This is a genomic window from Streptomyces sp. NPDC047841, assembly GCF_040704085.1.
Taxonomy (GTDB): domain Bacteria; phylum Actinomycetota; class Actinomycetes; order Streptomycetales; family Streptomycetaceae; genus Streptomyces; species Streptomyces argyrophylli.
In genome coordinates this window covers 1-57671 of sequence record NZ_JBEYRP010000024.1, presented here as the reverse complement: position 1 = coordinate 57671, position 57671 = coordinate 1, and the positions used below count along the sequence as shown (strand labels likewise).

Here is a 57671-nt window from a genome sequence, read left to right as displayed (position 1 = left end):
CTGTAGCAGTTCTGGAGACCGAGGACCGACTCGTTGCCGACGTTCCACATCAGCGTCGCCGGGTGGCTCTTGTAGGCGTCCACCCACTTGGCGAACTCGGTGAGCATGTTGTTCTTGTACGTGGTGTCGGTCACGTAGTCGACGCAGCCCCCGGCGCCCGGTCCGCCGCCGGGCTGGAGCCAGAAGCCGTTGATCACGCGGATCCCGTTGGACGCCGCGGCGTCCAGCAGGGCCTTGCTCGAACCGTCGGTGCCCCAGGTGCGGATCGTGTTGGCGCCCATGGCCCTGACGTCCGGCAGGTACTTGGGCGCGTCGGAGACCGCCGGGCCCCAGGTGACTCCCTTGACGGTGTACGGCTGGCCGCCCACGGTGAGGCGCCAGTTGCCCTGGCCGCCCTCGACCTTCACGGCGCCCGGGGCGGGGGGCGGTGCGGTGCCGCCGGCGGAGCCGTAGACCTGGAACTCCCAGAGCGAGTACCCGTACCCGCCGGACCGGGCCAGGCCCTGCATCCGGACGTAGCGGCCGCTCCCGGACACGGCGAGGTCGTCGGTGCCGCCGTCGCCGCCGGTCACCTTCTTCAGGGTGCGCCAGTCGGCGCCGTTGTCGGACGCCTGGATCTCGTAGTCCTTGCCGTAGGCCGACTCCCAGGTCAGCACCACACGGCTGAGGTCCGACACCTGGCCCAGGTCGACCTGGAACCACTGCTGGTCGCTCCACTGGCTGGCCCACCGGGTCCCGGTGAGGTCGCCGTCCACGGCGGCGGCCGCCGCGTAGCCGTCGCCCTCCTGTGAGGAGGCGGTGGCGGGCCTGCCCTGGGACAGGAGGGCGTCGGCCGCGTGCGCGCCAGGGGCGAGCGCCACGGTGAACGAGGAGGCGAGGAGGGCGCCGAGGGCGACGAAGGGCACGGTCGCACGGCGACGGTGGGGGGTGGTGGTAGCCGGTCTGGACAACGGGTGCTCCTGACGGGTCGGGTCGCGGAGGACAGGACGTGGTGCCGGAGGGGGCCGGTCCGCGGCGGTGCGGGCATGCGCCGGCCGCGCTCCGGCGGAGGGGGCCTTCCCCGTGCGGGTCGTGCGGGGGCTGCGGTCCCCTCCGGGCCGCGGTGGGGGGCAGGCTGGTCCGGCCCGGAGGGGAGTCGTTGCCGGCCCGTGTACGGGGTGAGGCGGACCGAATGGGTTCACCACGCTGGTACCGAGACCGGGCACGAAGTCGTCTCCTCAAGAAGCGGAGTTGAGAGAAGGGGGCTCGGAACGGGAGTGCGGGAGAGCGCTCTCCCGACCATGCCCGGCAGTCATCCCCGGGTCAAGGAGTCGGGCGCCTTTTCTTTCAGCTTTACTTAAGTGGGAGTCGAGCGGGCTACGCCACGGCGGACTTCGCCCACGCGGTCGTCGAGTCGGGGTCCGCCTCCCGGCAGCCGGCCGAGAGCGTCATAGACCGACAACGGTCGGCGACCGACCTCGATTGGGTGCAGGGGCGGGTGCCGGTCAGTTAGACCTTGCTGAGCCGGGCCGCCGACGAAGAGTCCTCCTCAGCGGTCACCTTGTAGCCGGGGACAGAGGGCCAGCGGACTGTCAGAACCACGGACTCCTCCTCCGCGAACCAGGAGTGATCCACGCCCCGGCCCCACACGACGTAGTCCCCCTGCTCGGCCAGGACGACACTGCGCCCGGGCAGTTCCACCCGGAAGCGCCCGCTGATGAGGACCAACAGTGCGGTGCGCTCTTCGCCGGTCACCCACTGGGCCCGCTCATCGCCCTGGGCGTGGACGCCCCATTTGATCTCCACGTCGTCGCTGTGACGTGGATCGGAGGCGTCCTTGAAGTGTCCCAGCAGCCACCCCCGGTCCAGCGCCGCGTCCCTCCCGGCGTTGCCCACGTACACCCTGTCGGTCATGGCTCCCGAAGGTAGCAGCGAGCCGCGTCGGCACTCACGGCAGCAACCGGACTGCCGGTACGTCTGCGTCACCGAGAACCGGACACGTGCCCCGTACGCCCTCCCACCGGAGGGGAGGACCGGTTCAGCGGCGCAGCACGTTGAAGGCGAAGGCGTCGCCCCGGTGGTAGTCCTCCGCGTACAGCACCGGCCGCCCCGCGGGCGTGATCACCGTCTCCGAGATCAGCAGCCAGGGCCCGAGGCCGCCCAGGGAGTACCGCCGTTGCACGTCCTCGGGCAGTTCCACCGCGCTCAGCCGGGCGGCGGAGGACACCGGTGGATGGCCGTGGGCGGCGAGCATGTCGCTCAGCGACCCGCTCCAGTCGAAGTGCCGTACAGGCCCCGGAATCGCGTCTCTGACGATGCTGGCCACGCTGTAGACGAGCGGGTCGTCACCGTCGGACCGCAGCCGTTCCAGCCGGATCACCGTGTCGTCGTCCGCGAGGCCCAGCGCCTCGCGGGCGACCTCGCCCGGGGCCTGCTCCGCGACGGAGAGCACGACGGTGTGCGCCTGGTAGCCCAGGGCCTCCAGCATGCTGCTGATCGACTCGAAGCGGGTGATGGGACGTTCCACCTTGAGCGCACCGAGGGGGGACATGAACCGTCCGCGGCCGCGCTCGGCGACCACCATGCCCTCCTGCTCCAGCAGCTTGAGCGCCTCCCGGGCGGTGGACCGGCCGACCCCGCACAGTTCCGCGATCTCCGCCTCGCTGGGCAACTGGTCGCCGGGGACCAGCCCACGGGACCGGAACAACTCCACCAGCCGGTCGCGCACTTGGGCCGACATGGGGCGTTTTGCGGGCATGTGGGGCTTCCTGTCGGGCGGAGCGGATCCGGCTGCGGACTAAAGGCACCGCACAGTCTATGACGAGCGCCGTGCGGCGGGAGCGTACGGCGGACGCCCCCGTGCACCGGGGCCGTTCACCCGGCCGGAACGGTTTCCTGCGGCCAGGCTCCCTCGTGGGCGCAGGTCTCGGCGGCGGTGCGGGAGCCCGCCCGCATCGACTGTGCGACGTCCGCTCCGGCGGTCCGCGCCGCGAGGGAACCGGCGATGTAACTGTCCCCCGCGCCTGTGGTGTCCACGACGTCGGTCGGCAGGGCCGGCACCTGCCACCAGGAGCGCCCGTCGTGGCCGATGCTGCCGGCCGCACCGCAGGTGACGATCGCCAGTGCCGCCCCGCCGGCGACCGCCTGACCGGCCAGCAGGCGGGCGTGGGACACGTCCTCGCCGGCGGAGCAGAAGGCGATGCCGAGTCCGTCGAACCCCTCGGTGACCGCGCAGTCCTGGCTGAGGAGCACGCCCCGGCCGGCGAGCGTCCGGCGGACCAGTGCGGCGGACTCGGCCGGCAGCATGCCGATGTGCACGGCGCCGCACCGGCCGAGCCGCTCCAGTTCGGCTTCGTCCGGCCGGTACTGGGCGCAGACGGCGAAGTCCTCGTACTCGAAGGACCGGTCGCCGGTGGCGTCCACCCGTATCCGGGAGACCGAGGTGTGGCCGGGCAGCACCACGAGTCCGTCGGTGCGCACGCCGTGGGTGGTGAGGGCCGCCCGGACGCGGGCACCCGCCCGGTCGGGGCCGACGGCGCCGGAGTAACGGCAGGCGTTGCCCGCGCGGGCCAGGTCGACCGCGACGTTCAGGGCGTTTCCGCCCACATAGCTCCTGCTGAGGGTACCGACGTACTCGTCGATGGTGTTGTCCCCGACCGTGGCGAACAGCAACGGGCTCTCCTCTCGTGGCGGACGCCGGTGTCAGTAGGACACGCGCTTGTAGTAGCGGCGCGTGGTCAGCGGGTGGTCCCGCTTGACTTCCAAGTGTGCGCTGACCCGCTCGAACGCCGTGGCCAGCAGCACCGGGGAGATCAGCGACCGGGTGCGGGCGCCGACGCCGGGCAGTTCGAAGGCGGCGGTGTCGAAGACGGAGAGCTTGTCGGTGTAGCGGGGGGCGAAGGCCTCGACCCGCTCGACCAGCGCGCGGCCGTCGTCCTCGCCCTTGAAGGTGATGACGCTGACGTCCTTCTCGACCAGTTCGAGGGTGCCGTGGAAGAAGTCGGCCGCGTGCACCGGGCGGGTACGGATCCACTGCATCTCCTCCAGGATGCACATGCCGTAGTAGAAGGCCTCCGCCCAGGTGGAGCCCGCCCCGGTGATGATGTGGTACGGCTCGTCCTGGATCCGCGCGGCGAACCGCTCCGCCTGCTCCTCGAAGCCCTGCTTGACGTCCACCAGGAGCTTCGGCAGCAGCTTCAGGTCGGCCACCACCTCGTCGTAGTCGGTGATCTCGCCGCGCTCCTGCATCAGCGCCAGGGCGAGGATCAGGGACTGCAGGTAGAACGACTCGCAGGAGGTGTCGTCCTCAGCGAAGTTCACGAAGGAGTGGTCCGCGCCTTCGGCGAGCGGGGTGTCCGCGTGCCCGGTGAGCGTGATGACGGTGGCGCCCCGGCTCTTGCAGTACCCGAGCGCCTCGACGCTCTCCGCCGTGGTGCCGGACAGGGACGGGATGACCACCACCGAGTGCGGGCCCAGGTGCACCGAGCCGCCCGCCACCAGCTCCGCCGGGGCCTCGACGTGCACCGGGAAGGCCGAGCGGGTCTGGAGCAGCCGGGCGGCAGGCAGCATCAGGATGCCGGCTCCGCCGGAACCCACGAAGAAGAGGTTCCGCGCACCCTCGCGCAGGCACCGGGCGACCGCGTCCCGCAGCCCGTCGGCCAGGTCGATCGCGCCGGACTGGATGCGCAGGAAACGGTCCGTGTCGAAGTTCAGCATTGACGCCTTCATCTCCGGTGGTCGGACGGCCATGAGGCCGATTTGTTGTCTGACAAGTACGAATTGAAGTCAGACAAGTTGAGTCTGTCAAGGCGCCTGGAAACTCTTGACACTCGTCGTTCACCTCCGTGACAGTGGCCTGCACCCACGTCAGACTTCCGCAAATCCTGTCTGACAAGTTTTCCGTGAACAGTGCGATAACCGAACCGGGAGGGCGCTCATGCCCGTCGACCACACATCGGGAACCGTCCGAGCCGGCGGGGAGAAGCAGCGTGCGCGCGACGGAGGCGGAAGCGGCGACGCGCCCGCCGGGCTACGCCGCAACCTCAGTCTGTGGCAGGTGCTCGGCGTATCGATCGGCGTCATGGGCCCGACCCTGTCCGCCAACATCAACCCGCAGGGCGCCGAGCCCGCCGTCGGCCGGGCGATTCCACTGGCGATCGCCATCGCCACGGTGGGCGTGCTCCTGCTGTCGTACAGCTTCGTGCGGCTCAGCCAGCACTTCAACACGTCCGGATCGGTGTTCGGCTTCGTCGGCGCCACCCTGGGCGCCCGCGCGGGCACCGTCGCCGGCTGGTGCCTGCTCGGCACCTATCTGCTGTTCGGCATGAGCAGCGCCTACTCGGCCGCCATCTTCTCGACCTCGCTGATCGAGTCGCTCGGCCTCCTGTCCGACCCCCCGAACTGGCTGCCCCACCTGATCGCCCTGCTCGTCCTGCTGGCCGCGGCGGTGATCACGGTGTTCCCGGCCCGACGCGGCGCCGACCTGCTGCTGTGGATAGAGGGAGCCACCGTCGTACTCATCCTGCTGATCAGCGCGGTGGTCGTCTACCGGATCAGCACCGCGCACGGCCCGCAGGGCCAGGAGTTCACCCTGTCCGTCTTCCGGCCCGCCGAGGGCACCGGCAGTTCGGCGCTCTTCCTCGGCGCCGTGTTCGGCTTCCTGGCCTTCGCGGGCTTCGAGAGCGCGGCCACCCTCGGGGAGGAAGCCCGCGAGCCCCGCCGCACCATCCCCCGGGCCGTCATCGGGACCGTACTGATCGGCGGTGTCTTCTACATCGTCACCAGCGCCGTGGAGGTCATGGGTTTCGGCACCCGCGCCTCGGATCTGGCCCGTCTCCACGCCAGCGGTTCGCTCTACGGTGATCTGGGCGGGGCCTACCTGTCCTCCTGGGTCGGTGACATCGTCACGGTCGGGACCACGGTCTCGGCGCTGGGCGGCGCGATCGGCTGCCTGATCGGCGCTTCCCGGATGCTGCTGTCCCTGTCCAGGGCGGCGACGACCAGGGACACGGTGGTCACCCGGGTGTCCCTGCGGTACGGCACACCGGTCGGGGCCGTCGGCGTGGCCTTCGCCGTGATGGTGGCGTCCGTGGTGGTCTTCGGATGGGTGGCCCGCGTGCCCGTCGCCCTGCCCTGGGCGTGGATCGGGACGGTGGGGACCCTGATCGTTCTGGTGGTGTACCTGCTGGCGACGGTGGGCGCCGCCGGGATGCTGCTGCGGACCCGGCGGGTGCCGCGCCGGGAACTGGCCATCCCCGCCGCGACCGTGGCCGTGCTCGGCTACACGCTGTACCGCAACATCGTGCCCTACCCGACGGGCGCGGCCTTCTGGCTGCCGATCACCGCCGGCGCCTGGATAGCGGTGGCACTGGCCGCCGTCCTGCTCTCTCCGGCACTGGTACGGAGGATCGGGCACCGGCTCACCGAGGAGGAAGGACTCACCTGACCCCGACCGGCGGGCGCGGCTCGCGTTCGCGGCAGCCGGACCGGAGGGCCGTTGTGCCGTGGGCGGGTTCGAGCCGCGGGTCGTCATCGCCGCTGGTCCCGGCGTTCGACGTGACCCGGGCGGCACCCCGGCGGCGGTCACCGCGCGGGCGAGGCCGGGATCAACGGTTGGGCCGGTCCGGAGCCCGTCGACGCCCCTGCATCCCTGCGGCCGTTCTACGCGGGTGACCGCCTGCGGGGCCGGCCCGTGGCCGGGAACGACGGCCGCACGTTCCGGCCCGGCCTCGGCCGGGTGCCACGTGAGGTTCTGAACGACCTCCGGGTCCGCGCGGCCGGACGCCGGCTCGACGCCGCCGGCTCGGACGACGCCGAAGGACGTGTGGACAGGACGCCGCGGTGAAGGACGGCGGGGCGCAGGCCCGTTCGTCGCCGGACCGGCTCCACCTCGCGTACTGGGCCGGCCGGGCGGCCCACCGCGGCACGGTGCCCCGGATCGTGCGCACGGTCCCGCAGGCCGGCCTGTCCCGGGTGCTGCTGGTGGGACACTCACGAGGCGGAGAGGGTGTCAACCGCGCCGCGACGGACGGCCTTTGCCCGCCGCCGGCCCGTCAGGACGGCTACCGGGGCCCGGTACGCCGGCGCATCCGTGGCACGGTCCACATCGCTTCGACGCTCTCGGCCGGAACCCGGTCGCGGATGTGCCGTCGGTGACGATCCCGCCCGGCCGTGACGGCGGCGTGTCCGGTCTCCAGGGCCGGGTGTACGTCGACGCCACCCCTGGGATCAGCCGTGGTAGCGCCGTGTACATGGTGGGCGCCCACCACGAAGGCGCTTCGTGGGCGGGCGGACCCGGAGGCGGCGGTCCCGGGCAGCCCGGGGGCCGGCTTTCCCTCCCGTGTCCGCCACCGTCCGCGCCCCGCGTCGCCCGCTGCACGAGCAGGACGAATGACCGCCGTGTCCAGTGCCATGGAGGGGGTGGCATCCAGGCGCCGGGGCCCCGACGACCCCTTTGCCCGGACCGCCGCACTCCGGGCCCGCCGGTCCTCCAGGGGGCGTCGGCGCCCGTCGGTTCGGGAGTCCCTGGGCGGCCGGGCCCCTACCCGCCGGACCGGCGGCGAGCACCGCCGTCACCAGCCTCGTCCCCGTGCCGGACAGGGACATGGAGGAAGCCGCGGCCCGGACGGTGCGCGTCCCGTGCGTGCCGCCCGCTGCGGAGTGGCCCGTCATCGAGCCGGAGTGATCTGCCGTCGGCTCCGGAACTGGAATTCCGGCCGAGAGCCGTGGTGCGCGCGGTCCGCGGCCGTCGCGGTCGCCGTCATGGTCGAGCGGCCGACCTTCCCGACCGGAGGAGCGGTCGTCGTCGCGTTGCCCGGCGTGCTCTGCCTCGTGGCGCCGGAAGCGGCCGCATGCGCGCCGCCGGCCCGCCGTCAGCTCGTGGGAAGCCGGCGTGGGATCCGGCCGAACAGCAGCAGGTCGACGATCCGTTCCGCGAGGTCGTGCGGGGGCGGGGTTCCCGTCATCAGCTGCCGGTAGAAGACGGGGCCGGCCAGGACGTCCATGAAGAGCTCGATGTCCGTGTCGGCGGGGATGTCACCCCGGTCGACGCCGCGGCGGATGACCTGCGCGCAGTTGGCCCGCCGCGGGTCGAGGAAGGCGGCCCGGAACGCCTCCAGTGTGCCGGGTTCGTCGGCGAGGTCGTTCAGGAGCCCGGGAAGGGCCCTGCCTGCCGTGGTGGAGGTGTAGTTGGCGATGGTGACCTTGAGCCAACTCACCAGGTCGTCACGGGTGTTGCCGGTGTCGGGGATCGGCCCGGTGGACAGCGAGGCGCCCAGGGCCCAGCCCACCAGGTGTCCTTTCGACGCCCACCAGCGGTACAGCGTGGCCTTGTGGACGCCGGCGTGCGAGGCGACGGACTCCATCGTCAGGTCGCGGTAACCCTGCTCGGCGAGCTGCTGCAAGGTGGCGGAGAGGATGGACTCCCTCCGTCGCGGTCCGGCCTCGCCGTCCGGTGACCGCTTTTGTATGGAGACCCCTGCACGCTCTGGCATAGGGGCCATTATGCATGCGAGTATTGCGACGCGACGTCGCGTCGCAGTCGGCTGCGCTCGTGCGTCGTGCACCCCGAGAGGGCGTCGCACGTGCCCGGATATCGCGGACCCTTCCTCGCGGGAGGGCTGGGTGAGAGGTGGCATGTCCCATTCGGTGATCCGGGGACTACGCGCGGTGGGCTCACGCCGGTTGCTCGCGGCGTGCCTTCTCGGCGGAACCGCGGGATGGTCACTGACCGCGGCAGGAGCGGAAGTGACGTCGCTCGCTCGCGCCTATCACCTCAGCCTGCCCCAAGTCGGCATCCTCACCTCGGCGTTCAGCATCACCTACGCCACCGCCCAGGTGCCGTCCGGAATGGCGGTGGACCGGTTCGGCGCGCGGCGGGCGGGTGTGTGGGGAGCGGCCATGGTGGCGGCCGCGTACGCCGTCGCCTCCGTCGCCCCATGGGGTGGTGTGGCCTTCACCTGCCGGGCCATCGCCGGCATCGGCGCTGCCCTGTGCTATGTCGCGGGTGCCGAAGCGGCACGCGGCAGCGGCACCGGCGCGGTGGGCCAGGGCGTCTTCGGCGGTGCGGCCGCGGCAGCGGGCGGAGCCGCCCTGCTGGTCGTACCGCTCGCAGGCCACGCACTGGGGTGGCGCTCGACATGGGTGACGTCCGCGCTGCTCGCCCTGGCCGGCCTGGTGGCCGTCCTCAGCGCCGTCCCCGCAGCCGTGCCGGACGGGGCACGCGAAGCGACGGAAGGAACCGGCACTCGGCACTCCCTCCTCCGGGACGGGGAGTTGTACCGACTGGCCGCGGTCCACGCCGTCACCTTCGGCGGATCGGTGGTCCTGAGCAACTGGGCGGCGCTGATCCTTCGACGGACCTGGCACGTCTCGGGCACCTTCGCCGCCGTCAGCGCCTCACTGATCCTTCTGACGACGATCGTCAGCCGCCCCTTGGGGGGGTACCTGGCCCGGAGGCGGCCAGGACACGGCCTTCGCTGGACCGTCGGCTCACTGCTGACGGGCAGCCTGTGCGTGCTGGCCCTGACCGCCGGTCAGCCCGCCGCCGTGGCACCGCTGCTGTGCGTGGTGCTCGGCATCGCCTCCGGACTTCCCTTCGCGGGCGTCTTCGCCGCGGCGCAGCAGCGCCGCCCGGACCGCTCCGCGGGCGCGGTCGGGCTGATCAACGCGCACGCCAATCTGGTCATCGTCATCGGCACACCACTGCTGGGCGCAGCCGTGGCCGGAGGGTGGACGAGCACGGCGATCGTCGTGTCAGCGGCCGTGTGGACCATCCCCCTGATCTGCCTGCCGGGCGGACCTCCCGGCCCAGGGCGCGGCCGGCCGGGAGAGAGCCCCGAACGCGGTACGGCCACCGGCCACGGGGCCGCCCCTCCCTCGGAACGAACCACTGTTCGTGACCCATAGACAAGACCCATGGACAAGAAGGGAACGTCTCGTGCGCATCAACCATGAGCGCCTCCAGCAGCGGATGGCCGGAGCCCGGCTCGACGCGATCGTGAGCACCACGGCCGAGAACCTGATGTACCTGACGGGCATCGACAGCGTGCACCTGGACATGTTCCCGCACTCGGGACGCGCCTTCGCGGCCCTGTCCCAGGACACCCGGCGCGGTGCCGTCTTCGTGTGCGGGCGCTGCGAGGTGGACCAGTTCCTCGACGCCGACGAGCCGATCCGTGAAGCCGTCGCGTACGGGCCCTTCTTCCGGGAAGTCCCCGAGGAAGCGGTACTGGATCCCGAGAACGAGCTGTTACGGGAGGTCAGCTGGGACATCCGCTTCGACGACGCCCGCTCCGCGCTCGTCCACGCCATCCGCAGCGTCTGCCCGGGCGGAGGGCGGGTCGGCATCGACGAAGACGGCGTCCCCTCCGACTTCCTCGACGCCCTGGCGAAGGAACTGCCGGGGTGGGAACTCGTCCCGGCCGCCCACCACCTGCGCTGGGTACGGCAGGTGAAGACCGCCCGGGAACTCGAACGGGTGGCCGCCGCGGCAGCCGTCGCCGAGCAGGCCATCCGGGCCACGCTCGCCATCGCGCAGGACGGCGTCACCGAGCGCGAACTGGTACGGGAGTTCAACCGATCGGTCGCGGCCCAGGGGGGCGTTCCGAAGTTCACCCTCATCCGCATCGGCGCCAACGCCGTCGCCGGGCAGCGCCGCCCGACCGGCACACCGCTGCGGCGCGGTCAGGCGATCTGGTTCGACGTCGGCGCCGTGGTCGACGGCTACTGGTGCGACATCGCCCGCGTATGCACCCTCGGCGAACCCGAACCGCGTCTGGCACGCCTCTACGACGCCGTACTCGCCGGCGAACAGCGAGCGTTGGAGGCCGCGCGCCCGGGCATGACCGGTGAACAGCTCTTCGACCTCACCGTGGACGCCGTCCGCGCGGCCGGCATACCGCACTACCGGCGCAACCACGTGGGCCACGGCATCGGGGTGGAGGTCTACGACCCCGTCCTGATCCGCCCGGGCAGCACCGACGAGCTGGAGCCCGGAACGGTCGTGAACATCGAGACGCCGTACTACGAGTTCGGCTTCGGGTGTGTGCACGTCGAGGACCCGTTCGTCGTGGGCGCCGACGGCAACCGGCTGCTCACCACCATGCCGAGGGAGCTGATCGTCCTGCCCTGACCCGAGACCGACCCCCCCCGCCGGATACGCCAGATCGAGGAGATCACGTGATTTACGAGAACGTACTCGAAACCCTCGGCGACACCCCGGTCGTCCGATTGCGCAACCTCCTGCCCCGGCCGCAGGACCGGATATACGTCAAGCTGGAGGGCACCAACCCCTCGGGCAGCATCAAGGACCGGGCCGCCCTCCACATGGTCGAGGAAGCCGAACGCGACGGCCGGCTCGCCCCGGGCAGCACCATCATCGAGTCCACCTCCGGGAATTTGGGCAAGTCCCTGGCACTGATCGGCGCGGTCAAGGGCTACCGCGTCATCCTGGTCGTCGACCCCAAGACACCCCAGTCCGTGCTGTCGTACGCCACCAGCCTCGGCGCGGAACTCGACATGGTCGACCGCCCCGACGCCGACGGCAGCTACCAGGCGGCCCGGATCCGCCGCGTCGGCGAGCTGCTCCTGCGGCACCCGGGGGCCTACAGCCCGGACCAGTACAACAACCCGGACAACCCCCAGGCACACGCGCTGCGCACGGCACCGGAAGTCGCCAAGGACTTCGACGACCTCGGCGCCCTGGTCGCGACGGCCAGCACCGGCGGACACGTCAGCGGTCTCGGCAGCGCCCTCAAGGAACGTTTCCCCTCCCTGCACGTGCGCGCGGTCGACGCCTACGGCTCCGCGGCGTTCGGGCACTCCTTCGCACCGTACAAGATGCGGGGGATCGGACTGAGCTGGCAGCCAGGCAACCTGCACACCCGCTACGTCGACTCCCTCCACCGGGTCGCCGACACCGAAGCCCTGTCGACGTGCCGTGTCCTGGCGCGGGAAGAGGGGCTGCTGCTCGGCGAGTCGGGAGGGGCCGCCGTCTTCGCGGCGCTGACCTACGCGGCCGAGCATCCAGGCCGTCCCGTGCTCGCCATCGCCCCGGACACGGGGGCCAACTACCTGTACGAGTCCTACGACGACATGTGGCTCGCCGGCCACGGCGTCCCGGTCGACGTGCTGTGGAGCACCAGCCGGGACCTGCTGCGGCACGTCCGTTCCCCCTTGCATCCGCCGGCCGAGCCGGCGCACGCCGGAGCGGACGTACGGACGACGGCGGAGGGGGCGCGGGCATGAGCGTGCGCACCGGAGCCGAGTACCTGCGGGGACTGCGGGACGGACGGGAGGTGTGGCTCGGCGGACGCCGGGTGGACGACGTCCTGGACGAACCCGTCCTCGCCAGCGCCGCACACACCGTGGCCCGCCTCTACGACCTCCAGCACGATCCCGAGTTACGCGACCAGCTCGTGCACGAGGGCGACGACGGCGTGTACCCCGTCTCCCTCGTCGCCCCGCGCACCGCACAGGAGCTGCGGGCACGGGGCCTTGCCTTCCGCACCACCGCCTCCGCCACGTTCGGCCTGCTGGGCCGCTCGCCCGACTTCGTCAACACCGCGGTGACCGCGTTCTCCTCCGCCGAGGAGTTCTTCTCCCGTACCGACCCGCGATTCGGCCGCAACGTCCGCGCCTTCCACGCGTACTGCCGAGAACGCGACCCCTTCCTCTCCCACGCGACCATCAACCCACCGCTCAACCGCGCCCGCGCGTCCAACGACCAGGACGACCCCTTCGTCCACCTGCGCATCGTCCGGGAGACCAGCGACGGCATCGTCGTCCGCGGAGCCAAACTCATCGGCACCCTCGTCCCGGTCGCCGACGAGATCGTGGTCTTCCCCCTGCCCAAGTACGCCCCGGGAGACGAGCCCTACACGGTGGCGTTCTCCCTTCCCGTGGCCACCCCGGGCCTGCGGATCGTCTGCCGTGAACCGCTCGTGGCCGACCCCACCCGCCTCGTCAGCACCCCCCTCGCCCCGTACGAGGAGATCGACGCGACGTGCGTCTTCGACGACGTCGTCGTCCCCTGGGACCGGGTCTTCTTCCACGGCGACGTCGAGGCCGCCAACCGCCTGTACGACGCGACGACCGCCCGGCACCACACCGGCCAGCACGGCATCGTGCGCGGCGCGGTCAAGGCCGAACTGCTCACCGGCATCGCGGTGGCCCTCGCCGAGATGTCCGGGACCAACGCCTTCCTGCACGTGCAGGAAATGCTCGGAGAGGTCCTCGGGTCCCTGGAGCTGGCGAAGGCCGGCGCCCTGGCGGCCGAAACCGACGCCCGGATCTCCGCATGGGGCACCCTCACGCCCGCCATCGCACCCGTCATGGCGCTGCGCTACCACTTCCCCCGGATGACCGCCCGCATGATCGAGGTCATCCAGGTGCTCGGCGGCGGCAGCCTGCTCAGTACCCCCGCGGAAGAGGACCTGACGAGCGAACTGTGGCCCTCCATCGAACGGTTCTACCGCGGAGCCGGCGGCGTCTCCGCCGAGCACCGCATCCGGCTGCTGAAACTCGCGTGGGACGCCACCGGCAGTGCCTTCGGCCAACGCCAGATGCAGTACGAGCGCTACCACTCCGGCGACCCGGTGCGGCTGGCCGCCGCCCAGTACTTCGGCTACGACACCACCCCGCTCATGGAGACGGTCAACCGGGCTCTCCGACCCGTCCCTGCCGACACGACGACCCGGCAGGAGGCCCGCGCATGAACACCCCGACGCCCAGGCGACTGCTGATCCTGTCCGGAGCCGCGTCCCACGGCTCACGCACCCACGCCGTAGCCGAAGCCGTGAGCCGTCACGTCGTCGCCACCGGCGGCCGTCCGGTCCTGCGCGATCTGTCCGAGCACGAGCTCCCGCTCCTGCACACCGCTCCCCAGGCTTCCGACGCCCTCGCGGACCTGCGGCACCAGGCAGCCGAAGCGGATGCCCTCGTCTGGGTCACGCCCTGCTACCACGGCAGCTACTCCGGCCTGCTGAAGAACGCCCTGGACCACTTGCGGGAACCGGACCTGCGGGGCAAGCCGGTGGGACTGGTCGCCGTGGGCACCTCGCTGACGGCGGTCCAGGCCTGCGACCATCTGCGCTCCGTGGCCCGCGCCCTGGGGTGCGTCGCGGTGCCCACCCACGCCGTGATCACCGGCATGGCGGCGTCCGCGGACACCGGTTCGGAACAGGACACCGCGGCCCGCCTCTCCAGGATGATCAGCGAAATCCACGTGCTGGCCGAGTCGACGTGGCGGCTGCGCCACGACCCCGCGCTCCTCGCCTCCTCGGGAGCCGGTTCATGACCCGCCCGCCGCACCACCGGGCCGGACGAGAGAACGGCACGGTACTGCTGCGCACCGACCACTCCCACTACACCAGCGTCGAAGTGGCCGCCCCGCACCTCGCCGACCGGATCGGCCCCGGCCAGTTCGTCTCCGTGCCGGCTCCCCACGGTTTCGGCCCTCCCGGCCGCTGGATGTTCTCTGCGGCGGCGGTGCGGCACGACGCCGGAGACACCTCGGCCCTGCGCCTGGTCGCCCGCAGGGGCGGCAACGGACTAGGGGCGCTCGACCACCTGCGCGCGGGGGACACACTGCCGCTCATCGGCCCCCTGGGGACGCCGCTCCACCTGCCCGGAGCCGACGACACCACGGTGGTCATCGGAGTGGACCACGGGGCCTCCGCCGCGCTCCTCACCGCCGAGGCCCTCCACACCGACGGCCGGTCGACCCGGTTGCACCTGTTCGCCCCCGAGCCGGTGGAGGAGACCGCCGCTCCCTGGCTGGAGCCACCTCCTCGCGTCGCGGCCCGCGCGGAGGCGACGCCCGGTCCGCGCGAGTGGCCCCGGCGCGTCGCGGCCCTGACGGACGGCGCCGGCCGGGCCGTCATCGCCGCACCGACGCCGCTCGCCCACGCCGCGTTCCAGGTCTGCCGCGAGCGAGAAGTGCCCTGCTGGGTCCTGGTGGAGCCCTTCATGGCCTGCGGAATCGGCGTCTGCCTCACCTGCGCCGTCCCGCTCGCCACGGAAGACACCTATCTGCGCGCCTGCGTCGACGGCCCCGTCTTCCCCGCCGACCGGCTCGCATGGGAGCGGATCCTGCCCGCCGGGAGGCCGGCATGACCCTCCGCCCGGACGACGTCGACCTCACCGCCGACCTCGCGGGACTCGAACTGTCGACGCCCCTCGTCCTGGCCTCGGGGACGGCCATGTACGGGCGGGAGATCGCCGACTTCCTCGACCTCGCGGAGATCGGTGCCATCGCCACCAAATCGGTCCTGGCAGGACGACGGGCGGGCCTGCCACCCGTCCGGGCTGCCGTCACACCCGCCGGGATGCTCAACAGCATCGGCCTGCAGGGCGACGGCGTAGGGAGACTGCTCGACGAACACCTGCCCTGGCTGGCCAAGCAGGGGGCCACCGCGATCGTCTCCATCGCCGGTCACAGCGTCGACGCGTACGCGCATTGCGCACGACTCATCGCCGGACACGACCAGCCTGTCGACACGGTGGAGATCAACATCTCCTGTCCCAACGTCGAGGACCAGAACCAGGTCTTCGCCCGCGACCCCCGCGCCGCCGCCCGTGTCGTCGCCGCCGTGCGCGGCGCCCTCCCGGACACCCGCATCACCGCCAAACTCAGCCCCGACGTCGCCGACATCGTGGAGATCGCCCGGGCCTGCGTCGCCGCGGGAGCCGATGCGCTCAGCCTCGTCAACACCGTCCTGGGCGCGGCCGTCCACCCGCGGACCCTGCGGCCCGCACTGTCCCACGTCTTCGGCGGCCTCTCCGGTCCCGCGATCAAACCCATCGCCGTCCGCTGCATCTGGCAGGTCCACCAGGCCCTGCCCCACATCCCCATCCTCGGAGGCGGCGGTGTCCGTTCCGGCCAGGACGCGCTGGACCTCACAGCCGCCGGGGCGTCCGCCGTCTCCATCGGCACCGTCAACTTCGAGGAACCCGACGCCGCCCTGCGCATCGCCGCCGAACTGCGCGCCCTCCTGGCCGCCCACGACATCGCCCGCTACCGCGACGCCATCGGAATCGCGCACACCCCCCTGGAGCCACGATGACTTCCCCAGGTCGCCACGACACCGGCGAACTAGCCCGTATCATCAGGGAGTTGGCCATAGTCAAAGGAGAGGTCACCCTGTCTTCCGGGGCTGTCTCCGACCACTACTTCGACCTGCGCCGCGTCAGCCTCCACCCCCGCGGCTTCGACCTGATCGGGCCGGCCGTCCTGCACGAAACCCGGTCCTGGCGGTACGAGGCCGTGGCGGGCCTTGTCCTGGGCGCCGTCCCCCTGGCCCTGGCCACCATGGCGGCCGCACACCAGGCGGGCCGGGAACTGCCCGCAGCCGCCATCCGCAAGGAGGCCAAACGACACGGGCTCGCCAAGCGGATCGAGGGCGCGGACCTGACCGGCAAACACGTACTGGTGGTCGAGGACACCTCCACCACGGGCTCCTCCACCCTCACGGCCATCGAAGCCGTCGAAGCCGAGGGCGCGACCGTCGCAGGCGTCGTCCTCCTGGTGGACCGCGGCGGCGCACGGACCGTCGCCGCCACAGGTGTCCCGGTCCGCAGCGTCTTCACAGCAGCCGAACTGCTGGAAGGAGGAGGGCGTCCATGACGCGACATGCCGCAGTGCCCGCCCCGGCAGGGGCCGGCAACGGCCGGCCGCTGGTCGTCGTGGCGGCCGCCGTCACACGCGCCGGACGGCTCCTGGTCGTAAGCAAGCAAGCGGCCCCGGACGTCTTCTACCTGCCCGGCGGCAAGCCCGATCCGGGCGAGCAGCCGCTGGAGGCGCTGTCACGCGAGCTGGACGAGGAACTCGGCGTCCGGCCCGTCGAGCCGCGCCTGCTGGCCGACGTCGAGGCCATCGCCGCACTGGAGAGGGTGCCGATGAGAATGACGGTGTACGAAGCCGGCATCAGCCAGGCGCCCCGGCCCGCCGCCGAACTGGCGGACCTGCGATGGATCTCCGGTGCCGAAGACGGCGTCGAGCTGGCTCCGGCGGTCAGGGACCACGTCCTGCCCCTGCTGCGGGACCGAGGCCTGCTGGCGCGCTGAGCGGCTGGACCCGGGTCGCCGGCCTGGTCACTCCGGCGCCGGCGACACGAGCAGGTGGATGCCCCCGACGCTGCCGGAGACGCCGGCCGCGGTCACCCAGACGGTGAAGAGGGGCGACGGGGAGGCTGCCGTGACCGGGGACAAGACGAACTCGGAGATGGCGGCCCGTGCTCAGTCGGCGAGGGCGTGGGCCGGGGAGGGCACGCCGGCGGGGCAGGGCTCGGCGGCCGGCTCGCGATGGTGCGAGGGCGTCGACTCCGGTCGGGCGTCCGCGGATTCCAGACGGAGCATGGCCTTCTCGTCGGGGGTGCCGGGGGCCGCCTGGTAGACCACCATCCGCTGGCCGCCCGTCCGGGCCAGCCGCATGACCTCATAGGTCAGGGTCATCGGTCCGGCCTTCGGATGCCGGAAGGACTTCTGCCCGCCGCCGCGCTCGCAGACGTCGTACCGCTCCCACAGCCGCGCGAACTCCGGTGACTTCAGCACGAGTTCGCCGACGAGCGCGGTCAGCTCGGGGTCGTCCGGGTCGGCCCCGGCGACCGCGCGCAGATGTGCCACCGAGAGCGCGACCGTTTCCTCCCACGGCTCGTAGAGCGTCCGGCCGACCGGGTGGAGGAAGAGGTAGCGGGTCAGGTTGCGGTGGTTCTCCGGCCAGTCCCAGAGCCCGGGCATCAGGCGCCGGCCGGGCGGGTTCGCGGCCAGGACGCGGTTGTAGCGGCTCACCACATAGGCCGGCAGCGGACGCACCGACTCCAGCATGCGCACCACCGAGTCGCGGACGGTGTGGTCCGAGGAAGCCGGCAGCTCCGAGACCCGGCCCGAGGCCAGTTCCGCGAGCTCGTGCAGGCGTTCGTACCCGTCGCCGCGCAGCCGCAGGGCGCGGCCGAGGGCGTCCACGACGGCGGGGGAGGGGTTGGTCTCCCGGCCGCGCTCCAGGCGGATGTAGTAGTCGACGCTCACCCCGGCCAGCGCGGCCAGCTCCTCACGGCGCAGTCCGGGGGTGCGGCGCAGTCCCCCGCCGGCCGGGAGACCGACATCCTCCGGGCGTACCTGCGCCCTGCGCGCCTTCAGGTACCGGCCCAGCTCCGTGCCCCTCGTATCCGCTGCTGCTGCCATTCGGTCATTGTCGCAGGCGGTCGAGGAGCGTGGGGGGCCGTGTCAGGGCCCCGAACGCCGCACCCCGGGTACAGCGCGGTCTGGCGGGCGGGCGGCCGCGGGCGGAGAGTCGGTCCCGGAGCGGGCGGCCCGGCCGCCGGAGCCCAGGGGGTGCGAGACACCGGACCGCGGCCCCGGCGCGCTGCGACCGCCCGCCCGTTCATCTCCGATGAGCCGCCGCCCGCACCTGCCCAGGAGTTCACCATGCCTGCCATCCCGTCCCCGTCCCGGTCCACCGCCTTCCCCCGCGGGCACGACGACGAGCCGTCGGCGCCCGGGCTCCGGCGGCGACAGGCGGAGGGGGCCCGGGCGACCGCGCCACCCCCCGGGCCCCGCGCCGTGCCGCGGCGGAGCGGCGTCGAGCTGGTCGCTTCGCTGCTCGGGTTCACCGTGATCACCATCGATGTCTCGGCCGTGAACATCGCGCTGCCCGCGATCCGGGACTCCCTCAGCGGCGGGATGGCCGGGCTGCAGTGGGTGGTGGACGCGCACACCCTGATGTTCGCGGCCCTGATGCTCTCCGCGGGCGCCCTCGCCGACCGGGCCGGTGCCCGCCGCGCCTACTCCTGGGGCGTCGCCCTGTTCACCGTCGCCTCCCTCGGCTGCGCGCTCGCGCCCGGCATCGGCGTGCTGGTCGGCGCACGCGTGGCGCAGGGCGCCGCCGCCGCGGTCGTGATGCCGGCCTCGCTGGCGCTGATCCGGCAGGCCTACGAGGACGCGCGGGCTCGCGCCCGCGCCATCGCGCTGTGGACGGTCGGCGGCTCGGTGGCGATGGCCGCGGGTCCCGTGCTGGGCGGGCTGCTCACCGACTCGGCCGGCTGGCGGGCCGTCTTCCTGCTCAACCTCCCCGTGGGCGCGGCGATCCTCGGCCTGCTGCTCCGGGTCCCGCGCTCCCCGCGCCGGCCCGCCGCGCTGGACGGCGGCGGCCAGCTCACCGCCGTGGTGGCTCTGGCCGGGCTGACCTTCGCGGTGATCGAGGGCGGCCACCTCGGCTGGACCAGCGGCCCCGTGCTGACAGCCGCCGCGCTCGCCCTCGCCTCCGGGTGCGCCTTCCGTGTGGTGGAGGCCCGGCACCGCCAGCCCATGGTCCCGCTCGGCATGCTGACGAACCGCCGGGTGGCCGTTCCGCTCGCGGTCGGTTTCGCCGTCAACGCCGCCTTCTACGGCGGGATCTTCCTCCTCGGGCTGTACTACCAACAGCTGCGCGGGATGACGGGGATCACGGCCGGGCTGATGTTCGTCCCGATGTCGGTGGTGGTGACGGCGACCAACCTGGTCTCACCACGGCTGGCGGAGCGGATCGGGCGGCGGCCGGTGATCGTCGCGGGGCAGCTGGTCTTCACCGGCGCGATGGGGGCCATGCTGCCGCTGGCCGCGCACACCCCCGTATGGCTGGTGCTCGTACTGCTGCTGCCGCTGAGCGTCGGCGGGGCGCTCGCGGTGCCCGCGCTGACCGCGCTGCTGATGGACGCCGTCCCGCAGGAGCGCGTGGGGGCCGCGTCAGGGCTGCTCAACTCCTTCCGCCAGACCGGCGGTGCGCTCGCCGTCGCCCTCTTCGGCAGCCTGCTTACCGGCCCCGGCGGCAGCTTCTCCCTCCCGGGCATGCGCATCGGCCTGCTCGCTGTCGCCGCCCTCCTCTTGGTCACCGCCGCCCTCTCCCGCCTCCTCCTGCCCCGTGGCTGACGCCCTCAATGGGCTCCGCTCGCCCGCGTACAGCCGCCCCAGGCCCACGAGAACGACCCCGACGCGCCGGCCCGCCGCACGCGGTCCGGCGGTGAACCTCTTCCGCTGTGGCAGGCGGCACGGGTGTACTCGTCGGCCGAGCTTCGTCGATCCCCGAGGTTCCCGGCGGACAAGGGCAGTGCCTTCCCGTCATGTGCGCCTCGACCGGGGAGGCCGCATTCTCCGGCACGATCGTGTGCCGCGGGCGGCGGCACCACCTGGTGCACGGTCATACACGTCCGGGCCTCCCCGCGGACGGTGTGCCGGCGGCGTGGTGCAGCGAACGCCAGGTCACCACCGCCCAGGCCGCCGCGAGCAGGAGGTACAGCACGACCGCCGTCCACCCGAGGGGCTGTGACCCGGTGCGGGAGGCCAGCGCACTCGTGCCGGTGACGCAGGCGCCCAGCGGGAAGATGAAGGACCACCAGGTCGGCGCGAAGGGAAGTCCCGACCGCAACTGCCGTACGGTCAGCGCCGTGGCGAGGACCAGCCACAGCATCGCGAAGCCCCACAGCCCGATTCCCCCGAGCAGCGCGAAGGCCGCCGCACCCCGTGCGTACGGACCGGACAACGCGCTCGGCGTCGCCGCGGCGAGGGTGCCCATCGCGGTCACCGCCTGGTCGACGGCGCCCAGACCGATCCACACCGTGGGTACCACCGCTCCCGTGGGAGCGTCGTGGTGGACCAGGCGGCTGAAGACCATCGCCAGCACCAGCAGCGCCGCCACCAGGCCGAGCCCGAGCATCGCGTAGCAGCCGAGCAGCAGCGCCAGCCGCGGCTGGCCGGCGGGTGTGTGCGGGACGAGCAGTGCGCCCGTCGCGGCGGAGACCAACGGCGGCACCACCGGCATCAGCCAGCCGCCGAACGCCGCGTCCGGCCCGAAGCGGTGCCGGGTGACCATCACGAACAGCACCGCGCAGGTCGCGGCCAGGCCGAGCGCGGTGCCCAGCGACCACAGCACCCAGTCGACGATCAGGGCCGTCCGCGCCCCGATGACCGGTCCGCCGAGCAGCAGCGCGCCCGAACCCACCGTGAGCAGCGCCATCGGCGGGGCCCCGAGGAACGGCGCCAGCACCGGATCGGTGACGTGCGCCCGCAACGCCCGCTGCCCGAGGTACCGGACCGCGAGGACGACCAGCAGCACCGCGGCCCCCACCCAGACCACCCTGGCCGCGTCATGCAGCCAGGGGGAGCTCCGCGGCAACGTCACCGCCGCGTTGGCGACGATGCCGGTGCCCATGACCGCCGCGAACCAGCTCGGGCCCACGTGCGGACGTCGCGTCGCGCCGGCCGCCGGAGGCCGGGGGCGGGCATGGGTGGCGTGCCGGGTCCCCGGCCCGCTCCGAGACAGGAGGGACCGGGTGTCGCTGGGATCGGATGTCACGGCGGAGAACGCTTCTTTCCTCTGGTCGGCAATCACCGTCGGCAATCGGCACACCGGCACCCCGCCCCCACGGCACACGGGCCGCGGCCGCAGCCGTCGGCTCGTTGGCCCTACGACGTTACGGTCACGTCCGGCCACCACCGCAGCACTCCGCGTGCCAGGACACCCTCACATCAGGACGTCCGGCCCCCGCTCCCGGCGGACACCGCGTCCACCGGCACGGCACGGCGCCGGGCAACGTCCTGATGTGACGCCTCCCCGGCAGCTTCGGACCCCGGCACCGGCCCGGCGCTGCCGTAGCGTCGGTGGTGCCACATGGTCGGCGATGCGCGCACCCCACCGCGACGGAACGCGGCCGCACCCCCGCCGGGAGCGACTCCCGCCGGGAGCGACCCCCGCCGGGGGGCGACGCGCGGACGACGGGGCCCGCGTGAACGCGCCCGCCATCGGCTGTCCCGAACGAGGAAAGAAGGCGATCCACCCAGTGGCGTCGACATCCAGCGCCGGAGAAAGGGCGCTTCAAGGACCGGAATTCGGCCTCAACGAATGGCTCGTGGACGAGCAGTACGAGCGCTACCTGCACGATCCCGAATCGGTCGACCAGAAGTGGAGGGACTTCTTCGTCTCCCGGGCCTCCGCGACGGGCTGGCGCGAGCATACGGCCACGCCGTCCCCGAACGGCAACGCCCGCGAGGCGGCACTCAAGGCCGTGCGCGTCGCCGCGCTGATCCACGCCCATCGCGTGCGCGGACACCTGGCGGCCCACACCGACCCCCTCGCGGCCGGCGAGCCGGTGCCCGCACACGCGGAGCTCGACATCGCGGCCTTCGGGCTGAGCGAGGAGGACCTGGACGAGGAGTTCGTCGTCGACGGCTTCGCCGGGCGCGACACCATGACCCTGCGCGCCGTGCTGGACGTCCTTCGCGCGTCCTACCGCGGGACGGTGGGCACCGAGTACATGCACATCCAGGCCGTCGAGGAGCGCCGCTGGGTGCAGGAGCGGATCGAAGGGCCCTCACCCCTGCCGGACAGGGCGGACCAGCTGCAGATCCTGTACCGGCTGGGCGCGGCCGAGGCCTTCGAGACGTTCCTGCAGACCAAGTACGTCGGCCAGAAGCGGTACTCGCTCGAAGGCGGCGAGTCGGCCATCGTGCTGCTGGACGCCCTGCTGCACCGCTGCATCAGGCGCGGGGTGCGGGAAGCGGTCATCGGTATGGCCCACCGGGGCCGGCTCAACGTCCTCGCCAACATCGTCGGCAAGTCGTACGGGAGCATCTTCCACGAGTTCGACGACGCGGTGGACATCCTGTCGGCCCAGGGGACCGGCGACGTGAAGTACCACCTCGGGGCGGAAGGGACCTACCGCGCCCTGGACGGCGGCTCGCTCGCCGTCTCCGTCGTGGCCAACCCTTCCCACCTGGAGATCGTGGGTCCGGTGGCCGAGGGGGTCGTGCGCGCCAAGCAGGACCTGGCCGGCGGCGGCGAGGACTTCTCCGTCCTGCCGGTCGTCGTCCACGGCGATGCCGCCTTCGCCGGGCAGGGCGTGGTCTTCGAGACGCTGAACATGTCGCAGCTGCCCGCCTACCGCACCGGCGGGACGGTGCACGTCGTCATCAACAACCAGCTCGGCTTCACGACCTCGCCCGCCAGCGGCCGCTCCAGCACCTACGCCACCGCCGTGGCGCGGACGGTCGAGGCCCCGGTCTTCCACGTCAACGCGGACGACCCCGAAGCGGTCGTCCGGATCGCACGCCTGGCCTTCGACTACCGCCAGACGTTCCACAAGGACGTCGTCATCGACCTGGTCTGCTACCGGAGGCACGGCCACAGCGAGGTCGACGACCCGTCCATCACCCAGCCGGGCATGTACGACCGCATCGGCGTCACACCGTCCGTGCGTACGCTGTACGCACGCGCGCTGGTCGACAGCGGGGCCATCGACGAGCGGCAGGCGGAGGGCGCCCTACGGGACTACCGGCAGCGCCTGGAGCGGGCCTTCGCCGAGACCCGGGCCCTGCCGGCCACCGGTTCCCCGGGGCCCGCCACCCCCACGGGCTCCGAGGACGGCACCGCCGCGCGCGGGCCGACCGCGATCACGGAGGCCACCGCCCGGCACGTCATCGCCTCCCAGACCGGGCAGCCGGCGGACTTCACCGTCCACCCGCGCGTCCTGCCGCAGCTGCGCAGGCGCACCACGATGCTGGACGCCGGAACCGTCGACTGGGCCACCGCCGAGGCCCTGGCGATCGGCTCGCTGCTGATGGAGGGGGTCCCGGTGCGGCTGGCCGGTCAGGACTCCCGTCGCGGCACCTTCGGCCAGCGCCACGCGGTGCTGACCGACCGGCGCACCGGAGCGGAGTACACCCCGCTGAACGGACTCGGCGCGGGCGCAGCGGACTTCACCCCCTACGACTCGATGCTGTCCGAGATGGCGGCCCTGGCCTTCGAGTACGGCTATTCGCTGGAGCGGCCCGACGCCCTGGTGCTGTGGGAGGCCCAGTTCGGCGACTTCGCCAACGGCGCGCAGAGCGTCGTCGACGAGTACGTCGCGTCGTCGGAACAGAAGTGGGGAGAACGCTCCGGGGTCACGCTGCTGCTGCCCCACGGCCTGGAGGGGCAGGGTCCCGACCACTCCTCGGGCAGGATCGAGCGGTTCCTCCAGCTGTGCGCGCAGGGGAACATGACCGTCGCCGTCCCGACGCTGCCCGGCAACTACTTCCACCTGCTCAGGCAGCAGGCGCTCACCGAGCGCAGGAGGCCGCTGGTGGTGTTCACCCCCAAGTCGATGCTGCGGCTGAAGGAGGCCACCTCCGGGCTGACGGACTTCACCGCGGGCTCCTTCCGTCCGGTCCTGCCGGACGGAGCGGTCGACGCTGCCGGGGTCCGGCGCGTGCTGCTGTGCTCGGGGAAGGTCTTCTACGACCTGGACGCGTACCGGCGGAACGCCGGCCTGCGGGACACCGCGATCGTCCGGCTCGAGCGCCTGTACCCGTTCCCGGACGCTGAACTCGCCGCGGAACTCGCCCGCTTCCCTCGTGACGCCGAGGTGCGGTGGGTGCAGGAGGAGGCCGGCAACCAGGGCGCGTGGTCGTTCGTGAGGCCGCACGTGGAGCGGCTGGCGGACCGCTCCCCGGAACTGGTGGGCCGGCCGCCCGCCTCGGCCCCCGCGGTGGGCTCCGGCAGACGGCACGCGGCCGAGCAGAAGGAGCTGGTGGAGGCAGCCTTCCGCTGACGGATCCCGTCGCCGCCCCGGCGATGCCCGAGAGCGACGGTGCCTCTCCCCTCGCAGGAGAGGCACCGAGGTCCACCCCCCGCTACAACTCGGGTATGGCGTTCGGCACGCGCGTGATCCACCCCACGACACTTCCGGACACGCGGCAGGCACTTCGGGCCGTGCGCCTCCGCAGCGCCCGAACGCGCGGATCGGAGACGTAGCTTCGATGCCGGCAGTCCTGCCCGCCCGGGCGGTGCAGGCGAATCCGTGGCCGGGCCGCGGGCCCTCCGGCTGACCTCAACGCTCTTGTGGTCGGCGCCCGGAGCCGTAGGGCAGCCCGCCGCCGTCACCTCTGAAGGAGTTCCGCAATGAAGACCGTCGTCGGATAGGTGGCAAGCCCTTCGGGAGCCGGGACGGCGGCCGGCTGACGGCGTTCCGCTCCGGCTCCGGCCGAGCGGGGGCCGGCGACCACGGTGGCCCGGAGTCCGGCGTGCCACGAGGTCTTCCACGTCCTGATGTGCGGCCGACGTGACCTGCGGGACCCTCCGCCCCCGGCCTCTTCCGGATCTACCGTCGTCACCGCGAGGAAGGAGCAGCGGCATGAGCCTGCTGGCAAGGATCGGACAGCCCGCGGACCTGAGGGGGCTGAGCCGTCCGGAGCTGGTGCGACTGGCCGGGGAGATCCGCGAGTTCCTGGTCCGGCACGTCGCGGCCACGGGCGGGCACCTGGGGCCCAACCTGGGCGTGGTGGAACTGACCCTGGCACTGCACCGGGTCTTCGACTCCCCCCGTGACCGGCTGCTGTGGGATGTCGGGCACCAGGCGTACGTCCACAAGATCGTGACGGGGCGGGCCGGTGAGTTCACCGGCCTGCGGCAGCGCGGCGGTCTGTCCGGATACCCCAGCCGGGAGGAGTCCGCGCACGACCACATCGAGCACTCCCACGCGTCGGCTGCGCTGTCGTACGCCGACGGCATGGCCAAAGCCGGAGCGCTCGCGGGGGACACGGACCGGCACATCGTCGCCGTGGTGGGCGACGGGTCACTCACCGGCGGGCTGGCCTGGGAGGCTCTCAACAACATCGCGGAGGCACCCCACCGGCCCGTGGTGATCGTCCTCAACGACAACGGCCGTTCGTACGCGCCGACGGTGGGCGGACTCGCGAGGCACCTGGCGGCCCTGCGCGGCCATGCCGGCTACGAGCGTCTGGCGGGCTGGGGCAGACAGGTCCTCGGCGGTGCCGGGACGCCGGGGCGCGCGCTGCACCGCACCCTGCACGCGGCCAAGGAAGGCCTCAAGGAGGGCATCAAGGAGGGCATCAAAGAGGGGCTGAGGCCGGGTCCCGGGGAGGGCTCCGCCGAGGCCGTGGCACCGCACTCGCTCTTCGGCGCGCTGGGACTGCACTACCTCGGCCCCGTCGACGGCCACGACCTCACCGCCGTGGAAGAGGCCCTGCAGCGGGCCAAGGCCCACGGCGAGCCCGTCGTCGTCCACTGCATCACGCGCAAGGGGCTCGGATACGCGCCTGCCGAGCAGGACGAGGAGGACCATCTGCACGGCGTCGGCACCATCGACCCGCGGACGGGGCGCCCCCTGCGGGCTGCCGGTCTGACCTGGTCGGTGGCGTTCGGCCGCGAACTGGTGGACCTGGCGGACACGCACCCGGAGGTCGTGGCGATCACCGCGGCCATGCCCGGCTCGGTCGGTCTGAACGACTTCGCCGCACGGTACCCGGCACGGTTCTTCGACGTCGGGATCGCCGAGCAGCACGCGGTCGCCTCGGCCGCCGGGATGGCCATGGCGGGACTGCATCCGGTGATCGCCCTGTACGGCACCTTCCTGAACCGCGCACTCGACCAGGTGCTGATGGACCTCGCGCTGCACCGGCTCGGCGTGACCCTCGTACTCGACCGGTCCGGAGTCACCGGTGACGACGGACCCAGCCACAACGGGCTCTGGGACCTGGCGATGCTCCAAGCGGTCCCCGGGCTGCGCATCGCGGCTCCCCGGGACGCCCCTACGCTGCGGCAGCGGCTGGTGGAGGCGGTCTCGATCACTGACGCCCCGACGGTCCTGCGCTATCCGCGGGGCGTCGTCGGCCCGGAGGTTCCGGAGGTCGGCCGTGCCGGTGCGGTCGATGTGCTGCGTGAGGGCGCCGGCGCCGGCGGCGTCCTGCTGATCGCCGTCGGGACGATGGCCGTGGTCGCCCTCGAGGCGGCGGGGCTGTGTGCCCGGCACGGGGTCGAGGTCACCGTGGTGGACCCGCTGTGGGTCAAGCCGCTTCCCGGTGAGCTGACCGCCCTCGCCGCCGATCATGCGCTGGTCGTCACGGTCGAGGACGGCCTGCGCCACGGGGGAGTGGGTACCGCCGTGGGCCAGGCGCTGCAGGAGGCCGGCATCCGCACTCCGGTGCGTGTCCTGGGCGTGGCCGACGGGTTTCCCCGCCAGGCCGGCCGTGCCGAGATCCTCGCGGAGGCGGGTCTGACGGCCCAGGCCATCGCGCACACCGTCACCCAGGCCCTTGCGGGGGCTGCCGCCGCGGCGGTGCCGGACGGCGCCCCGACCGTCTCGGCACCCGAAAGGCGGTGAAACGCACATATCGGTAACGTCTCTACCGCGGGGGCATCCGGAGGATGTGTGACAGCCGAGATCATCTGCCGTGGAATCGACGAGCAGACGCCCTCCCAGGACGGCGTGCGCGTGCTCGTCGACCTGGTGTGGCCGCAGGGCACGCGCCGGGACGGCGCGCCGCTCGACGCGTGGGTGCCGGAGGTCGCACCCTCCGTCGAACTGCAGCGCTGGTACGACCGCAACCCCCTGCAATTCGGTGAGTTCCGCCGCCGCTACCGGACCGAACTGGGTGACCAGCGGCACCAGCACGCGGCAGCCCGACTGCGGGACCTGGCCGGACACGGCGGCCTCACCCTGCTGACCGCCGCCCAGGACACAGGCCGCAGCCATGCCGCGGTCCTCGCCGAATGGCTCACCGACACCGGGCCCTGCGACGAACGGCGTCCGGATGCCGGGCCCCGCGACCAACAGCGTCCGGACGCCGGCCCCCGCGACGAACGGCGTCCGGATGCCGGACCTCCCACGCCCCGAGACACCGCGTCCGGTGTCCCGCCGGCCGGCCGCCGCGCGGGCTTGTCCGCCGCGGTGGCCGACCTCAACGCGGGCGCGCTGGCCTTCGTCATGGGCACCGGCATCGTCTCCACGGCCCTGTACGTCAACGGCGCCGGCACCGCCTCCGCGGCACTGCTGTGGGTGGCACTGGCCGGATTCGCCGTCCTGGTACCGGCCTACGGCTGGCGGCTGCTGCGGCGGCGGGAGCGGTTCGTCGCGGACCTCCTCGGGCCGCGCGCCTTCGCGTTCCTCACCCTCGCCATCTCCTCCAACGTACTGGCCGCGCGCTTCGTGCCGGACGGCCACACCGCGCTCGCCGGTGCGTTCCTGGCGTTCGGGACGCTGGGGTGGGTGGTGCTGGACTACGGCATTCCGGTCGCGCTCATCACCACGTTGAAACGGGGGCCCTCGTTCGACCAGGTGAACGGCACCTGGTTCCTGTGGGCGGTGGGATCGGAGTCGGTGGCGGTCGCGGCGGCCTCGCTCGCTCGGGTGACCCCGGGCCACGTACTGCCCGTGCTGGCGGTGGTGTGCTGGTCCGTCGGCCTGATGCAGTACCTCTTGACCGCCGCCATCGTCCTGGCCCGGCTGCTGGCCCGGCCGGTCCAGCCGGAAGGCCTCATGACGTCCGTCTGGATCTTCATGGGGGCGGCGGCGATCGCGGTGCTCGCCGCGGTGCGGCTGATCGCCCTCCCGCCCGGCGGCGCCGTGCTGTCGCGCCCGCTCCTGGTCGGGTCGGCCGTCGTCCTGTGGTCGTTCGCGAGCTGGCTCATCCCTCTCCTGCTGGCCCTGGGCGTATGGCGGCACGCCCTGCGCCGCGTTCCGCTGCGCTACGAGCTCGGCTGGTGGAACCTCGTCTTCCCGGTCGGCATGTACGCGGTCACCACACACGAGTTGGGACGTGTCACCGCAAGCTCCTGGATGACGAGCGCGGGCCGCTGGGAGGTCTGGATCGCGGCGGCGTTCTGGGCCGTCGTGTTCGCCGCCATGGCGGGTGCGAGGCTCCGGCCCCGCCGCACGGCCGTAGGCGGTTCCGCTGCCGGTGCGGGGCAGGGGCCGCCCGCGGGGTAGGGATGCGACGCCGTCCCGGACGCTGCCGTAGACCGTGAGAGGGAGCCCTCGCGGTTCCGCTCGGCGAGCCCTCGACACTGCCCGCGCACGGACGCCCGGACTACGACGGGCCGGCCGTGGAGGTGCGGTCGCCGGTGCCCAGGCCGGTCGTCCGGAAACTGGCCCGGAACGCGGCCGGTGTCACGCCCAGCTGGCGCACGAAGGCCCTGCGGAGCGACTCTGGTGAACCGAAACCGGTGCGCCGCGCGACGACCGCCATGGGGTCGTCACCGGTCTCCAGCATCGCCTGGGCGGCCTCCAGCCTGACCTGCTCCACGTACCGGCCGGGACTGGTGCCGACCTCTTCGTAGAACAGCCGCGTGACGTGGCGGACGCTGACGCCCGCCCTGCGGGCCATCGCCGTCAGGGAGTGGTTGCCTCCAGGGTTCTCCGCGACCGAGTCCAAGACCTCGCGGAGCATCTCCTGACGCGGGTTCGCAACCCGGGAACGGGCGCTGAACTGGGACTGGCCACCGGGTCGCTGCATGAAGACGACCATGTCCTTGGCGACCGCCCGGGCGACCTCCGCCCCGTAGTGCTCCTCGACGAGGGCGAGGGACAGATCGATCCCGGCGGTGACACCGGCGGAGGTCATCATCTTCCCGTCGCGCACGAAGATGGCGTCCGGCTCGACGCGCACCGACGGGTAGCGCAGGCCCAGTTCACGCGTATGCCGCCAGTGGGTCGCCGCCCGCCGGCCGTCCAGGAGTCCCGCCGCGGCCAGCAGGAAGGCTCCCGTGCACACCGACGCCGTGCGACGGGCCCTGCCGCTCAGCCCCCGTACGGCGTCCAGCAGCGCGTCGTCCTTGACCAGCGTCTCCCACTCCGGACCGCCCGGGATCACCAGGACGTCGCAGGTCTCGTGCGCGTCCCCGACCGACAGGTCGGCGGCCAGACGCGTCCCGGCGGCGGTGACCACATCCGCGCCGTCCTCGGACGCGACCTGAACCCGGTACTGCCCACCCCAGTCATTCGCCGACGTGAAGACCTCGATGGGGCCCGTCACGTCGAGCAGCCGTACCCCCGGGAAGACGAACACCGTCACCGTGAGCGGACCCGCTCCAGGGTACTTGTGGTACATGAGGCGCCTCCCGGTTTCCGCCCACCATCGTGCGCCCGCCCCGCACGCCGATGCCACGACCTGCTGGCTCCCTGGTGGTAGGCGCAGCCTCCCAGACGGCCCGGCCAGCGCCGCTGTCCCGCGGTGCCGCGACGGCCGCCGCGCCGCGTTCCGGTTCGTGTCACGGGACAACACGCTCGCGTGCCCGGCCCCCTTCGCGGGAGGCGTGCGCACCGGCTCGCCGCCCGTCCCCGCCGAGTGCACCGCGTCCAGGAACTGCGCGGAACCATCACGGACTTGACGCGGACCACACCGCCGGCATCCGGCCGGAACCGGTCGTCATCCCGGAGCCCTGTGGCCACCCGCGCGTACCTCGTTGCCGGGGACGCGGGGCATGGGTGAGCAGATCACGCGACCCACCGTGTTGACGGCGCCGGCGGGACCGGGCGCGGGTCCGGCCGAAGAGCCGGCCCCGCGCCCGGGCGGATGACCGGGTGGAGTTCGACGCTCGGCGGTGTCAGACCTCGCCGCGCCAGGCGCCGGTCTCGTTGCCGCCGCGGGATTCGATGAACTCCTTGAAGCGCTTCAGGTCGCCGGTGGCCTGCCGCTTGACGAAGCCGAGTTTGTCGCCGACGGTCTCGGTCAGCCCTTCGGGCTCGTACTCGAGCTGCAGCATGACCTTCGTGGTGGTCGCGTCGATGTGGTGGAAGGTGACGACGCCGGCCTGCTTGGCCTCACCGTCGACGCTGGTCCAGGCGACCCGCTCGTCCGGGATCTGCTCGGTGATCGCCGCGTCGAACTCCCGCGTGACTCCGCCGATCTTCGTCACCCAGTGGGTGAGGGTGTCGCTGCGCTGCTCGATGCGCTCGACGCCGTCCATGAACTGCGGGAAGTCCTCGAACTGGGTCCACTGGTTGTAGGCGGCGCTGACGGGGACGTTGACCTCGATGGATTCCTCGACCTGCGACACGGGTGATCCTCTCTGGAAGGTGATGTCGGTTGTGCTGTGACAGGTTCCTTCTGAGGCGGTTCTCATGCCTGCCCGCGTACGCCCGTCGCGGCCGGCCTCCGCCGACGCCTTCACGACAGCGCCGGCGACCGGCTGACCGTCAGGGCAGGAGCGGGGTGACGGCGCGGGCGTGCTCCCACATCCCGTGCAGTTGCTCGAGGGGCCGTTGCTGTTCGCCGTGCAGGGCGTTGAGGACCACGAGGCCTCCGGTCAGGGCCGGCACTGCCCACTGCAGGCAGGCGAGCCGGCGCTGGGCCTGGGCGGTGTCGATGGGGTGCTTGGCTGCCTTCTCGGTGTCCTGGGGGTCGGGGGAGGAGGCGAGTTCGATCTTCTTGCCCAGGACGCGGGCATAAGCGGTGGCGGCCAGCGCCGCCGCCGTGACGACCGTCTTCGCGGTGGTGGAGCCGGCCACGCCTTTCTGCTTGCACACCCGGTGGGCGTTGACGGCGAGCAGGCCTCCGCCGCCGTACAGGTGCGCGGCGACCGCGGCCGCACTGACCGGCATCCACTTGGTCCAGCCGGCTGATGCGATGCGCGCCTGGCCGGTCTGCGTACCGCCTTCCTGCCTGGCGGCCCCGTTGAGACCGACGGCGCCCATCAGGGAGCCGCCGAACCACGCGGCCAGCCCCAGATCGTGCAGGCTGCGGATGACGGTATTGCGTCCGGACATGACGGTGCTCCTTGCGATGCGGGACATCGGCGAGCCGATGACAGGGCAGGTCTTTGATCACCCTCGCCCGGTGATGGGCCGCTCGCGATCGCTGATCGCCCAGTCGTGGCCGGTGAACGTGGCGGCGTCCACGGCGCGGGCGGGCGGCCGAGTCCTGGATTCGCAACGCGTCGGGGCTGCTAGCCGAGTAGCGGGCCGACAGCGGCCGCTCCTCCTCGCGGGGCGGGAACGGATCCGCTCGGCGAGGCATGCGCGGCGGGCGTCCGTGGGATGGACGCCGTCGCACCATGGCACCGGCGAGGACCGCATCCCCGAGGTGACCGTCGCCTATGGCCCCTCGTTCGGATCATGCCGGGCTCGCGGGGTCTGGCCTGATCCAAACGAAAGATCCTAGAGGTCCGGACGGGTGGTCGTCCGGTCCGGCCGGATGCGGAGGAGCGTGATGGCGGGTCGGTCACACCCCGATCACGTGCGGAGGCCGTCCCGCGCGGGCCGTCGGGCGGCTCCGTGTGCGAGCAGCATGCGGCGGGCGAGGCGGGTGATCTCCTGGGTGGCGGGCGACAGCACGGTTCCCCGCCGCCGTACCACGGCGATGGTGTCGTACAGCGGTTCCGCGAAGCCGACGGTGTGGAGGCCTTCGGGGAAGGTGCGGCTGTGCGCGACCGCGCGGGAGACGATGGTGTCACCCGCTCCCCGGGCCACGATGTGCAGCGCGGATTCGACGTGTTCGACCTCGATGACCGCGGAGAGGGTGACGCCCGCCACCTGGGCGCGTTCGGCCAGTTGGCGCCGTGTCGGGTCCCGCCACCCGTAGTGGGCGTCGTACAGGATCAGCTTGGCCGCCGCGAGGCCGGCCATGGTGACCGGCTGGGCGGTGCGTCGGGGGTCCGCGGAGACGTAGACGACTTCGTCGCGCAGGAGGGGGGTGACGTCGAGGCCCTCGCCGTCGATGGGGAGGACCACCAGCCCCGCTTCGAGGTCACCGGAACTGACGGCCTCCGCGACCTCCACGGAATTGAGGCCGACGATCCGCAGCCGCACCTTGGGATGCCGGGCGTGGAAGCTCTCCAGCAGTTCGGACAGGAAGTAGTAGTCCGCGTTCCGCAGGAGGCCGAAGGTGGCCACACCGCCGTCGAGGGACGTCAGGGAGCGCAGGGCACGGTCGGCGCCCTCGGCCGCCTCGGTCGCCTGCTGCGCGTACGGCAGGAGTTCTTCGCCCGCGGCCGTCAGCACCAGCCGTCGCGGCCCCCGCGTGAACAGCGGCACCCGGTAGTGGTCCTCCATGCGTTTGATCAGCTCCGAGACCGACGGCTGGGTCGTCCTCAGCTCGGTCGCGGCGGCGGAGAAGGAGCCCAGCCGCGCGGAGGCGAGGAAGGCGCGCAGCTGGTTGAGCGTGATCGCGGGAGCGGACGAGGGCGGCATGCCCACCATTGTCCCATAGGGTGACCCTATGCAGGCTCGGGGATAACTTGGGGTTGTCCTGGGGCAGGTGCTGCATCAGGCTCTCGCCTATGAAATTGAGCCCTCGCTTCACCACTGCCTTCGCCGACCGTTTCACCCTCCTCAAGGCACCCGCGGTGGACGCGCCGCCGGCGCAGCGCGACCCCGAGGTGATCGCGACCGTCAGCCGCATGCTGTCGGACATCGAACGCCACGGCATCGACGCGATCCGCCGGTACGCGAGCTCCCTCGACGGCCAGTCCGACGGCGCGGTGGAACTCGGCGCGGCGGAGGTGGCCCGCAGCGGTGACCGGCTGCCGAAGGACCTGCGGGAGGCGATCGAGCTGGGCGCCGAACGTACCCGGCGCTTCGCCGCGCTCCAGCGCGAGCACCTGACGGACTTCGAGGAGGAGATAGCCCCCGGGCTGGTCGTCGGGCAGCGGTACGTGCCCGTCGGATCGGTCGGCGCGTACCTGCCGGCGGGCCGCTTCCCGCTCACGGCCAGCGCCTTCATGACGGTGGGCGTGGCCAAGGCCGCGGGTGTACCGACGGTGATCGGGTGCACGCCTCCCCAGCCGGACGGCCGCGCCAACGATGCCGTCACCTACGCGGCGCACCTCTCCGGGATCGATCACCTCTTCGTGGTCGGCGGAGTCCAGGCTCTGGCCGCGATGGCCTTCGGACTGCTGGGCCGGCCGCCCGTCGACATGATCGTCGGTGCCGGCAACGCCTATGTGGCCGAGGCCAAGCGACAGCTGTTCGGCACGGTCGCCATCGACCTGCTCGCGGGACCCTCCGAGGTCGCCGTCATCGCCGACGACACGGCCGACGCCGACGCCGTCGCGGCGGACCTGCTCGGCCAGGCCGAGCACGGCCCCACCTCGCCTGCCGCACTCGTCACCACCTCCGAGCGGCTGGGGCGGGACGTCATCGCCGCGGTCGAGCGCCGGCTGCCCACGCTGTCCACCCGCGACATCTGCGGTCCCGCCTGGCGTGACTACGGGTCGGTGATCCTGGTGGGCAACCGGGAGGACGCGGTCGCGGTCATGGACGAGCTCGCCCCGGAGCACCTGGAGGTGCACACGGGCGAGGACGACTGGTACCACGACGCGCTGCGCAACTACGGCTCCCTCTTCCTCGGCCACTGGAGCACGGTGGCCTACTCGGACAAGGGCATGGCCGGCACGAACCACACGCTGCCGACCGCGGGCGGGGCCAAGCACAGTGCCGGGCTGTCCGTGTCCCGGTACCTGAAGCCGCTCACCTACCAGCGCGTCAGCCGCGAGGCCACCCCGCTGCTCGCCGAGGCCGTGGAGGTCATCTCCGCCAGCGAGGGCATGGCCGCCCACCAGGCCACGGCCACCCTCCGCCTGCGCACGTACACCGGCTGACACCGTCGGGCCGGGGCCCCGCGCAGCCCCGAGCCGGGGCCCGTCGGTCCGCCCCCGGCAGTTCCAACGGGCACGCCTCATCACACCCACGTCCCCGAACGATCCACAGGTGCCGGCGGCGTCGCCGCTGCAGGGGGATCGGTGTCAGCTCCCTACCGGTCCCTGCGGACGCCTCCGCACACGCCCCGGCCGCGTCCGCCGGCAGGCCCTGGTGACGTCCGCCGACATGCGATCCCGGAAAATCCATACTTACGCCCTTATACACAACAAGCCGCACAGAGATCCGGTACCTGACATGAAATCCGCACGTCGTGAAGGCTCAGGAGCGCCCCGGTTCGTCTCCGGCGCCGCCGCAGCCGTCGCGCTGGCCGCCGTCCTCGCCTGCGCCGGGTGCAGTCCGCCCGGGGCGGGAAAGTCCGCCGTCGCCGGGGGCCAGATCGCCGTCACCGACCCGGTGACCACCGCGCAGGTCGCCGCCCTCGGTGACGTCACGCTGCGCATGTGGGCGGACCAGGCGGAGAAGCCGTTGATGAAGTCGGTGATCCCCGCCTTCGAGAAGCAGTACCCGAACGTCAAGGTCGACATCACCTACAAGAGCTTCGACGACCTGGTCGCCACGGTCGTCAACGCCGCCTCCGGCAGCAACCCGCCCGACCTGTTCGAGGGCAACATCGGCTACGCGGTCGACGGGGCGCTGGTCAAGGCCAAACTGGTGCGGCCCCTGGACGACGTGGCGGCCGCCTACGGGTGGATCACGGGTACCGGCGCGAGCACCCTGGCGCCCGCTCGCTGGAACGGCTCGGGTACCGCCTTCGGCAGCGGCAACCTCTACGGCATGTCACCGATCAGCGAGGTTCAGGGCATCTACTACAACAAGGCCCTGCTCAAGAAGCTGAACCTGAATGCGCCCCGCTCCCTGCACGACCTCGAAGAGGCGCTCCCGGCCGTCAAGAAGGCCGGCGAACAGCCGATCATGCTGGGCAACAGCGACCAGTACGCCGCCACGCACATATTCTCCGACCTCGCCGTCACCGAGCAGAAGCCGGCCGCCATCCGCGACTGGATCGGCGGCAAGGCAGGCACCAGCTTCGTCACCGAGGGCAACGAGAAGGCGGCGGACACGATGGCGGACTGGGCGAAGAAGGGTTACTTCGGGTCCGGCTACGACGGCCTCAGCAACGAGGACGCCGTCACGCGGTTCGCCAAGGGCTCGGGTGTCTTCTTCGTCGGGGGCTCGTGGAACGGCGCCACGCTCGATCCGGCGAAGTTCGGATTCGGGGCCCTGACCACGGGCGGTGCCGGAGCGACCGCCTCCCCCTGGCACATCTCCTCCTCCTCCAAGGTCACACCCGCAGCGGTCGCCCTCCTCGCGGCCCTGCACACCCCGAAGACCGGTCAGGAGATCCTCGACACCGGCCGGCTGCCCGTCGTCACCGACGGCGTGAAGGGGGGCAACAGCCTCCAGAGCCAGACCCTCGACGCGCTCAAGCGCACGATCGCCGCCGGAAACCAGGTCGGCTACTACGACTGGAGCGCCACCGACATGCTCACCGTCATGGGCGGCAGGCTCCAGGAGGTCATGGCCGGCCGCACCAGCAGCGCCGACTTCACGAAGACGGTCCAGGGCGCCTGGCTGAGGGCGAGGGGGACCCAGTGAGTACCGCGGCCACCACCACCGGACCGGGCGGCACCGCTCCCGCGACTCCCGCATCCGCGACCGGCCGCGCCCGCCGGCCGCACCGCCGTCCGCCCTCCCTGACCTCCCGGTCCCCCCTGTCCTCCTACTCCTGGTCCTCGCTGCTGTACGTGGCGCCGGCCCTGGCGTTCTTCGCCGTCTTCGTCCTGTACCCCATCGGCGTGTCCGTGTGGTACTCGTTCTACGCCTACGACGGCTTGACGCAGGGCACGCCGGTCGGCTGGGGCAACTACACGGCGGTCTTCACCGACAGCCGGCTGCGCGCCGCACTGCTGCACTCGCTGGTCCTGCTGTTCTTCTACGCCGTCCTCCCGGTCTGTGCCGGCCTGCTGCTGGCCGGTGCCATGTCCCGGATCCGCGTCTACGGACTGACGGTGTTCCGGGCGGTTCTCTTCCTGCCGCAGATCCTCTCCAGCGTCGTCGTCGCCGTCGCCTGGCGGAACCTGCTCGCCGAGGACGGCCCGGTCAACTCGGCGCTGAGGGGAGTGGGACTGGGCCGGTTCACCACCAGCTGGCTGGGCGACTTCGGGACCGCGCTGCCGTCGATCGGCACGATCGGAGCCTGGGTGGAGTACGGGCTGTGCATGGTGCTCTTCCTCAGCGGCATCGTCGGCATCGACCGCTCCACCTACGAGGCGGCCCGCCTGGACGGGGCCGGACCCGTGCGGGAGTTCTTCGCCATCACGCTGCCCGCGCTGCGCCCCCAGATCTCGATCGCGCTGGTCCTCACCATCACCTTCGCGCTGCGCAACTTCGACCTCATCTGGAACACCACACGTGGTGGTCCCGGCACCTCCACGACCGTCCCCAGTCTCTACGTCTACCAGGACGCGTTCCAGAACCGCCTGCTGGGCCGTGCCTCCGCGCTGGCCATCGTGCTGACCCTGGTGATCCTCGTCGTCGTGGTGGCCGTGCAGCTGGCACTGCGGGAACGCGACGTCCCACGGCGCCGGTTCGTCAGACCGGGCACACGGTGCTCACGGCGCGGGAAGGCGCAGTCATGAGAATCGCCCGTACCGAGAGCGTCGTCACGCACGCCCTGCTCGTCCTCGCCTCCGTCGTCGCCGTCTTCCCCCTGGTGTCGGTCCTCGTCTCCTCGCTGCACGGCGTGGGCGGATCCACCGGCGGAGTGTCCTTCGCCAGCTACTCCACCGCATGGACCCAGGGCCGCTTCGGCCCCGCCCTGCTGTCGAGCGCGCTGGTGTCCGTCACCGTCGTGGTGGTCACCGTGGTGCTCGCCAGCCTGGCCGGTTACGCGCTGGCCACCATGCGGGTCCCCGGGGGCAGGATCATCCTGGGCCTGCTGCTCGTCGGGCTCGTACTGCCCTACGAGGTGACGGTGCTGCCCCTGTACGAACTGCTCTCCGGCTGGCACCTCGTGGACACCTACTGGGCGCTGATCCTGCCCCAGGTCGCCCTGTCGGTGCCGCTGGGCGTGCTGTGGATGCGGTCGTTCTTCGCCTCCGTCCCGGCGGAACTGCTGGAAGCCGCGCGCATCGACGGCACGAGCCGCCTGCAGACCCTGCGCCTGGTCGTGCTGCCCGTCGCCGGACCCGCCATCACCACGCTGAGCACGGTGCTGTTCCTGTTCACGTGGAACGAGTTCCTGCTGGCGCTCATCCTCGTGCCCGACAACGCCTCGGTGCAGACCGTCCCCCTGGCGCTGTCCTTCTTCTCCGGCGCCGCCCGCTCCAGCGACCCGGCCGTCACCGCGGCGGCCGCCGTCCTGGTCGCCCTGCCGGTACTGCTCGCGTACGTCTTCCTCCAGCGGCGCCTGATCAGCGGCCTGACCGAAGGAGCCGTCAAATGACCGTGCCCGCCCCGTACCGGCCGGACGGCGTCACCCGCGTGGTGTGCGACCAACTGGCGCCCCTGGTAGGTGACCTGGCACACAACGAGGACCTGGCCCGCGACGCCGTACGGCGTGCCCTGTCCGACCGGGCCGACATCGTCGTCCTGCCCGAACTGACCACGTCCGGATACGTCTTCGCCGACGCCGAGGAGGCCCGGCGCACCGCGATCGGCGCCGACGACCCCTTCTTCGCCGGCCTCACGGCCCTGCTGGCCGGTACCGCCACCGTGGTCGTGCTCGGCTTCTGCGAAGACGCCGGCGACACGCTGTACAACAGCGCGGCCGTCGTCGACGCCGACGGAGTACGGGCCGTCTACCGCAAGACCCACCTGTGGGACCGGGAGACGCTCTTCTTCAGCCCCGGGCAGCACATGGCGCCGGTGGTCACCACGCCCCACGGCCGCATCGGCGTACTGATCTGCTACGACATGGAGTTCCCGGAAATGCCCCGCCAACTGGCCTTGGCGGGCGCCGACCTGATCGCCGTGCCGACCAACTGGCCCCTGGAGGACCATCCGACCGGGGAACGCCCCGCGGAGATCATCCAGGCCCAGGCCGCCGCCCGAGCCAACGGCCTCTACATCGCCTGCGCGGACCGCGGCGGCACCGAACGCGGCCAGCAGTGGACGCAGGGCACGGCCGTCATCGACCAGTACGGATGGATCACGGCGTCCGTGACCGGGACGGAACACCGGATCGTCACCGACCTCTTCCTCCACCTCTCCCGGGAGAAGGCCCTCTCCCCCCACAACGACCTGCTCGGCGACCGCCGAACCGACCTGTACGGCCAGGAGAGCCCGCTGCTATGACGACAGCCGACACCAAGCCCGCCACGGCATCCGCGCACACCGGCCCCCCGACGGACGACGACTGGTGGCGCACCGCCGTCATCTACCAGATCTACCCGCGCTCCTTCGCCGACAGCAACGGCGACGGAACCGGTGACCTGCCCGGCATCACCGCACGCCTCGACCACCTGGCATACCTCGGCGTGGACGCCCTGTGGCTCTCGCCGTTCTACCCCTCCCCCCAGCGCGACGGCGGCTACGACGTGGCCGACTACCGCGCGGTCGATCCGCGCTACGGCACCCTCGACGACTTCGACGCCCTGCTGGCCCGCGCCCACGGCCTCGGCATCCGCGTCATCGTCGACCTGGTACCCAACCACTGCTCGGCACAGCATCGCGCCTTCCAGGCAGCGCTGACCGCCGCGCCCGGCAGCGAGGAACGCTCCCTGTTCCACTTCCGCGACGGCCGCGGACCGGACGGCGCCCTGCCGCCCAACGACTGGACATCGATGTTCGAAGGGCCCGCCTGGACCAGGATCACCGAACCCGACGGCAGCCCGGGACAGTGGTACCTGCACCTGTTCGATCCCGGCCAGCCCGACTGGAACTGGGACAACCCGGCCGTCCACGAGGACTTCGAGCACACACTCCGGTTCTGGCTCGACCGCGGGGTCGACGGCTTCCGAGTCGACGTCTGCGACGCCCTCGTCAAAGCATCCGGCCTGCCCGACTGGCCCCACCCCACCCACGGGGTCATCGAGCCGGTCGACGGCGTGATGCCGCCGATGTGGGACCAGGAGGGCATCCACGCCATCTTCCGCGGCTGGCGCCGGCTGCTGGACACCTACGACGGCAGGCGCATCCTGTGCGCGGAGGCGTGGCTGCCGCCCGAGCGCGCCGCCCGCATCATCCGCGCCGACGAGATGCACCAGGCCTTCAACTTCCGTTTCCTGGAGACCCCCTGGCAGCCGGCCGCCCTGCGCGCCGTGATCGACGAGTCGCTGGCCGCCAACGGCGCCGTCGGCGCCCCCACCACGTGGGTGCTGTCCAACCACGACGTGATGCGCCACGCCAGCCGCTTCGGCTACGACGGGCCCGTCGAACTGGAACACGGTGTGGGCGCCGACGACCCCCAGCCCGACCGCGCCCTGGGACTGCGCCGCGCACGGGCGGCGACCGCGCTCATGCTCGCACTGCCCGGCTCCGCCTACCTCTACCAGGGCGAGGAACTCGGCCTGCCGGACGCGACCGACCTCCCCGACACGGCCCGCCAGGACCCGGTGTGGGAACGCTCGGGACACCGCATCCGCGGACGCGACGGCTGCCGCGTACCCATGCCGTGGACCGGCCGGGCCACCGCGTTCGGCTTCAGCGACACCCCCGACACCTGGCTGCCGCAGCCGCCCTGCTACGGCACCTACGCGGCGGACGCCCAACGCGACCGTCCCGACTCCACCCTGCGCCTCTACCGCCGCCTGCTCACCTTGCGCCGCCGCCACCACCTGGGAGCGGGGAGCCTGCGCTGGACGCCGTCCCCCGGCCAGGTCCTGCACCTCACCAATGGCCCCGTCGAGGTGATGACCAACTTCGGCACCGAGCCGGTACCCCTGCCCCCCGCCGCCCACGTCCTGGCCGCCTCCGCAGCGGTGACGGATCAGCTACCCCCGGACACGACGGTCTGGCTCACCCGACAAGAGCCCGTGCCCCACCCGTGACGCACGGAGGGCACGGCAAGGGGGCCGCACGGCCCGTCGCCGGTCGGCCGGGACCGGGCCGGCTCCCACAGAGCACCTGACCGACCAGTCGCTCAGGGCGCACGGTGGACCGGATGCCACGGACCGTCGCCCGGCGTAACGATCCGTACCGGCGGCTGTACCGGCGGCTGAACCGGAGGCTGCACCTGCGGCTGTACCTGCGGTGCGGCGCTCGGGTCCCCCGCGGGCTGGTTCCCCGTGCCCGGGGCCTGCGCGGGTCCGGTGGTCCCCCACAGCCGGTCGACGCGCGCGCGCTCGGTGGCGTCCGGGTAGCGGTTGGTGCAGGACGGGCCGGGGCCACCGCCCGACATCAGCTCACTGCACGGCCCGCTGTAGTCGTCCGGAAGACCCAGCACATGTCCGGTCTCGTGGGTGACGACGCGGATCGAGTCGTTCTGCTGGGCCTGGGTGTAGTCGATGAAGACGGAGCCTTTTCCGTGGCCGTTGGTGTCCGCGTGGGACCCCCGAGGGTCGTTGCCCTCCGAGTAGGAGAAGTCGGCACCGCTCGAAGCCTGGGCCTCTTTGAGCTTGACGTTGGATTCGGAGGCGTTCCAGATCGAGGCCGCGCTCGATATCTGTGAGCGGAAGCTCGGCGCCTCGGAGGCGTCGTAGTAGAGGGTCACTGCCTGCGCGCCGGGCTGGGCGGCGCGCTTCTCGGCGACCGACTTGACCACAGCATCGAGAAGCGTCTTGTTGTTCGCGGCCTCCTGGGCCGACCCGTCGTACCGCGCCACGGAGGTACCGGCGGAAGCGGGCGGGGTGGCGGCCGGCTGTGCGCTCGCCGGCAGTACCGCGCCCAGCGCGCTGGAGGCCAGACCCAGGCCGAGAGCGAGGGAGAGGAGTCTCGGGGACGGTCGGGACAGTTTCACGTAGAGGGCTCCTGCTCACTCGGTGACCGATCGCCGCAGTGCGCGGTCGAGTCGGTGTGAACACCGGTTCTCAACTGCGGCGACGTCCTGTGGGCCGCCATTCTTAGAACGGCTCGACAGGGTGCGCAATGGGTCCCGCCACTACGCCGCCTCGTAGGCCCCGGGACCTCGCTGAGCCGGCGCGCAGGCCCCCGGTCAGGACATGGCGACCGCAGGAACAAGCTGTCGGGACGTCAGAAGCCTTACAGAACAGCGCAGCTGGTACGCATGCCGACCGGGCGGAGTTCCCGTACGTACGACCGAATGCACATCCAGACCAAAATGGACAAAGCTGTGCATACTCATCGCGGCGCGTCTACTAAGAGCGCTGGTTGATTGGCGTATGGCCGTGACCGACGTCACCGGATCGGCATTCATCGATCATCGGGAACGGACGGTTGTGGCGATCGCGTCCCCTGGTGGAGCTGGACGCGGCGACCGTTCCGCCGGCGTCTTCTGAAGCACTCCCGCCTGCCGGACGCCGCCGCGATCCAGGGGCCTCGCGGTTGGCGACTTCCCCCTCGCGTCTGCGGCTCCACCGAGACAGAGACCAGTCTGAATGGGTACAACGCGGAAGCGGCGAGCCGGCTGGTGTGACCGTCTGTAAACACCAGACATGGCGATGGGTTCCGGCCCCAACGACGAGGGGCTGTCGCGTCACCACATCCCCGCCCGGATGGAGGCCGGCCTGTGATCGTCGACGCCCGCAAGGACGGACAGCTGGCCGACGAACTCGGCGCCGTCGACGTGCACATGAGCGGTGAGGACATCGACCGGCTCGAAGCCGGACCTTTTCCTGCGCCGTCCAGCCAAGCGACCGGCCGGGGGTGCCGTAGCGCTTCCCGGTTCCGGACGAAATTGCGTACAGCTGACATATACGCCGTCGGTATGCGGCCCTGTCGCACCGGTCGTATTGTTTTCAAGAGCGCGTCGCTGCGGATCAAGCAGGTGATACGCGAAGGAGGCCCGCATCAACCGGTCGGCGGGACAGCCAAACCGCCAATTTCCTCCAGGAGCAACACCTGCCTGAGTTCCACCACACCATGTTCGAACACGAAGGCGTCCGTATCCATTACGTGACCGCGGGCGAACCGCCGTCCGAAGGCGGGGACGACAAAACCATCGTGCTCATCCACGGCTGGCCCCAGACCTGGTGGGAATGGCGCCACATCGTAGAACCCCTGCACTCCGACGGCTGGTTCGTCGTGGCTCCCGACGTCCGGGGCGCAGGCGGGTCCTCGAAGCCCGAGGGCGGTTACGACAAACAGACGATGGCAGGCGACATCAGGGCGCTGCTGCGGCACCTCGGCGTGCAGAAACCGATCACCATCGTCAGCCACGACCTCGGGATGCTGGTCGGCTACGCCTACGCCACCCTTTGGCCGGACGAGGTCGCACGCCTCATGGTCTCGGAAGCCCCCATCCCGGGCACCGAGGGATACGAAAACGCTGTGGCGACGACCAATTACAGCAAGAACAGGATCTGGCATTTCCACATGCACGGCGCGGCGGACAACGCCGCCGAAATACTCATCGCCGGCCACGAATTTCCGTACCTGCGCTCGTTCTACGTCAGGCTGAGTGCCAACCCTGACGCCATTTCGATCGCGGACGCGGAGCGTTACGTCGCGGACTACACACAACCGGGAGCCATGCGGGCGGGCATCGAACTGTTCAGGGCGTTCGAGAAGGACGCCGAGGACAACCGGCGCATCCTGGCGGAGAAACGCAAGATCAAGATGCCCGTGCTGGGACTCGGGGGGACCGCCAGCTTCTGGCGAATTCTCGGGGTTTTCCCGCCGCGCGGCTGCCGCTCGTACCAGCCGCTGGTGATCGGCTCGGCCGGGCCGGTTAGCCTGTAGGCGGCAGCCCGTCCACGCGGCGATGCCCACCGTGCGCGACGGCGACGCGACCGGCGTTTCCGCCTGCTCCTCCGGGCGTCTACGGACACGTGGGCCGGGGCAGGGGTGGCCGCCCCCGGCCGGACGAGAGGAAGCCGACATGAACCGACTGCTGGACGGCCTGGGAGTCTCACTGCCGGTCCTCGCCGCCCCGATGGCCGGCGGATCCGGTACCCCCGCGATGGTGACGGCGGCCGCCCGTGCGGGCGGAATGGGTTTCCTCGCCGCCGGCTACAGGACCGCGCAGGCGCTCGCGGAGCAGATCGACGCCGTCCGGGCCGAGAACGTCCCCTTCGGCGTCAACCTCTTCGTCCCCGCCCCGGTCCCCGTCGCGCCGCAGGACTACCGCCGTTACGCCCGGGTGATCCAGCCCGAGGCCGACCGCTACGGGATCGTGCTCGGCGCCGGGGAACCGGTGACGGACGACGACGACTGGGCGGACAAGATCGATCTGCTCACTGCGTCGCCGGTGCCGGTGGTCTCGTTCACGTTCGGTGTCCCCGATCCCGCGGTCGTCAAGGCCCTGCGCCGGGCCGGGACCATCGTCCTGCAGAGCGTCACCTCCGCGGACGAGTCCCGGCAGGCGGCGGAGGCCGGGGTGGACGGGCTCGTCGTGCAGGCCCACGCCGCCGGAGGGCACTCGGCCACGTTCACCCCGGACAGGCTGCCCGCCCCCCTGCCGCTGCCGGATCTCATCGCCGACGTCCGCCGCGGCACCGCACTGCCGATCGTCGCCGGCGGAGGCATCGCCGGCCCCGCCGACGTGGCGGCCGCGCTGCGCGCCGGCGCGGACGCCACCACGGTCGGCACCCTGTTGCTGCGTACGGACGAGAGCGGGGCCGCCGCTGCGCACAAGGCCGCGCTGACGGACCCGGCCTTCACGGAGACCGTGCTGACCCGTGCGTTCACCGGACGCCCCGCACGCGGCCTGCGCAACCGGTTCATCGAGCGGTACGACGCGGTCGCCCCGGTGGGTTACCCGGCCCTGCACCATCTCACCGCCCCGTTGCGCAAGGCGGCCACCGCCGCGGGCGACACCCGGCTCATCCACCTGTGGGCCGGCACGGGCTACCGGGAGGCGAGGGCCGAGAGCGTCAGCCGTACCCTCGAACGGCTCGCCCGTCAGCTGTGACCGGGCGCGCTCCGCGCGGCGCGGAACGCGTAGCCGGCGGTCGCGGCCGAGAGCAGGACGAGCGCGGCGGTGGCCGCGGCCAGGAGCGCCCAGGTGAGAGCCGGTCCGATCCGGACGCCGGTCGCCACGAGCAGCCTGATGGTGAAGTTCGTGCTCGCCGTCACGGGGAAGCTGAAGACCCACAGCCCGGGGTGGAACGCGCGCTGACGCAGGTCCGGCAGGAGGAAGGCGACGAGAAGGACCGTGAAGAACAAGGTCCCCGCGAAGCCGTAACCGACCGGGCCGAAGGCTCCCTTGTGGGCCGCGGTCCAGGCTATGCCGCCGGTGGCCGGGGGAATGGTCAGAACGGCGAGTGCGGGTCGCGCGGGCAGCGGCAGCGGTCCGGCGGTGACGAGTCCGCCCAGCACGACGGTGCCGAAGGTCAGCCAGTACAGCAGCCCGACCGCGAACGCCGCGTCGGCGACGCCGGGCAGTCTGAGCGACGAGGCGACGGCGCTGGCGATGAACGGGGCCGAGGAGACGGGCAGCAGATAGCCCGGGTGCAGGACGGTGGCGCTGAGCGAACCGGTGAGCCAGTGGGCGAGCAACCGGGCGGCGACCAGTGCGGCGAGAAGGGCGAAGACCGCGTACGCCCATCGGGCGCCGCCGAGCCCGAAGCGGGAGAAGTGACCGGTGATCAGCATCCCGATGATGGGCACGTAGGCGAGGGCGAAGCCCTGGGCGGGATGACGGAGGTCGTGGCGGAGGCTGGGCCACCTGGCTCCGCCGTGACGCAGATACTGGGCCAGCAGTACGACCCAGACGAGGCCGCTGACCGTGTACAGCAGGTCGCTGACCGGCAGGGCTCCCTGCCGGACGGCCGCCGCCGACTGCCAGGCGCCGCCGAGGCCGGCGGTGCCGAGCGAGACGGACAGCAGGCCGATACGGGCCGCGCGGACCGTGTGTCCGTCCGCGGGGGTGTTCTCTCTGACGTTCTTCACACGAGGTCCTGAGGAGATTCGCCGGGGCGGGTGGGGAGGGGATGCCGGGCGGCGGGGGCGGGGCGGGACACCCGTGCGGGCGGGGTCCTCGGACTCCGCCCGCACGGCCCGCCGCCCGCGAGGGCCGCACTCCTCGCGGGCGGCGGGGTGACTCAGGCCGCGGTGTCCAGTACGACGCGGAACCGGGCCTTGCCCGAGAGCATCCGCTCGTACCCCTCCATGGCCCGGGTGAAGGGCACGACCTCGACGCTGGGCCGGATGCCGTGGGCCAGGCTGAAGGCCAGGTTGTCCTCGTTCTCGATGGCGGAACCGGTCAGACTGCCGACGATGGCGTGCGTGCCGAAGATCAGGTCGGGGGTCGAGACCGTCAGCGGGTCGGGTGCGGCGCCGACGACGACCAGCGTGCCGTTCGGGGCCAGGCCCCGCACCAGCGGGTTCATGGACGCACCGCTGGTCGCGGTGGCGACGATGACCGAGGCGCCGCCCAGGTCGCGCAGCGCCTCGCCGGGGTCGACGGCGGTGCTGTCGATGTACTCGTCCGCGCCCAGCTTCCGGGCGAGCGCCTCCTTCTCCTCGCCCCGCGCCACTGCGGCGACCCGGTGACCGAGGCTGCGGGCGTACTGCAGGGCCAGGTGGCCGAGGCCGCCGATGCCCTGCACGGCCACCAGCGAACCGGCGCGGGCGTGCCCCTGCCGCAGCGCGGTGAAGGTGGTCAGCCCTGCACACAGCAGCGGCGCCGCATCGACGGCGGAGAGCCCGTCAGGAATGCGCACGAGCCCGCTGGCCCGCGCGTAGACCACCTCCGCGTAGCCGCCGTCGGTGGTCGTGCCGGTCTGCGGCTGGTTCAGGCAGTTGACGAAGTCACCGCGACGGCAGGGCTCGCACTCCCCGCAGTGCCCGTTCAGGAAGCCGACGCCGACGCGGTCGCCGGGCTGCCAGGCGGTGACGCCGGCGCCGACGGCGTCGACGACACCGACGACCTCGTGCCCCGGGACGACGGGCTGCGAGGGGTCCGCGCGCAGGCCTTCGACGGCCAGTACGTCGGTGTGACAGACACCGCAGGCCTCCACCCGCAGTCGGACGTGTCCGGGCTGGGGGTCGACCAGCTCACGCTCGACCAGCCGGAGGTTGTGGACGCCGGTCGCCTCGAAGGCGCGGTACGTGGACATGCTGCTCCTGGGTGTGTGTCGTCGGCCAAGACGGGGCCGGAACAAGGTATCGATCAGAAAATGACCGGTCTACTTAAACAGAGTCTAGCCGAGGTGTGGCGATGGGTCCCGCGTCCTGCGCCCCGAGGCGCCAGGGGCCGGTGCGCCCCGGGGTTTGACTCCGGTGAGGCGACCGCCCATATTGAACCTGAGGTGATCGAGAATGGGACGTGCGTCCAAGCGTGAGGAGATCGCGCAGGCCGCCCTGCGGCAGTTCCAGGCGAAGGGCTTCAACGCCACGGGCGTCAACGACATCACCACCGCCGCCGGAGTGCCCAAGGGGTCGTTCTACAACCACTTCTCCAGCAAGGAGGAGAGCGCCCTGGAGGCGCTGAACCGGTACGCCGCCGGCTTGCGGTTCGACATGCTCACCACGCCGGGACGGCCTCCGCTGGAGCGGCTGCGGGCGCACTTCGAGTACCTCGGCAGGGACACCCTCGACAACGGCTTCGCCGGCGGCTGCCTGGCCGGCAACTTCGGCGCGGAGATGGCGGACCACAACGAGCAGATCCGCTCGGCCGTCCAGCGCGGATTCGGCCGCTGGGCCGAGCACATCCAGGGGGTGCTCACCGAGGCCAGGGAGGCCGGCGAACTCGCCGGCGCGCTCGACGTGGCGGACACCGCCCTCTTCATCCTGAGCGCCTGGGAAGGCGCGCTCATCGCGGCGCGGGCCGACAAGTCCGCCGCCCCGGTCGAGGCGTTCTTCCGCCTGGTCTTCGGCGTCATCCTGCGCTAGGTCGTCCGGGGTCGAGGACGACCCGGACAACTCCACGAACTCGGCTGCCACATCGGCGCCGGGCAGAACCCGGGTGTGAGGTGCGGCACGGCTCCACACCAGGGGATTTATTGACGCGTCAAGTAACACATGCTCTACTTGACTCGACAAGTATGTGTGGCTGAGCCGGAACTGACCAGGCACGGCCGACCCATGAAAGGGCGTCCTCATGACCAAGATCGGTATCATCATCGGCAGCACCCGGCCGGGCCGTAACGGTGAAGCCGTCGCTCGCTGGGTGCACGAGGTCGCCTCCGAGCGCACCGACGCCCAGTTCGAGCTCGTCGATCTGCTGGACTACAAGCTCCCCGTGCTGGACGAGGCGTACCCGGCCTCCCTGGGCAACTACACCCAGCCGCACACCCAGGCCTGGGCCGAGAAGATCGCGTCCCTCGACGGCTTCATCATCGTCACGCCGGAGTACAACCGTTCCGTGCCGGGCGCGCTGAAGAACGCGATCGACTTCCTCTTCGCCGAGTGGAACAACAAGTCCGTCGGCTTCGTCAGCTACGGCTCCGTCGGCGGCGCCCGCGCCGTGGAACACCTGCGCGGCATCGCCGGCGAGCTGCAGCTGGCCGACGTCCGCTCGCAGGTCGCGCTCTCCCTGTTCACGGACTTCGAGAACTTCTCCGTCTTCAAGCCGGCCGACATCCAGCGCGACACGCTCGTCACCACGCTGGACCAGGTCGTGGCGTGGGCCAAGGCCCTCGCCCCGCTGCGCGCCAGCTGAAAACCTCGCCGGCTTCGGCCGGCGACATCCCGGTCATCGTCGTCCATGAGCGGAGGCGGCGGTGACCGCCACCGGCCGGGGTCGCTCCACGGAGGAGACGAGCGACCCCGGCCGGCCATATGCCGTGCGGCCCCCTCGCGTGGCACCCCCGTCGAGAACGCCCGCCAACCAGGCAGGGTCCCGCGCGCTTCCGGTGCGGTCGGTTTCCAGCAGCCTGAGCCAGACCGCGCACGGGTCGCCTCGGCCGCGGCCGCGACGGTCGCCGAGCACAGAGTTCCCCGACGCCGGCCCGCGGACGCCACCTCGGGGCCCGTGCAGACGACCTGTGGAACGGCGGCGCGGTCAATACGTCCGGCGGCCGACGAAGCTCAGGGTTCCCGGCCGTACGGCGGCGGCCCCTGGCCATCGGACCAGGGGCTGCGCCGGATCCAGGACCTGCGGGTCCCGCTGTGCGCCCGTCAGGAGGCGGCGGTGACGGAGGCGGGCCGGGCGTTCAGCAGCGCCAGGCAGTTGGCCCACAGCGCGCCGAGCGGTGAGGTGGTGTTGTAGAGCTTGGCGAACAGCACCTGGCCCTCCAGCTGCGCGACCACGGCCCGGGCTGATTCCCGGGTGTCGGCGACGGTGATCTCCCCACGGCCCTCGGCCTCGGTGACCACCGCTTCGATCATGTCGACCTGGTCCTCGAAAATTTCTTTGAGCCGGTCGCGGACGGCCTCGCTCTGGTTGCACATCTCCAGGGAGAGGTTGCCGAGCATGCAGCCCGCGATCGATCCGCGGACCTCCCGGCCGGCCCGGTACTCCGCCTCGGTCGCCTGGAAGAGCCGGCGCAGACGCTGGAGGGGCGGCTCCCTGCCGTCCACCAGGAGGCCGCTCCAACCGCGCCGTTCGGCGGCCCAGTGCTCGTCGAGCACGGTGAGTGCGAGGGCTTCCTTGGACTCGAAGAAGTAGTAGAAGCTCCCCTTGGGTACCTCGGCCGCCTTGCAGATCTCGGCGACGCCGAGCGCCGAGTAGCCGCGCAGCTCGATGAGTGACTGCGCAGTGTCCAGGATCTTCCTCCTGGCGTCACTTGTCCGGCCCATGAGAGCAGTATACGACCGATCGTCTATAAACGGGAGCGGGTCGGATCGATCGAGGCTGTGCACGTCGGCCGAGTGCACGTGCACGTCGGCCGGAACTCCGGGGGCGGGCCGGCCTTTGACACCCGTCGACCGGTCGTCTAGCTTCGAATAGGCGACCGGTCGTCTTGTCCACGATCCGCGCGAAACCCCCGCCGCACCCTCACCAACGAACGGAGAGCGCCGCTCATGGCCACCCCCGTAAAGCTCGCCATCGTCTTCTACTCGTCCACCGGCACGATCACCGAGATCGCCAAGGAGCTGCACGACGCCGGTGTGAAGGCGGGCGCCGAGGTGCGCCTGCTGAAGGTGGCCGAGCTGGCCCCGCGGGCCGCCATCGACTCCAACCCGGCCTGGGCCGCCAACCACGCCGCCATCGCCGACATCCCCGAGGCCACCCCGGAGGACATCGAGTGGGCCGACGCCGTGGTCTTCGGTACGCCGACCCGCTTCGGGAACGTCTCCTCGCAGCTGAAGCAGTTCATCGACACGCTCGGCGGCCTGTGGGCCCAGGGCAAGCTCGCGGACAAGGTCTACAGCGGCTTCGTCTCCACCGCCACGGACCACGCCGGCCACGAGTCCACCCTGCTCGCGCTGTACAACTCCGTCCACCACTTCGGCGGCATCATCGTCACGCCGGGCTTCACCGACCCGCAGAAGTTCGTCGACGGCAACCCCTACGGCACCTCCCACGCCGACGGCCAGGGCACCAAGCCCGTGGGTGAGGTCACCCGCCTCGCCGCCGCCATCCAGGCCGAACGCGTCGTCGAGATGGCGGCCAGGCTCAAGGCGGCGGCCGAGACCGAGGACGAGACCGCCATCAGCATCAGCACCGGCACCGGCACCCGCACCGAGGAGGGTCCGCGACGCTGGTGGCAGCGCCGGCGCCGGTGACACCGCGACCCCGCCCGACGGCGCCTCCGCCCGCCCCGCCGTGCCTGCGCGAGGCTCGCCCCGGAAAGTGCCCCTGACCGACGTATCGACTGACGTGTCAACCGACATATCAACAGACGGCCGCTCGTCCACATGTGACGTACGGCCACATCTACAGGCGAGCAACCCGAAAGGCTGCCCGCTCCGACCAGCTGTGACAGGAGATCTACCCATGCGTGTCGAGATCTGGACCGACGTCGCTTGCCCGTGGTGCTACGTCGGCCGCGCCCGCTTCGACCGCGGCCTGGCCGCGTTCGCGCACCGCGACGAGGTCGAGGTGGTGCACCGTTCGTTCGAGCTCAACCCGGAGGCCGAGAACGGCACCGTGCCGATCATCGACGCGGTGGCGGCGCAGTACGGCCGTACCCGGGAACAGCAGGTGGCCAGGGAGGAACAGGCCGCCGCCATGGCGCGCGAGGTGGGGCTGGACTTCCGCATCGGCGGACGTGTCTTCGGTAACACCTTCGACGTGCACCGCCTCATCCACTTCGCCAGGTCGCACGGTCGGCAGGCCGAGATCACGGACCTCGCCTTCCGGGCGAACTTCGCGGAGGAGCGGTCGATCTACGACAAGGAGACGCTGGTGGCCCTCGCGGTGGAGGCGGGCCTGGACGAGGCCTCGGCCCGGAAGGTGCTCGACGATCCGACCGCGTTCGCCGAGGACGTGCGGGCCGACGAGCGACTGGCCGCCGAGATGGGGGCCGGAGGTGTCCCCTTCTTCGTGCTGAACAGGCGCTACGGAGTCAGCGGCGTCCAGTCGCCCGAAACGTTCACGCGGGCCCTTGAGCAGGCCTGGGCGGACCGGGCCGCCGCGTGAGGCGCGGCCCCTCGGGGGCCGAGCCGGGAAGGGGCCGGCGGCCGGCGGGGTCGGCCGGCCCGCCCGGGCCGTGCGTCGTCCGCCGGTCGCCGGTCAGGCCCACGACGCACACGCGCGTGCGTCCGGGACGAACGAGGGACCGAGCCGCCCGGGCGGCCCGGTCCCTGTTCGCGCGGCGGTGATCAGGTGATCAGTTGCCGCTGTCCTGCCAGTGCTGCGTCACGGGGGTCGCGGTGACGGCGTTCTCGTAGACCAGCGCGACGCGGTGGCCGTACTGGATGGTGTACATCTTCTTGCCGCCGAGGACGACCGTTCCGCTGCTCTTGTCGTAGTCGTCCGTCACGGCCGGGGCCTGGGTGGCGACGTACGCCTGGCCGGCGGGGACGGTGTACACCGTGAGCGGGGCCTGCGTCGAGGGCGAGATGCCCGCCGGGTACTCCGAGGCGTCCGGGTAGCTGCGGCCGTAGACGGCCACCGAGGCGGAACCGGCCGGGCGGATCATCTTCACGCCGTAGGCGATCTTGGCGTTCTCGCCGCCGGGGTTGTAGAACCACACCTTCGCACCGCTGAACCAGATCGCGGTCCAGTCGCCGCTCACATCTGCGACGACGAACTGCTGCCCCGACTGGGCCGTGCTGCCCCAGTCGCTGATCTCGTTCGTACCCGCGCCGGTGCCATGGAGCGCCTGGTCGCCGAAGAGCGGGGCGGACGCGTCCGGGGCGGTGCGCACGTAGACGAAGTTCGACGCCTGCTGCCTCTCCGTGCAGGTGGTCGTGGGATCGGTCGGGTCGTCACCGGGACAGACACGCACGGTCTGCACGGTGTCGGCGAACGGCGGATCGATGGTCACGACCGAACCCACGGCCGGGACGCTGTGCGCGCCGCTGTAGGGGCGGCCGAGGAGCGTCATGAAGTGGTCCCAGTCCCAGCCGTTGCCCGGGTCCCAGTGCATCCCGGCGGCGTGGGCGTCGTCCGGGCTGTCGACATTGTCATGACCGATGACGTGCTGACGGTCCAGCGGTATGTCGAACCGTGCCGCGAGGTACGTGACCAGGTCGGCCGTGGCCTCGTACTGCGCCTCCGTGTACCACGTGGCGCCCTGCGCGGCGTACCCCTCGTGCTCGATGCCGATGGAGTGCAGGTTCATGGAGTAGTTGCCGGCGTGGAAGGCGATGTCCTTGGTGGGCACCATCTGCGTCACCGCGCCGTCGGACGAGCGCATCACGTAGTGCGTCGCGGCGCTGTTGGTCTGGGAGGACAGGCCCTTCACACCGGCGTCGTAGGTGGTCTCCAGGTCGTGGATGACGATGGTGTCGATCCGGATACCGTTCGCGGGCCGCTTGGACACCTGCACACCCGCGGCCGAGCCGGGGACGAACGTGCACGCCACAGCCGGCGGGCACTCGGTGTCCGCGGTGGCCGATGCCGTCAGGTGCAGCCGGTCGACCTGCGCCGTCGCGGGGCGGACCGAGGGGACCGCGGTGAGGCGGACGCGCTGGCCGTCGTGCGTCTCGGCAAAGGCGCCCTTGCGGATGGTGCCGAAGACACGGTCGGCGAAGGCCACCGCGTCCTGACGGTCCGTCGACTGGCTGTAGCGGGCCACGGCTCCGAACCACAGGGCCGGGTCCGCCGGCGTCCCGCCGGCCACCTTTTTCTCGTACGACGCCAGGAGCGCCGCGCCACCACGGATGTTGGCGGCGGGGTCCTCACGCAGGGTGTCCGGCGACATCCCGGTCAGCTTCGCGGCGGACCGGAGCGTGTGCAGGGCCGGCTTGGCCGTCAGGGAGGCGAGGTCCTTCCGGCCGGCACCGCCCATGGCTCCACCGGCCATCATCGCCGGGGTGACGTCGGTGAGGTGCATGGGACCGAAGCCGCCGTCGGTGCTGTGCTGCGCCCCGTGTGCGTCCCACGCGGACTCCTCGTAGGCGACGCCGAGCAGCACGCTCACCGGGACGTGGTATTCCGCGGCGGCCGAGGCGAAGTCCTGCTGCCGGGAGGCGGCGGTGGAATCCGTCGCGGCGAGTGCGGTGAACCGCGTCGCGGTCAGGCCGCCCACGGCCAGCGCACCCGCCGCGATCAAAACCGGGAGACGCAGCCGTCTCTTCCTCTGGTGCAAGATGACGTTCCTTACGCGAGGTGGGATGAGCGGTCATCAGGTGTGAGCCGCCACCGGATGGGCCGGGGCCTGGTCACTGAGGTGAACTGCGGTCGCACACCTCGCCGCAGCGAGTGGCATCTCCGCAATCGGCTCCCGGCTCACACGTACCTTACGGGAGCACCAGCCGGGGCCCGGACCCGCCCCCTTCGGTGATCCGCCGCTCCGAGCGGTTCCCGGACACCGCGTCGAGGGAAGGACGGACTCCTCCGGCGGAGCGTCGAACTCCCGCGGGTGACGCGGAGTTGCGGTGGCCGGGGCACGGCACTCCTCCAGCCGCCGGCCGGGGGACCCCAGCGCACGCGCCGGACGCCGCGCGGGGCGCATTCCGGGCGGACGGGTGAGCTCGACGGCACGGCCCAGCCCCGGGCGGGCGTGTGATGTCACGGGCGAGTGCGGTGCAGCCTACGTTTCTCCCCTCGGCAGAGCCGGCAGCACCGTCGCACGTGTCGCCGGATTCGCGTGCGCGCGGATCGTGCACGCCGGCCCACGTGCCGAGCGGTCCGCCGCTCCGTTCAGGCCCGCCCCAGCCGGTAGTCCGCCATCCGGACGCGACCGGTCCGCCGTCGGAAGGCGATCGTGGTGTCGGGCCACAGCACGGTGTTGCGGCCCGACCGGGGATCCTGGTACCAGCTGCGGCAGCCCCCCGTCTGCCAGACGGTGCCGGCCATGCGCTCGTCCACCCAGTCGTTGAAGGCCCGCTGGACATCGGCGCGTACCTCGACCGAGTCCGCTCCGCGGCGGCGCACGCGGCGCAGGAGGGCGGTGACGTAGCGGGCCTGCGCCTCGATCATCGCGATCTGCGAGTTGTGACCGAGCCCCGTGTTCGGCCCTGCCATCAGGAACATGTTGGGGAAGCCGGCGACGGTGGTGCCGAGGTAGGCCTGGTTGCCGTCGGCCCAGGCTTCGGCGAGGGTGACGCCGCCTCGTCCGGTGATGTCGATGCGGAGAGTGTTCTGCGTGTCGAAGCCGGTTCCGTAGACGAGGACGTCGGCGGCGACCTCGACCCCGTCCTCGCCGACCACGGTGCCGGGCCGGACCGCCGCCACCCCGCCCCGCCGCAGCCGGACATGGGGCCGGGACAGCGCCGGATACCAGTCGCTGGAGATCAGCAGCCGTTTGCACCCGAGGGCGTAGTCGGGGGTGACGGCCGCCCGCAGCCCGGGATCGGACACCTGCTTCTCCACGAGCCGGCGCGCCAGTGCCTCGGTGGCGGCCAGGGCACTCGGATCGCTGACGAACCCGGCGGCGCGCCCCTCGTGGATCCGGAACAGGCGTTCGCGTGTCCACCAGCGGTAGGGCGGACACCAGCGGGCCAGACGACGGTGACGTTCGTCGAAGAGCCGGTCGGTCTTCGGCAGGATCCAGGGCGGTGTGCGCTGGAAGACGGTGAGGGCCGAGACCTGGTCGACGATCGCCGGGACGAACTGGATGGCACTGGCGCCGGTGCCGATGACCGCGACCCGTTTGCCGGTCAGGTCGACGTCGTGCCGCCAGGCCGCCGAGTGGAACACCGCGCCGCCGAAGGACTCGACACCGGGCAGGCCGGGGTGGGCGGGATGGTGCAGCGGTCCGACGGCGCAGACCAGGAACCGGGCGCGATGGCACTCGCCGGCCGACGTCACCACCTCCCAGCACGCCTCCTCCTCGGCCCACCGGGCGCCGCGGACCTCCTGGCCGAACCGCACGTGCTCGACGAGGCCGCGTCGGCGGGCCACCTCCCGCAGGTAGTCCAGGATCTCCGGCTGGCGCGCGAACAGCCGGCTCCAGTCGGGCTTCTGGTGGAAGGAGTACGAGTACAGGGGCGACGGGATGTCACAGGCGCAGCCCGGATAGGTGTTGTCGCGCCAGGTGCCGCCGAGGTCGTCGGCGGCCTCCAGGATCCGCAGCGAGCGGATTCCCGCCTTGCGGAGCATGGCGGCGAGACCGAGCCCGCTGAAGCCGGCGCCCACGATCAGGACGTCGACGGGCGCGGGCGGCGCGGCCGTGCCGGCGGCGGGATCAGCGGGGGAGATCATCGGTGTCCTCGGCGGGGGACGACGGCTGCGTCCGGCCGGTGCCGCTGTCGCGGGCGGCGGGGATGCCGGCGAGCCGGTACTTGAGCACCTTGCCGGACGGGTTGCGGGGCAGTTCCTCGACGAAGAGGTACTCGGAGGGGAGCTTGTAGTCGGCCAGACGGGAGGCGGCGTAGGAGCGCAAGGACTCCACGCCGGGGGCACGGCCCCGGCGGGGTACGACGACAGCGCGCACTCGCTCGTCGAAGACCGGGTCGGGCACACCGACGACGGCGACGTCGGCGATGTCCGGGTGGCCGGACAGAACGCTCTCGACCTCGGCGCTGTAGACGTTCTCGCCCCCGCGGATGATCATGTCCTTGAGGCGGTCGAGGATCCTGACGAACCCGTCGGTGCCGACGCTGCCCACGTCCCCCGTGCGCAGCCAGCCGTCCACGAAGGTGGCCCCGGTGGCCTCCGGGTTGTTCCAGTAGCCCGCGGCCACCACGGGGCCGCGCACGCACAGTTCGCCGACGGTGTCCCGCAGGTCCCGGGGCGGTGCCCCGCCCACGGAGACGGCGACGTCGAGCCCCGCCACGGGCCTGCCCACCGAGCCGGCGTGGGCGAGGTACTCGTCGCCCTCGGTGTAGGTCACGATCGAGGTCCCCTCGGTCAGCCCCCACACGTTGCCGAGCCTAAGCCCGGGCACACGGCGGACGACCTCGGCGGGGAAGCTCTCGGGGACCGGCGAACCGCCCATGACGAACAGGCGCAGTGCGGACAGGTCGGAGGCGGTGTCCTCGGCCTTGAGCAGGATCAGCCGGAGCATGGCCGCGACACCGGCGAAGAACGTGATCCGCTCCCGGACCATCAGCCGGACGACGGTCTCCGCCCGGAACTCGGGGGTGAGCACGCAGCACGCACCGGCGGTGAGGAAACCGATGAACTGCGAGACCACACCGGTCGCGTGGAACATCGGGGCCGCGATCAGGGTCCGCTCTGCCGGTCCGGCGCCGAGGCGCTCGCGCACGGTGCCGGCGTTGAACAGCAGGTTGGCGTGGGTGTGCATCGCGCCCTTGGGCCTGCCGGTGGTGCCCGAGGTGTAGAGCAGGTGTGCCACGTCGCCGGGGGTGCGGTCCGCTCCGGGCAGTGCGCCGGCGTCGGGAACGGCTGCGTCCGGCGCCGGTGGGGCGAGGAGGACGGAGGCGGGGACGACGCGCTCGGTGAACGCGGTCGGCACGCGTCCGCCGAGGGGCCCCTCGACGGCGTCGGTGAGGATCACCCGCGCACCGCTGTCGGTGAGGACGTGGTCGAGCTCCGGACCGGTCAGCCGGGTGTTCACCAGGACGACGACGGCGCCGGCGAGCTGGGCCCCGACGTAACCGACCGCATACTGCCAGCAGTTGGGGAGCAGGATGGCGACCCGGTCGCCCGGGTCGACTCCGCGGTCCCGCAGCCGGAGCGCGACGCTCACCGCCCGGCGCAGCGTTTCGGCGTGGCTGAGCCGGACGGAACCGTCCACCAGGGCTTCACGCTCGGCGTGTTCCGTCGCGACACGGATGAACGCGCGGGGGAGTGTTTCCGCTTGCATCACGGTTCCTGACTCGGCGCCACGACGGACGTCCCGCCGTCAGGCCCAAGCGTAAACATACTCCTTGTCAGGTGAAGTACCTATATCGAGCCAACTTACGCTGCCACGTATCTCCGTCACCTACTTGACCGGTGACGAAACTAGGGTAAGAATCCAACCAGTCGAGAAACATAACCGCTTGGGCAAGTAATGCGTTAAGGAGTTGCCATGGGTATCACCGAAGACACCGGCCGCCTCACCACCGGCCGCCGCCGGTTCCTCGGCCTCGCCGCGGGCGCCGCGGGCGCCGCGGCCGGCGCCCAGCTCGGCCTTTCCGGTCAGGCGCAGGCCGCGTCCGGCGGGCCGCAAGCCGTGGGCCCCGCATCGGCGGCCGGCGCCCGCCCCGGTTCCCCCCGCCCGGCGCCCGGGGTCCGGCCCTTCCGCATCAAGGTCTCGCAGCGGGAGATCAGTGAGCTGCGGCGGCGGGTGCGGGCGACGCGCTGGCCGGACCGGGAGACCGTCGGCGACCGCTCCCAGGGCGCCCAGCTCGCGAAGGTCCGCCCGCTGGTCGAGTACTGGGGTACCCGCTACGACTGGCGCAAGGTCGAGGCGAGGCTGAACGCGCTGCCCCAGTTCATCACCGAGATCGACGGGGTGGACATCCAGTTCGCGCACATCCGCTCGCCGCACGCCGACGCTCTGCCGATGCTGATGACGCACGGCTGGCCCGGTTCGATCATCGAGCTGCTGAAGATCGTCGATCCGCTCACCAACCCGACGGCCCACGGCGGACGTGCCGAGGACGCCTTCCACCTCGTCCTGCCGACGCTGCCCGGCTACGGCTTCTCCGGGACGCCCAGGTCGGCCGGATACAACCCGGCCCACGTCGCGACCGCGTTCCACCGGCTCATGCTCCGGCTCGGTTACGGCGAGTACGTGTCCCAGGGTGGCGACTGGGGTTCGATCATCGCGCAGCTCCAGGCCACGCAGCGGCCCAAGGGGCTGCTGGGCATCCACGTGAACATGCCCGGCACCGTGCCGC

The 57671-nt window shown here is 71.9% G+C and carries 46 protein-coding genes and 2 pseudogenes (1 of these 48 running past the window's edge); 29 read left to right on the top strand and 19 right to left on the bottom strand.

Annotated features, from left to right (window positions below; translation table 11 throughout):
- The 5 genes from AB0947_RS32870 to AB0947_RS32850 form a co-directional block, all read right to left on the bottom strand.
- A protein-coding gene (locus AB0947_RS32870) for a discoidin domain-containing protein (protein WP_366754020.1) crosses the window boundary here: on the bottom strand, nucleotides 1-950 show its 5' portion. Its footprint begins 1225 nt before the window's first position; the window shows 950 of its 2175 coding nt (coding positions 1-950); its start codon is at nucleotides 948-950; its stop codon lies off the left edge, out of view.
- Nucleotides 951-1488: 538 nt separating this feature from the next.
- Nucleotides 1489-1893 (bottom strand): signal peptidase I, encoded by a 405-nt coding sequence (locus AB0947_RS32865; protein WP_366754019.1) that lies wholly within the window; start codon nucleotides 1891-1893, stop codon nucleotides 1489-1491.
- A 124-nt stretch (nucleotides 1894-2017) separates the two neighbouring features.
- Nucleotides 2018-2737 carry a GntR family transcriptional regulator gene (locus tag AB0947_RS32860; RefSeq protein WP_366754018.1) on the bottom strand — a complete coding sequence of 240 codons (720 nt, stop codon included), beginning with the start codon at nucleotides 2735-2737 and terminating at the stop codon, nucleotides 2018-2020.
- A 116-nt stretch (nucleotides 2738-2853) separates the two neighbouring features.
- A complete protein-coding gene (locus tag AB0947_RS32855; protein ID WP_366754017.1) occupies nucleotides 2854-3651 on the bottom strand; it encodes a PfkB family carbohydrate kinase in 798 nt (265 codons plus the stop codon).
- 30 nt (nucleotides 3652-3681) lie between these two features.
- Nucleotides 3682-4695: an SIS domain-containing protein gene (locus tag AB0947_RS32850; protein ID WP_366754016.1), complete on the bottom strand. Its 1014-nt coding sequence runs from the start codon at nucleotides 4693-4695 to the stop codon at nucleotides 3682-3684.
- Between the two features lie 220 nt (nucleotides 4696-4915).
- On the opposite strand from AB0947_RS32850, the gene AB0947_RS32845 reads away from it, so the two are divergent.
- Nucleotides 4916-6424 (top strand): APC family permease, encoded by a 1509-nt coding sequence (locus tag AB0947_RS32845; RefSeq protein ID WP_366754015.1) that lies wholly within the window; start codon nucleotides 4916-4918, stop codon nucleotides 6422-6424.
- A 213-nt stretch (nucleotides 6425-6637) separates the two neighbouring features.
- A pseudogene (locus AB0947_RS32840) lies at nucleotides 6638-7247 on the top strand (hypothetical protein); the annotation flags it as partial.
- 603 nt (nucleotides 7248-7850) lie between these two features.
- On the opposite strand, the gene AB0947_RS32835 reads toward AB0947_RS32840, so the two are convergent.
- On the bottom strand, nucleotides 7851-8471 hold the full coding sequence (locus tag AB0947_RS32835) for a TetR/AcrR family transcriptional regulator (protein WP_366754014.1): 621 nt from the start codon (nucleotides 8469-8471) through the stop codon (nucleotides 7851-7853).
- On the opposite strand from AB0947_RS32835, the gene AB0947_RS32830 reads away from it, so the two are divergent.
- From AB0947_RS32830 to AB0947_RS32790, 9 genes are read left to right on the top strand one after another with little or no spacing between them, the layout of a single operon-like run.
- On the top strand, nucleotides 8395-9885 hold the full coding sequence (locus tag AB0947_RS32830) for an MFS transporter (protein ID WP_366754013.1): 1491 nt from the start codon (nucleotides 8395-8397) through the stop codon (nucleotides 9883-9885). The genes AB0947_RS32835 and AB0947_RS32830 overlap by 77 nt on opposite strands.
- Nucleotides 9886-9916: 31 nt before the next feature.
- Nucleotides 9917-11110: a Xaa-Pro peptidase family protein gene (locus AB0947_RS32825; RefSeq protein ID WP_366754012.1), complete on the top strand. Its 1194-nt coding sequence runs from the start codon at nucleotides 9917-9919 to the stop codon at nucleotides 11108-11110.
- Nucleotides 11111-11157: 47 nt separating this feature from the next.
- On the top strand, nucleotides 11158-12225 hold the full coding sequence (locus AB0947_RS32820; RefSeq protein WP_366754011.1) for a cysteine synthase family protein: 1068 nt from the start codon (nucleotides 11158-11160) through the stop codon (nucleotides 12223-12225).
- Nucleotides 12222-13694: a 4-hydroxyphenylacetate 3-hydroxylase N-terminal domain-containing protein gene (locus AB0947_RS32815; protein ID WP_366754010.1), complete on the top strand. Its 1473-nt coding sequence runs from the start codon at nucleotides 12222-12224 to the stop codon at nucleotides 13692-13694. Before AB0947_RS32820 ends, AB0947_RS32815 begins: the two co-directional genes overlap by 4 nt.
- Nucleotides 13691-14275 (top strand): NAD(P)H-dependent oxidoreductase, encoded by a 585-nt coding sequence (locus AB0947_RS32810; RefSeq protein ID WP_366754009.1) that lies wholly within the window; start codon nucleotides 13691-13693, stop codon nucleotides 14273-14275. Before AB0947_RS32815 ends, AB0947_RS32810 begins: the two co-directional genes overlap by 4 nt.
- Entirely contained in the window at nucleotides 14272-15093 is an 822-nt protein-coding gene (locus AB0947_RS32805; protein ID WP_366754008.1) for a hypothetical protein, read from the top strand. The genes AB0947_RS32810 and AB0947_RS32805 overlap by 4 nt, the downstream gene beginning before the upstream one ends.
- On the top strand, nucleotides 15090-16043 hold the full coding sequence (locus AB0947_RS32800) for a dihydroorotate dehydrogenase (RefSeq protein ID WP_366754007.1): 954 nt from the start codon (nucleotides 15090-15092) through the stop codon (nucleotides 16041-16043). The genes AB0947_RS32805 and AB0947_RS32800 overlap by 4 nt, the downstream gene beginning before the upstream one ends.
- Nucleotides 16044-16093: 50 nt before the next feature.
- Nucleotides 16094-16603, top strand: coding sequence for an orotate phosphoribosyltransferase (gene pyrE, locus AB0947_RS32795; RefSeq protein ID WP_366754006.1), 510 nt, complete (start codon nucleotides 16094-16096; stop codon nucleotides 16601-16603).
- Nucleotides 16600-17043 (top strand): NUDIX domain-containing protein, encoded by a 444-nt coding sequence (locus AB0947_RS32790; protein ID WP_366754005.1) that lies wholly within the window; start codon nucleotides 16600-16602, stop codon nucleotides 17041-17043. Before pyrE ends, AB0947_RS32790 begins: the two co-directional genes overlap by 4 nt.
- Nucleotides 17044-17214: 171 nt before the next feature.
- Here AB0947_RS32790 and AB0947_RS32785 read toward each other — a convergent pair whose 3' ends face one another.
- The gene (locus tag AB0947_RS32785; RefSeq protein ID WP_366754004.1) at nucleotides 17215-18159 is read right to left on the bottom strand and encodes a helix-turn-helix domain-containing protein; all 945 of its coding nucleotides are present in this window, start codon (nucleotides 18157-18159) and stop codon (nucleotides 17215-17217) included.
- Nucleotides 18160-18402: 243 nt separating this feature from the next.
- Here AB0947_RS32785 and AB0947_RS32780 point away from each other — a divergent pair, with 243 nt between their 5' ends.
- Nucleotides 18403-19881: an MFS transporter gene (locus AB0947_RS32780; RefSeq protein WP_366754003.1), complete on the top strand. Its 1479-nt coding sequence runs from the start codon at nucleotides 18403-18405 to the stop codon at nucleotides 19879-19881.
- Between the two features lie 268 nt (nucleotides 19882-20149).
- On the opposite strand, the gene AB0947_RS32775 is transcribed toward AB0947_RS32780, so the two are convergent.
- Nucleotides 20150-21187 carry a C4-dicarboxylate ABC transporter gene (locus AB0947_RS32775; RefSeq protein WP_366754002.1) on the bottom strand — a complete coding sequence of 346 codons (1038 nt, stop codon included), beginning with the start codon at nucleotides 21185-21187 and terminating at the stop codon, nucleotides 20150-20152.
- Between AB0947_RS32775 and AB0947_RS32770 the strand changes: the two genes are divergently transcribed.
- From AB0947_RS32770 to AB0947_RS32760, 3 genes are all read left to right on the top strand, one after another.
- Nucleotides 21147-24536 (top strand): multifunctional oxoglutarate decarboxylase/oxoglutarate dehydrogenase thiamine pyrophosphate-binding subunit/dihydrolipoyllysine-residue succinyltransferase subunit, encoded by a 3390-nt coding sequence (locus AB0947_RS32770; RefSeq protein WP_366754064.1) that lies wholly within the window; start codon nucleotides 21147-21149, stop codon nucleotides 24534-24536. The two genes, AB0947_RS32775 and AB0947_RS32770, sit on opposite strands and share 41 nt — an antisense overlap.
- 582 nt (nucleotides 24537-25118) lie before the next feature.
- Nucleotides 25119-27107 carry a 1-deoxy-D-xylulose-5-phosphate synthase gene (dxs, locus tag AB0947_RS32765; protein ID WP_366754001.1) on the top strand — a complete coding sequence of 663 codons (1989 nt, stop codon included), beginning with the start codon at nucleotides 25119-25121 and terminating at the stop codon, nucleotides 27105-27107.
- A gap of 48 nt (nucleotides 27108-27155) precedes the next feature.
- Nucleotides 27156-28712: a DUF488 family protein gene (locus AB0947_RS32760; protein ID WP_366754000.1), complete on the top strand. Its 1557-nt coding sequence runs from the start codon at nucleotides 27156-27158 to the stop codon at nucleotides 28710-28712.
- Nucleotides 28713-28812: 100 nt separating this feature from the next.
- Here the strand turns inward: AB0947_RS32760 and AB0947_RS32755 are convergent, their stop codons facing one another.
- From AB0947_RS32755 to AB0947_RS32740, 4 genes are all read right to left on the bottom strand, one after another.
- Nucleotides 28813-29832, bottom strand: coding sequence for a GlxA family transcriptional regulator (locus tag AB0947_RS32755; RefSeq protein ID WP_366753999.1), 1020 nt, complete (start codon nucleotides 29830-29832; stop codon nucleotides 28813-28815).
- Between the two features lie 496 nt (nucleotides 29833-30328).
- Entirely contained in the window at nucleotides 30329-30781 is a 453-nt protein-coding gene (locus AB0947_RS32750) for an SRPBCC family protein (RefSeq protein WP_366753998.1), read from the bottom strand.
- 139 nt (nucleotides 30782-30920) lie between these two features.
- Nucleotides 30921-31490, bottom strand: a complete 570-nt coding sequence (locus AB0947_RS32745; protein WP_366753997.1) for a hypothetical protein — start codon at nucleotides 31488-31490, stop codon at nucleotides 30921-30923.
- A 465-nt stretch (nucleotides 31491-31955) separates the two neighbouring features.
- Complete coding sequence (locus tag AB0947_RS32740; RefSeq protein WP_366753996.1) at nucleotides 31956-32912, bottom strand: LysR family transcriptional regulator; 957 nt, start codon at nucleotides 32910-32912, stop codon at nucleotides 31956-31958.
- A gap of 89 nt (nucleotides 32913-33001) precedes the next feature.
- On the opposite strand from AB0947_RS32740, the gene hisD reads away from it, so the two are divergent.
- From hisD to AB0947_RS32710, 6 genes are all read left to right on the top strand, one after another.
- Nucleotides 33002-34321, top strand: coding sequence for a histidinol dehydrogenase (gene hisD, locus AB0947_RS32735; protein WP_366753995.1), 1320 nt, complete (start codon nucleotides 33002-33004; stop codon nucleotides 34319-34321).
- 295 nt (nucleotides 34322-34616) lie between these two features.
- Nucleotides 34617-35978 (top strand): extracellular solute-binding protein, encoded by a 1362-nt coding sequence (locus tag AB0947_RS32730; protein WP_366753994.1) that lies wholly within the window; start codon nucleotides 34617-34619, stop codon nucleotides 35976-35978.
- A complete protein-coding gene (locus AB0947_RS32725) occupies nucleotides 35975-37021 on the top strand; it encodes a sugar ABC transporter permease (RefSeq protein WP_366753993.1) in 1047 nt (348 codons plus the stop codon). The genes AB0947_RS32730 and AB0947_RS32725 overlap by 4 nt, the downstream gene beginning before the upstream one ends.
- Nucleotides 37018-37827, top strand: coding sequence for a carbohydrate ABC transporter permease (locus tag AB0947_RS32720; RefSeq protein ID WP_366753992.1), 810 nt, complete (start codon nucleotides 37018-37020; stop codon nucleotides 37825-37827). The genes AB0947_RS32725 and AB0947_RS32720 overlap by 4 nt, the downstream gene beginning before the upstream one ends.
- Nucleotides 37824-38678 carry a nitrilase-related carbon-nitrogen hydrolase gene (locus tag AB0947_RS32715; protein WP_366753991.1) on the top strand — a complete coding sequence of 285 codons (855 nt, stop codon included), beginning with the start codon at nucleotides 37824-37826 and terminating at the stop codon, nucleotides 38676-38678. The genes AB0947_RS32720 and AB0947_RS32715 overlap by 4 nt, the downstream gene beginning before the upstream one ends.
- On the top strand, nucleotides 38675-40372 hold the full coding sequence (locus tag AB0947_RS32710; protein ID WP_366753990.1) for a glycoside hydrolase family 13 protein: 1698 nt from the start codon (nucleotides 38675-38677) through the stop codon (nucleotides 40370-40372). Before AB0947_RS32715 ends, AB0947_RS32710 begins: the two co-directional genes overlap by 4 nt.
- A gap of 269 nt (nucleotides 40373-40641) precedes the next feature.
- Here the strand turns inward: AB0947_RS32710 and snpA are convergent.
- Nucleotides 40642-41274, bottom strand: a pseudogene (gene snpA / locus AB0947_RS32705) (snapalysin); the annotation flags it as partial.
- Between the two features lie 735 nt (nucleotides 41275-42009).
- On the opposite strand from snpA, the gene AB0947_RS32700 reads away from it, so the two are divergent.
- The 3 genes from AB0947_RS32700 (at nucleotide 42010) to AB0947_RS32690 (ending at nucleotide 44352) form a co-directional block, all read left to right on the top strand.
- Nucleotides 42010-42399 carry a hypothetical protein gene (locus tag AB0947_RS32700; protein WP_366753989.1) on the top strand — a complete coding sequence of 130 codons (390 nt, stop codon included), beginning with the start codon at nucleotides 42010-42012 and terminating at the stop codon, nucleotides 42397-42399.
- A complete protein-coding gene (locus AB0947_RS32695; RefSeq protein ID WP_366753988.1) occupies nucleotides 42363-43181 on the top strand; it encodes an alpha/beta hydrolase in 819 nt (272 codons plus the stop codon). Before AB0947_RS32700 ends, AB0947_RS32695 begins: the two co-directional genes overlap by 37 nt.
- 139 nt (nucleotides 43182-43320) lie before the next feature.
- Nucleotides 43321-44352, top strand: a complete 1032-nt coding sequence (locus AB0947_RS32690) for a nitronate monooxygenase (protein ID WP_366753987.1) — start codon at nucleotides 43321-43323, stop codon at nucleotides 44350-44352.
- On the opposite strand, the gene AB0947_RS32685 is transcribed toward AB0947_RS32690, so the two are convergent.
- Nucleotides 44343-45332 (bottom strand): hypothetical protein, encoded by a 990-nt coding sequence (locus AB0947_RS32685; protein ID WP_366753986.1) that lies wholly within the window; start codon nucleotides 45330-45332, stop codon nucleotides 44343-44345. The two genes, AB0947_RS32690 and AB0947_RS32685, sit on opposite strands and share 10 nt — an antisense overlap.
- Nucleotides 45333-45484: 152 nt before the next feature.
- Complete coding sequence (locus AB0947_RS32680; protein ID WP_366753985.1) at nucleotides 45485-46501, bottom strand: alcohol dehydrogenase catalytic domain-containing protein; 1017 nt, start codon at nucleotides 46499-46501, stop codon at nucleotides 45485-45487.
- Nucleotides 46502-46703: 202 nt separating this feature from the next.
- On the opposite strand from AB0947_RS32680, the gene AB0947_RS32675 reads away from it, so the two are divergent.
- Nucleotides 46704-47276 (top strand): TetR family transcriptional regulator C-terminal domain-containing protein, encoded by a 573-nt coding sequence (locus AB0947_RS32675; RefSeq protein ID WP_366753984.1) that lies wholly within the window; start codon nucleotides 46704-46706, stop codon nucleotides 47274-47276.
- 208 nt (nucleotides 47277-47484) lie between these two features.
- A complete protein-coding gene (locus AB0947_RS32670; protein WP_366753983.1) occupies nucleotides 47485-48045 on the top strand; it encodes an NAD(P)H-dependent oxidoreductase in 561 nt (186 codons plus the stop codon).
- 458 nt (nucleotides 48046-48503) lie between these two features.
- On the opposite strand, the gene AB0947_RS32665 is transcribed toward AB0947_RS32670, so the two are convergent.
- Entirely contained in the window at nucleotides 48504-49124 is a 621-nt protein-coding gene (locus AB0947_RS32665) for a TetR family transcriptional regulator C-terminal domain-containing protein (RefSeq protein WP_366753982.1), read from the bottom strand.
- A gap of 225 nt (nucleotides 49125-49349) precedes the next feature.
- On the opposite strand from AB0947_RS32665, the gene wrbA reads away from it, so the two are divergent.
- Nucleotides 49350-50054: an NAD(P)H:quinone oxidoreductase gene (gene wrbA / locus AB0947_RS32660; RefSeq protein ID WP_366753981.1), complete on the top strand. Its 705-nt coding sequence runs from the start codon at nucleotides 49350-49352 to the stop codon at nucleotides 50052-50054.
- Nucleotides 50055-50265: 211 nt separating this feature from the next.
- A complete protein-coding gene (locus tag AB0947_RS32655; protein ID WP_366753980.1) occupies nucleotides 50266-50910 on the top strand; it encodes a DsbA family oxidoreductase in 645 nt (214 codons plus the stop codon).
- 190 nt (nucleotides 50911-51100) lie between these two features.
- Here AB0947_RS32655 and AB0947_RS32650 read toward each other — a convergent pair whose 3' ends face one another.
- The 3 genes from AB0947_RS32650 to AB0947_RS32640 form a co-directional block, all read right to left on the bottom strand.
- Nucleotides 51101-53026, bottom strand: a complete 1926-nt coding sequence (locus AB0947_RS32650) for an N-acetylmuramoyl-L-alanine amidase (protein ID WP_366753979.1) — start codon at nucleotides 53024-53026, stop codon at nucleotides 51101-51103.
- A 554-nt stretch (nucleotides 53027-53580) separates the two neighbouring features.
- A complete protein-coding gene (locus AB0947_RS32645) occupies nucleotides 53581-55083 on the bottom strand; it encodes an NAD(P)/FAD-dependent oxidoreductase (RefSeq protein ID WP_366753978.1) in 1503 nt (500 codons plus the stop codon).
- A complete protein-coding gene (locus AB0947_RS32640; protein ID WP_366753977.1) occupies nucleotides 55067-56650 on the bottom strand; it encodes an AMP-binding protein in 1584 nt (527 codons plus the stop codon). The genes AB0947_RS32645 and AB0947_RS32640 overlap by 17 nt, the downstream gene beginning before the upstream one ends.
- 207 nt (nucleotides 56651-56857) lie before the next feature.
- On the opposite strand from AB0947_RS32640, the gene AB0947_RS32635 reads away from it, so the two are divergent.
- Nucleotides 56858-57671 (top strand): epoxide hydrolase (locus AB0947_RS32635; protein WP_366753976.1); only part of this gene is annotated, 814 nt, incomplete at its 3' end.

Bases quoted from the DNA above. Each gene is read 5' to 3' on its own strand.
- AB0947_RS32865 (WP_366754019.1), bottom strand. From the start codon at position 1,893: ATGACCGACAGGGTGTACGTGGGCAACGCCGGGAGGGACGCGGCGCTG.
- AB0947_RS32860 (WP_366754018.1), bottom strand. From the start codon at position 2,737: ATGCCCGCAAAACGCCCCATGTCGGCCCAAGTGCGCGACCGGCTGGTG.
- AB0947_RS32850 (WP_366754016.1), bottom strand. From the start codon at position 4,695: ATGCTGAACTTCGACACGGACCGTTTCCTGCGCATCCAGTCCGGCGCG.
- AB0947_RS32845 (WP_366754015.1), top strand. From the start codon at position 4,916: ATGCCCGTCGACCACACATCGGGAACCGTCCGAGCCGGCGGGGAGAAG.
- AB0947_RS32830 (WP_366754013.1), top strand. From the start codon at position 8,395: ATGGACTCCCTCCGTCGCGGTCCGGCCTCGCCGTCCGGTGACCGCTTT.
- AB0947_RS32835 (WP_366754014.1), bottom strand. From the start codon at position 8,471: ATGCCAGAGCGTGCAGGGGTCTCCATACAAAAGCGGTCACCGGACGGC.
- AB0947_RS32815 (WP_366754010.1), top strand. From the start codon at position 12,222: ATGAGCGTGCGCACCGGAGCCGAGTACCTGCGGGGACTGCGGGACGGA.
- AB0947_RS32810 (WP_366754009.1), top strand. From the start codon at position 13,691: ATGAACACCCCGACGCCCAGGCGACTGCTGATCCTGTCCGGAGCCGCG.
- AB0947_RS32805 (WP_366754008.1), top strand. From the start codon at position 14,272: ATGACCCGCCCGCCGCACCACCGGGCCGGACGAGAGAACGGCACGGTA.
- AB0947_RS32800 (WP_366754007.1), top strand. From the start codon at position 15,090: ATGACCCTCCGCCCGGACGACGTCGACCTCACCGCCGACCTCGCGGGA.
- AB0947_RS32790 (WP_366754005.1), top strand. From the start codon at position 16,600: ATGACGCGACATGCCGCAGTGCCCGCCCCGGCAGGGGCCGGCAACGGC.
- AB0947_RS32785 (WP_366754004.1), bottom strand. From the start codon at position 18,159: ATGGCAGCAGCAGCGGATACGAGGGGCACGGAGCTGGGCCGGTACCTG.
- AB0947_RS32780 (WP_366754003.1), top strand. From the start codon at position 18,403: ATGCCTGCCATCCCGTCCCCGTCCCGGTCCACCGCCTTCCCCCGCGGG.
- AB0947_RS32770 (WP_366754064.1), top strand. From the start codon at position 21,147: ATGCCGGTGCCCATGACCGCCGCGAACCAGCTCGGGCCCACGTGCGGA.
- dxs (WP_366754001.1), top strand. From the start codon at position 25,119: ATGAGCCTGCTGGCAAGGATCGGACAGCCCGCGGACCTGAGGGGGCTG.
- AB0947_RS32755 (WP_366753999.1), bottom strand. From the start codon at position 29,832: ATGTACCACAAGTACCCTGGAGCGGGTCCGCTCACGGTGACGGTGTTC.
- AB0947_RS32745 (WP_366753997.1), bottom strand. From the start codon at position 31,490: ATGTCCGGACGCAATACCGTCATCCGCAGCCTGCACGATCTGGGGCTG.
- AB0947_RS32740 (WP_366753996.1), bottom strand. From the start codon at position 32,912: ATGCCGCCCTCGTCCGCTCCCGCGATCACGCTCAACCAGCTGCGCGCC.
- hisD (WP_366753995.1), top strand. From the start codon at position 33,002: ATGAAATTGAGCCCTCGCTTCACCACTGCCTTCGCCGACCGTTTCACC.
- AB0947_RS32730 (WP_366753994.1), top strand. From the start codon at position 34,617: ATGAAATCCGCACGTCGTGAAGGCTCAGGAGCGCCCCGGTTCGTCTCC.
- AB0947_RS32720 (WP_366753992.1), top strand. From the start codon at position 37,018: ATGAGAATCGCCCGTACCGAGAGCGTCGTCACGCACGCCCTGCTCGTC.
- AB0947_RS32715 (WP_366753991.1), top strand. From the start codon at position 37,824: ATGACCGTGCCCGCCCCGTACCGGCCGGACGGCGTCACCCGCGTGGTG.
- AB0947_RS32710 (WP_366753990.1), top strand. From the start codon at position 38,675: ATGACGACAGCCGACACCAAGCCCGCCACGGCATCCGCGCACACCGGC.
- AB0947_RS32695 (WP_366753988.1), top strand. From the start codon at position 42,363: ATGTTCGAACACGAAGGCGTCCGTATCCATTACGTGACCGCGGGCGAA.
- AB0947_RS32690 (WP_366753987.1), top strand. From the start codon at position 43,321: ATGAACCGACTGCTGGACGGCCTGGGAGTCTCACTGCCGGTCCTCGCC.
- AB0947_RS32680 (WP_366753985.1), bottom strand. From the start codon at position 46,501: ATGTCCACGTACCGCGCCTTCGAGGCGACCGGCGTCCACAACCTCCGG.
- AB0947_RS32675 (WP_366753984.1), top strand. From the start codon at position 46,704: ATGGGACGTGCGTCCAAGCGTGAGGAGATCGCGCAGGCCGCCCTGCGG.
- AB0947_RS32670 (WP_366753983.1), top strand. From the start codon at position 47,485: ATGACCAAGATCGGTATCATCATCGGCAGCACCCGGCCGGGCCGTAAC.
- AB0947_RS32665 (WP_366753982.1), bottom strand. From the start codon at position 49,124: ATGGGCCGGACAAGTGACGCCAGGAGGAAGATCCTGGACACTGCGCAG.
- wrbA (WP_366753981.1), top strand. From the start codon at position 49,350: ATGGCCACCCCCGTAAAGCTCGCCATCGTCTTCTACTCGTCCACCGGC.
- AB0947_RS32655 (WP_366753980.1), top strand. From the start codon at position 50,266: ATGCGTGTCGAGATCTGGACCGACGTCGCTTGCCCGTGGTGCTACGTC.
- AB0947_RS32645 (WP_366753978.1), bottom strand. From the start codon at position 55,083: ATGATCTCCCCCGCTGATCCCGCCGCCGGCACGGCCGCGCCGCCCGCG.
- AB0947_RS32640 (WP_366753977.1), bottom strand. From the start codon at position 56,650: ATGCAAGCGGAAACACTCCCCCGCGCGTTCATCCGTGTCGCGACGGAA.